Origin of the sequence: Trichloromonas sp. (assembly GCF_034006665.1) — a bacterium.
In the GTDB taxonomy this organism is placed as follows: Bacteria; Desulfobacterota; Desulfuromonadia; order Desulfuromonadales; family Trichloromonadaceae; genus Trichloromonas.
In genome coordinates this window covers 55318-112988 of the sequence record NZ_JAVESI010000004.1, presented here as the reverse complement: position 1 = coordinate 112988, position 57671 = coordinate 55318, and the positions used below count along the sequence as shown (strand labels likewise).

The following is a 57671-nucleotide window of genomic DNA, read 5'->3' as shown; positions in this document are numbered from 1 at the left end:
TCAAGCTGCCGTGCGAGCTGGCGGCGGGGGAATGCCTCAAATTGCCGCTGCTGCTGTTGGGGTGGGGGGCGCGGCTGCTGGGCAGCCTCTGCCGGGTGTGGTTGTCTCTCGGTGAGCGGGGGATTGACCGGGGGCAGGGGCGCTTCACCCTGAACGCGGTGCTGGCCGAGGATCTCGTTGGCAACCGAACCCCCCTCTGGACTCTGGCCTGCGCCACCCCTCTGCCCTTGGTGCTGATCCGCGCCGACTGGTGGCACGACGGTCTGCCGTCACCGGAACGGCTGCGCCTGACCCTGCATACCCCGGCGCGGCTTCTCACCAACGGTCGCCCGCTCTTTCACCCCGGTTGGGAGAGCCTCTTCCCTTTCATCCTGCGCCGTGTCAGCTCTATGGTGCATGCCCACTGTGAGGTGGAGCTGTTCGACGATCCCGCCCCTTTGTTCGACGCTGCACACCGGGTCGAGGTGCTGGATGGACGGCTGCGCTGGCGGGACTGGCGGGTGTTGGAGGGGGGGGAAGAATGCCGGGAACTCGGCGGGGTGGTGGGGCGGCTCGACCTCGGTGGGGAGGGGTTGGCGGAGCTGCTTTGGCTGCTCCGTCTCGCCTCCTTGCTCAACCTGGGGAAGGGCGCAACCTACGGCGCGGGCCACCTGAATATTAAAGAGATTCCCTAAGCCTCGCCCTTGTTGGCCGGCGGTTGCCTGATATGATTAATAAAACCGGCAACCCATGGAGGCGACCATGACCGATCTCTGGGACGAACGCAAAAAGGCCCTCGAAAATCAGTATTTCTACAATGAAGAAAAAGAGAAGATCGAGAAGCTCAGGCAGGAAACCCGCGAACAGCTCATCCGCTCCTACTGTCACAATCGTTGTCCCAAGTGCGGCGACGAAATTCAGCCCATGATCTTCCGGGACGTCCCCCTCGACAAATGCCCCAGCTGCGGCGGCATCTGGCTCGGCCCCAAAGATCTGCAAACCCTCGCAGAAAAGGATCACCGCAGCTGGTTCGACAAGTGGTTCAAGGAGAAGAAGGATTGAGCGGGAGCAGGGGGGAAAAACGGATAAACCATGCGGGGCGCTTCAGGCGCCCCGTTCTTTTTGGCAGGCGGCGCGTCCCGGGCAGTCGGGGCGTTGGCAGGGTTCAATGTGAATGGTGACGTCGGCGCCCCGAATTTCCGATTTTATCCTTTTTTCCAGGCGGTCGGCGATGTCGTGGGCCTCCTTCACGGTCAGGTACTTGCAGACGTTGAGGTGAAAATCCATGATTTTCTGGGAACCGGCCCGGCGGGTGCGCAGCTTGTGGTAGTCGATCCGTTCGTCCGGATAGCTCTCGATCAGCGCGATGATCCGGTCGCGGATCTCCGGCGGCAGTTCTTCGTCGAGTACGTCCCGCAGCCCGTGGCGCAGCAGTTTCACCGCTTCGCTGATAATGTAGAGGCCGACCAGCAGGGAGAGGACCGGGTCGAGCCAGGGAACGTTCACAAACTGGATGATGACAAGTCCGGCGAACAGGGCCAGGTTGGAGTAGACATCCATGGCGAAATGCAGAGCGTCGGCGGCGAGCGCCGAAGAGTCGGTTTGCTGGGCGATTCGCCGCAGGTAGCGACTGATGGCGAGGGAGGCCGCCGTGCTCGCCAGCAGCGCCAGGATGCCGCTGGTGAGGGCGGTGAGGGCGGTTCCGGCGATGAGACGGCGCACCGATTCAAGGATGATCCAGGCGCCGGAAAGGGTAATGATCAGGGCCTGGATGATAGTGGCGAGGGTTTCGTATTTGCCGTGACCGAAGGGGTGATCCTGGTCCGCCGGTTGGTCGGCCTGGTGGATCGCCAGGTAGTTGACCCCCGACATGAGGATGTCGAGGAGGCTGTCGACGGCCGAGGCAAGGACCGCCATCGAGCCGGTGAGAATGCCGGTGACAAGCTTGAGCAGCGCCAGACTTAAGGAGACGGCGATGGAGGTGCGGGCGGCGCGCAGCTTGAGGCGGGCGTACTCCATGGCCGGAGTCAGTCCCGCAGGGGGCAGGCGGCCCGCCAGGCGTCATAGCCCTCTTTCTCGATGGCCCAGAAACTATTGATGCGCTCGCGGTAGTAGTCGAGTTCGGCGCAGGCGGTTTCGATGGCGGCGATCTGTTCGTCGGTCATCAGTTCCCGATCACGGCAGAAGGCGGCGAAGGCGAGGATGCCTTCGAGAATACCGGTGAGCTCGATCAGATTCGGTTCCATGTTGCGGATAATGTACCAGTGACCGGCGAAGCGGCGCACGTCCCGGGCACCGAGGTCGAAGGGATTGATGCGGGCTTCGGGAATGAGGTATTCGCAGAGAAAGTAGCTGACGCCGTAACAGAGGTGGCTGGCCTCTTCGGCGGTAAGGTCGTGTTTCTCGACGAGATGCAGATAGCAATGGCGCAAAAGCTCGTGACAGAGTTGATCGGCGCGGATTTCGTCATCGAGGCCGGCGAGACGGTAACTGTCTCGATTGAGGCAGGAATCGGTCAAATTTGCGGCGCTGGACATGAAAACTCCTGTTGGGGTTGGCGTTTCCTATTAGCATCCCGGTCGGCCCCGGTCAAGGTTTTTGCGGAAGGATGAGGGGGTTGGAGCGACCTGGAAAAAGTTTACAGGGTTCCCTGCCTCTGCTAACATACCCAAGATTAATTTTTTGCGGGAAAGAAAGGCGGGAAAATGTTCCGGCCTTTCCAACCCTTCGAGCACGGCGAGGTTGACAGCGGCATGACCGGCACCACCCCCATGATGCGGCAGTACCTGGAAATCAAGGAACAGTACCCCGATGCCATCCTCTTCTTCCGCCTTGGCGATTTCTACGAAATGTTTCTCGACGATGCGGTTACGGCTTCCCGCGTCCTTGACATCACCCTGACTTCTCGCAACAAAGGAGCGGCTGAAGAAGTTCCCCTCTGCGGCATCCCTTATCACAGCTGTCAGCCCTACATCGCCCGTCTCGTCGAGCAAGGCTACAAGGTCGCCATCTGCGAACAGGTGGAAGACCCCAAGGCCGCTAAGGGCATTGTCCGCCGCGAAGTGGTGCGGGTCGTCTCCCCCGGCTTGGTGGTCGACACCGACACTCTCGAACCCAAGGAAAACAACTACCTGCTCGCCATCGCCGGGGGCCGTCCGGGGCGATTCGGGCTGGCTGCGGTCGATATCACCACGGGTGAGTTTCGTCTGACCGAGGTTTCCGAAGGGGAAGGGCTGCGCGGCGAACTGGCCCGCTTTAATCCCCGGGAGGTGTTGCTCGCGGCCGGGGAAGAGGGGGAAGCGTTGCGCAAGGAGCTCGGCACGATCCTCGACGGTCGGCGCATCGAATGGCTCCCCGACTGGGTGCTCGCTCCCGACCGGGCGGAAGAGATGTTGCACGCCGCCTTCGACGACGTCCCGCTGGAAACTTTCGGTTGCGCCGGGCTGACCGGGGCGATTCGCGCCGCCGGCGGCGTTCTCCATTATCTGGAAGAAACCCAGAAAGGGCTTCTGCCCCATCTGCGTCCGCCAACCACCAGCCAGGGCGGCGATTTCATGGTTCTCGATGAGGCGACCCGCCGCAATCTGGAGTTGACCGCCACCCTTCACGACGGGCGGCGCAAGGGCTCGCTCCTCGGCGTGCTTGACCGTACCGTCACCGCCATGGGCGGGCGCCTGCTCAAAGACTGGATCAACCAGCCGCTGCTGCGCATCGAGCCGATCCGGGCCCGGCACGCCGCCGTCTCGGAGTTGGTGGAGAGGAGCCTGCTTCGTGACGAACTGCGCGCATCCCTGGATGGCGTCTACGATCTGGAGCGGCTCAACGGCAAAATTTCCATGGCCCATGCCAACGCCAAGGATCTCACGGCGCTGCGTGCTTCCCTGGAGCGGCTCCCTAACCTCATCGATCTTCTCGCCGTGTGCGAAAGTCCGCGTCTGGGTGAGTTGCGGCGGAATATCGATCCTCTGGAGGATCTGCGCGCCCTCATTGCCACCGGCATCGTCGATGATCCGCCCTTCGTCCTGCGTGAAGGCGGGATCATCCGCGACGGTTTCCATGCTGAACTGGACGACCTGCGCGCCGTCAGTTGGGAGGGTAAGGGCTGGATCGCCCGCCTGGAGAGTCAGGAGAAGGAGCGTACCGGTATTTCCTCGCTCAAGGTTCGCTTCAATAAGGTTTTCGGCTACTATATCGAAATCACCCGCAGCCATCTCGCCCGAGTGCCGGAGGATTACCAGCGCCGCCAGACTCTGGCCAACGCCGAGCGTTATATCACCCCGGCTCTGAAAGAGTATGAGGAGAAGGTGCTGGGGGCCGAGGAGCGCCTGACCCAGCTCGAATTCGATCTTTTTCAGGGAATCCGCCAACAGGTGGCGGCTGAAGGGGCGCGCATCCAGGCGACCGCCGCCGCTCTTGCCGAGCTCGATGTCTTCGCGGCCCTCGCCGATCTCGCTCACGAGCGCAACTACGTCCGGCCGGAGATGGGTGAAAGCGGCGATCTGGAGATTCGCGAGGGGCGCCATCCGGTCATCGAGACGATGAGCCTGTCTGAGCGTTTCGTCGCCAACGACGTGCTGATGGATACCCGTGAAAACCAGATTCTCATTATTACCGGGCCGAACATGGCGGGCAAGTCGACTTTTATGCGCCAGGTGGCGTTGATCGTGCTGATGGCGCAAATGGGTAGTCTGGTGCCGGCGAAAACCGCCCGCATTGGGGTAGTCGACCGTATCTTTACCCGGGTCGGAGCGAGCGACAACCTGGCCCGCGGTCAGTCGACCTTCATGGTGGAAATGACCGAGGCGGCCAATATCCTTCGTCACGCCACCCCGCGCAGCCTCATCGTCCTTGACGAGATCGGCCGGGGCACCTCGACCTTCGACGGCCTCAGCATTGCCTGGGCGGTGGCCGAATACCTCCATGACGTCCCCGAGGTGGCGGCCAAGACCCTCTTCGCCACCCATTATCACGAACTGATCGATCTTGCCCTGACCCGCGAGCGGGTGCGGAACTGCAACATCGCCGTCAAGGAATGGAACGAGCAGATCATCTTCCTGCGCAAGATCGTCGAAGGCGGGGCGAGCCATTCCTACGGCATCCAGGTCGCCCGCCTCGCCGGGCTCCCCCGGCAGGTGATCGAGCGCGCCCGTGAGGTGTTGAAAAATCTCGAATCGGGGGAATTCGAGAGGGAAGGGGAGCCGCGCCTGGCTCGGGGCAAGGGGCGTAAAAAGGTCGCGGCCTCGCCTCAACTTTCCCTTTTTGACAGTGCCGCCGATCCCTTGCGACAACGGTTGGCGGAACTCGACGTGCAACTTCTGACCCCTTTGCAGGCCCTCAATCTGTTGGATGAACTCAAGGCTCTGGTGTAATCCATGAGATCTTTGCTTTTCGCGGTTTTGCTCAGTCTTTTCCTGTTTCCCGCCCAGGTTTTTGGGGATGCCTCCGATGCGGCCTACGTCAAGGCCAGGGAGAACTACACGCGGCTGGTCGATTCGCCCCGGAAGAAGCTCCATCGCGACCAGTGGGAGGGGGTGATCCGTAGCTTCGAGGCGGTCACGGAAAAATATCCGCAAGGGACGCACGGCGCTGATGGCCTCTTCATGGCGGCCCGGGCTACCCGCGAACTCTATGATGTTTCCCGCAATCCCGGGGATGCCGGTGCCGCCGTTCGGCTCTTCGAGCAGGTGGCGGAAAGCTATCCGGCATCGTCCTTGGCCGACGACGCCCTTTTCGCCGCAGGCGGCATTTACGAAACGCTCCTTGAACAGAAAGATTTGGCCTACCTCCGCTATCAGGCGGTGGTCGAGCGCTATCCTGAAGGCGATATGCTCCCCCGGGCGCGGAGCCGGGCGGTGGCGCTCATCGCCTTTGCACCGCCGGCGCCTCCGGTCGATGTCGCTCCCGTTGCATCGGCTCCGGCAAAGAGCGCTGAGCTGCCGGCGCCTTCTCCGGCGACCGCGCCTGTCCCAGCGGAGGCCGGCGTGGCGCAGTTGAACGGTCTGCGTTATTGGTCGAAGCCGGGCTATACCCGTGTTGTTCTTGACCTTGCGGGACAGCCGGAGTTTTCCACCAACGTCCTTCCCGCCGATGCCAAGAACGGTCTGCCGCCCCGAATCTATCTCGACATCAAAAAAGTCAGTCCGGCGGCGAATCTGGTGGAACAGATCAAGGTCGAGGACGGTTTACTGCGTCAGGTGCGGGCCGCCCGCTTCGATCCGACGACCATGCGCGTGGTTCTCGACCTGGTCGCCTACCATAGCTACAAAACCTTTACCCTGCCCGATCCCTATCGCATCGTCATTGATGTCTACGGCGACGCCCAGGCGATGCTGAGCGCCGCACCCGGACCGGAATTGCGCGCCCTCTCGCCGCCGGAGAAGAAACCGGTTGCCCCGCCGGCGAAAATTTTACCGCCGGTTGTGCACAAGCCCGTGAAGGTTCCGCGCAAGGCGCCCGCGCCGGTTCCGGTCGAGGGACTGCGACGGATCGTCGTCGATGCCGGACATGGTGGCAAGGATCCCGGCGCCATCGGCCCGTCGGGTCTTCAAGAAAAGCAGGTCACCCTGTCCATCGCCAAGCTGCTCAAATCCGAGCTGGAGCGGGAACTGGGCTGCGAGGTCATTTTGACCCGCGACCGGGATGTCTTCCTTCCCCTGGAGGAGCGCACCGCTATCGCCAACAAGGTCGGCGCCGATCTCTTCATCTCCGTCCATGCCAACGCCAGCCACAACAAGAGCGCTTACGGGGTGGAGACTTACTATTTGAATTTTTCCAAGAACGATAAGGCCGCCGCCGTCGCTGCCCGGGAAAACGGCACCTCCCTCAAACAGGTCGGCGATCTCGAGTTGATCCTCTTCGACCTCATGGCCAATGCCAAGATCAACGAGTCGAGTCGCCTGGCGGCGGAGATCCAGAATGCCCTGGTCCGCGACCTGAAGGGGCACTATCCGGATATCCGTGACCTGGGGGTGAAGCAAGGGCCTTTTTACGTGCTGGTCGGTGCGACCATGCCCTCGGTTTTGGTGGAGGCGGCCTTCATCAGCCACAAGCGGGAGGAAACGCGTCTGGCCAGTCGTGACTTTCAGCAAGAGACGAGCGCCGCAATCGTCAAGGGAGTGCGCAACTACGCCTCGGCTCTCAGACAGGTGGCCGGCAGATGACCCTCGAACCTACCGAACGCACTGAGTCCTTTTTCTCCCGGGAACTGCTCACCGACCCGGCCATCCCTTATGAGGAGCGGCGCTCTTTGCTCTTGATCGCCGGCTGTGCCTATCTCGATTACCACCGTTCCCGTATCCGCGCGAAGCATGAAGGGGGGGGCTCGGGACGGCAGGTCGTCGGCAGTCTCACTTCGATGACCGACACCTTGCTGCGCAACCTCTACCGCAGCATTCTCGCTGACGTACCGGCGGCGCAGGTCGGTTCCTGCGCCCTTATCGCCATCGGCGGCTACGGTCGGGGGGAACTTAACCCCCATTCGGACATCGACCTGATGTTCTATTACAGCGGCAAGGATCGCTCCTTCGCCGAACTCCTTTCCGAACGTATGCTTTATCTACTCTGGGATCTTGGCCTGCCGCCCGGGCACAGCGTGCGCACCGAGCAGGACTGTCTCGACATGGCGGCCAAGGACATCACGGCGCGTACCGCCCTGCTTGATTCCCGCTTCCTGGTTGGCGATGAGGAACTCTATGGCGAATACGAGCGCAAGGTCTACCAGAAGGTGCTGAGCCAGAACAGCCGCGCTTTTATTGACGAGAAACTGCAGGAGAACGAGAGGCGTCTGCACAAGTACGGTTCCTCCGTCTATTTGCTCGAACCCAACATCAAAGAGGGAGAAGGAGGATTGCGCGACCTGCAAACCGCCCTCTGGGTGGCGCGGGTCAAGTTCAAGGCCCGTTCCCTGCGCGATCTCATTATTAAAGGAGTGATCAGCGAGCAGGAGGGGGAGGCCTATGAGGCGGCCCTCGATTATCTCTGGCGGGTGCGCAACGAGCTTCACTTCCTGTCGCCGCGCAAGAACGAGCAACTGCATTTCGACAAGCAGGAAAAGCTCGCCCGCTTTTTCGGCTACAAGGATGACCGCAAGGGGCTGGCGGTAGAGCAGTTCATGCAGGATTTTTACGCCCACGCCACCGAGACCGAGCACATCGCCTCCAGCCTGCTCGGCAAGGCGGTGCGCGGCAGCGAACCGAAAACCGGGATCTTCGGCTACTTCACCCGGCGCACCGTGGAACCCGGTTTTTTCATCCTGCATGGCGAACTCCAGGTGAGCCAGGGCGATCTTTTCGAGAAGGATCCGGCGCGCATGATGCGCGCTTTTCTCCTTTCCCAGCGGCACGGGGTCAAACTGAGCGTAGCCCTGAAAGGCCTGATTCGCGACAACCTCAGGCATATCAACGACCGGGTACGGCGAAGCCGGACAATCAATGAAGATTTCCTGGAAATTCTGCGCCATCCCCAAGGCTTGGCGGCCACCCTCAAAGAGATGCACCACCTGCGCTTCCTCAACAAATTCATCCCCGAGTTCGGGCGAATTTTTTGCAAAGTGCAGTACGACGCCTATCATATCTACACGGTGGATGTGCACAGCCTTTTCGCCGTGGAGGAGATCGCCAAACTCTGGCTCGGGGAATATCGGGAGACGGCGCCGCTGTTGACCAAGGTCGCCGGGGAAATCGAAAAGCGTGGGCTGCTGCTTTTGGCGGTGTTGCTGCACGATATCGGCAAGGGGGAAGGGCGGGATCACTGCAACAAAGGGGCGGACATGATTCCGACTCTCGCCCGGCGCATGGGGCTGAACAAGGAGGACAGCGCTCGCCTCGAGTTCCTGGTGCGCCGGCATCTCGACATGTCCCATATTGCCCAGCGCCGTGACCTGCACGACGATAAGCTGATCATGCAGTTCGCCCGGACCATGGGCATGAGTGAAAACCTCAACATGCTCTATCTGCTCACCTTCGCCGATCTGCGCGCAGTCGGTCCCGATGTCTGGTCCGACTGGAAAGGCTTTCTCCTCAAGGAACTGTATGAAAAGACCTATCAGGTGCTGGAACGGGGCAATTTTCAGCTGGAGCAGCGTTCGGAAAAGGTCCGCAACCGCAAGCGCAAAGTGGTAGGTCTGCTCGAGGAAGAATTTGGCAAGCGTGTCGTACAGGATGCTCTCAAGGAGATGTCGACCCGTTACGTCCTCTCCAACCGTTCGGCGGTCATTGCCGAACATTTGCGGCTGGCCTTCAGCCGCAAGAACCGCACCCTGGCGATGAAGGTCGAGCAGGAGCCCCAGGGCAGCTATACCCAGCTTTCCATCTCAACTCTCGATATTCCCGGACTCTTTTCAAAAATCGCCGGAGTTATGGCCGCCAACGGCATCAACATCCTCGGCGCCCAGATCAACACCTTGAATAACGGCATTGCCATCGATGTCCTTCAGGTCAGCGGCGCCGCCGGCGATCTGGTGGAAAATGACGAGAAGTGGCGCAAGGTCGAAGAAGATCTCGAAGCGGTGATCCAGGGGCGGGTACGGGTCGACGAACTGGTGCGTAAGCGCCACCGCTCGAATCTTCCCCCCTCCCGCCCCCGCCCCAAGTTCACCAACCGGGTGGAAATCGACAATGAGGTTTCCGACGAATACACGGTTATCGACATCTACGCCCAGGATCGGGTCGGCGTGCTTTACCGGATCACCAAAGCCCTCAAGGAACTGGGTCTCTACATCGGTGTAGCGAAGATTTCCACCAAGGTCGACCAGGTTTCCGACACCTTCTATGTGCAGGACATTTTCGGTCACAAGGTGACCGCAGCGGAGAAGCTGGAGGAGATTCGCGGAAGGTTGCTGGCGGGATTGGCGGAGCTGGAGGTCGAGGAGAAGAGCGCCGGATAGGTGCCGGTGACCGCTTATGGATGCACTTCTCGATCACTTCCTGAACCTGCTTTTGGTGGAAAAAGGGCTCTCGGCCCATACCCTTGATGCCTACGGGCGGGATCTTGCCCATTACCTGGAATATCTCTCCCAACGAGGCATACGTGACCCCGAGGCCGTGACCCCGACCGCGATTCTCGGCTATCTCGGACATTTGCGGGAAAGCGGGCTGGCACCGCGCAGTCGGGCGCGCAAACTCACCGCGGTGCGCATGTTCCACAAGTTCCTCTTCGTCGAGGGGATGACGGCGAGCCATCCCGCCGCTCTCATCGAAGCGCCCAAGACCCCGCGTCTGCTTCCCCATGCCCTCTCCCCAGCCGAGGTCGAGCGCCTGCTCGCCGCGCCGGCCGGGATCGAGCCTCGCGACCGGCGCGATCGGGCCATGCTGGAGGTCCTCTATGCCACCGGCCTGCGGGTATCCGAGCTGGTCGGCCTGAGACTTTCCGACTTGCAGCTCGATGTGGGTTATGTGCGGGTTTTCGGCAAGGGGAGCAAGCAGCGCATCGTCCCCCTTGGGGAGCCGGCGAGCGATGAGTTGCGCCTCTATCTGGTCGAATCCCGTCCCCACTTCGCCGGAAGCGGCAACGACCCCCGCATTTTTCTCAACCGTGCCGGCAAGGGGTTGACACGGCAGGGCTTCTGGAAGATTATTAAGCGCCGTGCTGCCGAGGCCGGAATATTAAAAGAGATTTCCCCCCACACTCTGCGCCATTCCTTCGCTACCCATCTGCTCGAAAACGGCGCTGATCTGCGCTCGGTGCAGACCCTGCTCGGGCATGTGGACATCTCTACCACCCAGATCTACACTCAGGTCACCCGGGAACGTCTCCGGCAAATCCACGAGCGGCATCATCCCCGGGGCTGAGCGAAGGCGAAACCGGGAAATCATTTCATCGCGAGGAGATCATGAAATATATCGTTTTACTGGGAGACGGCATGGCCGACGAGCCCCTGGAGGAACTCTCCGGGCGCACCCCTCTGGAGCATGCCCGCACCCCGAACATGGACGCTTTGGCCCGCAAGGGGGAAGTCGGCCTGCTGGAGACCGTGCCCCAGGGGTTTCACCCCGGCAGCGATGTCGCCAACCTCTCCGTTTTCGGTTACGATCCCGCTTCCTGCTACAGCGGCCGCTCGCCCCTTGAAGCGGCTAGCATGGGGGTGGAGCTCGGACCGGACGATGTTGCCTTCCGGCTCAATCTGGTGACTCTGCTTCCCCATTACGGCAAGCTTTACATGGAGGATTTTTCCGCTGGACATATCACCACTGCCGAGGCACGGGTGCTGATCGCCGACTTGCAGGAGGAGTTCGGCGGTGACGAGTTCCAGTTCTATCCCGGGGTTTCCTATCGGCACCTGATGGTCTGGAAAGGCGGGAGCGACAAGTTGACCTTTACGCCGCCCCACGACCTGACCCACCAGAGCATTGAGGAGCATCTCCCCAGGGGGGAAGGGGCTGATGCCCTGATCAATCTGATGACCTCGTCGCAGATGCTCTTCAAGAGGCATCCGGTCAATGACCGGCGGATGGATGCCGACCTGGCCCCGGCCAATTCCATCTGGCTCTGGGGGCACGGCCGCGCGCCGCGCATGCAGACGATGAAAGAGAAGTACGGAATCAGCGGCGCGGTGATTTCCGCCGTCGACTTGATCAAGGGCATCGGCGTTTGCGCCGGGCTCGATATTATCGAGGTTCCCGGGGCTACCGGCTATCTCGACACCAACTACCGGGGCAAGGCCGAGGCCGCCCTAGAGGCGCTTAAAAGCCGGGATTTCGTCTACCTGCATGTGGAAGCCCCCGACGAGGCGGCCCATTCAGGCAATCTCCAGGACAAAATCGCCGCCATCGAGGCTTTCGACGAGCTGGTGGTCGGCACGGTGCTGGCCGGATTGCCCGCACTGGGCGATTACCGGGTGCTGGTCCTCCCCGATCACCCTACCCCGGTACGCAAAATGACCCATACCCTTGATCCCGTCCCCTACATCCTCTTTGGGTCGGCCGGGGAGTTCCCACCGGTAGGGAAGGTGGAGGGGTACGGGGAGAAAGCTGCCGCCGCCACCGGGTTGCACCTCCGCGAAGGGCACGTCATGATGAGCCGTCTGCTCGGCTGAGGCCGTTTTGCGGAGATCGTTGTCGGGGCGGTCCCTGGGTGGGGATCGCCCCTTCCTTTGCACGGACGGGGCGGGAGAAAATTTCCGTTGACGCCCGAAGGCCCCGTTTGTTAATTTTGAAAACTTGATTGAAACGCCCAAAAAGGTTCTGTTTTCCCCGGGAAGGACATCCATCGTGCAAAAGGTTGTGATCGATGAATTGCGCTGCAAGGGTTGCGGACTTTGTACCACCGCTTGTCCCCATGGCCTGATCCGTATGAGCGACAAGCTCAATCGCCAGGGTTTTCTGCCGGCGGTCATCAGTGATGAGGATCAGGAAAAATGCGTCTCCTGCGCCATGTGCGCCCGGATCTGTCCGGATGTGGCCATTACCATCTTCAAAGAAGTCAAAGTAAAAGTCGCCTGATAATCAAGCGCACCGACCGTGCCCGGAGTTGCCGCGGCAGGGACGGTGCGTCCGGAGGTCGTTTTGCAGAAACGTCTGTTAGTCAAAGGTAACGAAGCCGTCGCCATGGGGGCCATCGAGGCGGGCTGCCGCTTCTATTTCGGTTATCCCATCACCCCTCAAAGCGACATTCCCGAATACATATCCCGTGAGTTTCCCAAGGTCGGCGGCACTTTCATCCAGGCCGAGAGCGAAATCGCCTCGATCAACATGCTGCTTGGCGCCAGCGCTTGCGGCATGCGGGCGATGACCTCCTCTTCCAGCCCCGGCATCTCCCTCAAGCAGGAGGGAATTTCCTACATGGCGGGGAGCGAGCTGCCCGGGTTGATCGTCAATATCTCCCGCAGCGGTCCCGGTCTCGGCGGTATCGACGCCTCCCAGTCCGACTACTTCCAAGCGGTCAAAGGGGGCGGCCACGGCGGCTATCACACCATTGTTCTCGCCCCCCATTCGGTACAGGAGATGTACGACCTGACCATGCTCGCCTTCGATCTCTCCGACCGCTACCGGGTGCCGGCCATGCTCCTCGGCGATTCCGTCCTCGGGCAGATGAAGGAGGCGCTGATTCCTCATCCCTACGTTGCTCCCGCCGATCTTCCGGCCAAGGACTGGGCCGTTTCCGGCAAGGACGGCCGCGCCCAGCGGGTGGTCAAATCCCTTTACCTTGGCGACGGCGAGCTCGAAGCCCACAACTGGAAGCTGTACCGTAAGTACCAAGAGCTTCGCGAGCGGGAAACGCGTTGCGAGACCGCCGGACTCGACGATGCCAAGCTGCTGGTGACGGCCTTTGGCGTCACCTCCCGCATCGCCAAGACCGCCATCCGCATGGCTCGGGAAGAGGGGCTCAAGGTCGGTCTGTTGCGCCCCATCACTCTCTTTCCCTTTCCGGACAAGGCCTTTGCCGACGCTACCGCGCGCACCAAACGGGTACTCTGCTTCGAGCTCAACACCGGCCAGATGGTGGAGGATGTCCGCCTCTCCGTGGCTCGGGATGCCGAGGTCTTTTTCTACGGTCGTCCGCCGGGAGCCGGTTCCCTGCCGACCCCGGAAGAGCTGCTGGCCCAGATTCGCACGTATTACAAGGATTGATCATGTCGACCGCCATGCAACAGGTATTCGCCCATCCCGTTTCCCTCAAGGATGTCCAGACCCATTTCTGCCCCGGCTGCCAGCACGGCACCATCCATCGGCTGGTCGCCGAAGCGATGGATCATTTCGGTGTCCAGGAGAAGACCATCGGCGTCGCTTCCGTGGGTTGCAGCGTTTTTCTCTACGCCTACTTCGACATCGATGTGGTCGAAGCGCCCCACGGCCGGGCACCGGCGGTGGCGACCGGTGTCAAACGTGCCTGCCCGGACAAGTTCGTCTTCACCTATCAGGGGGACGGCGATCTGGCGGCCATCGGTACCAGCGAAATCATTCACGCCGCCAATCGGGGGGAAGGGATGACAGTCATTTTCGTCAATAACACCACCTACGGCATGACCGGCGGGCAGATGGCGCCGACCACGTTGCCCAATCAGAAGACCTCGACCTCGCCTTACGGACGCAACGTCGGCAACGACGGCTATCCGATCCGCATGGCCGAACTTCTGGCCCAACTCGAAGGCGTGGCTTTCAGCGCCCGGGTAGCGGTCAATACCCCGAAAAACGTGATGCAGGCCGGGCGAGTGATCAAGCAGGCTTTTGAGACCCAGCTTCAGGGGCGTGGTTTTTCCTTCGTCGAAGTCCTCTCGGCCTGCCCGACCAACTGGGGGATGGATCCCCTCAAGGCCAATGCCCGCATCGCCGAGGAGATGATCCCTTACTTCCCCCTGGCGACCTTCAAGGATACGAGCGCCGCCTGAATCGGGCGCGTTGATGGAGAAGACAATGAATCATGAAGTTTTCATGGCCGGCTTCGGCGGCCAGGGCATTCTGCTGATCGGCAACCTGCTCGCCTACGCGGCCATCCGCGAAGGGCGCAATGCCTCCTACTTTCCCGCCTACGGCGTCGAGAAGCGGGGCGGGGCGGCGACCTGCACGGTGGTGGTCGCCGACGGCGAAGTCGGATCGCCGGTCATCGGCAACCCCGGCGCGGCGATTCTGCTCAATCCCCTCTCCATGGAAAAATATTTCGGTCGGGTGCGTTCCGGCGGTTTGTGTATCATCAACAGCTCCCTCATTGAGGATTGCGGCGACAGCCGTTCCGATTTGCGGGTGCTTCGTCTGCCCCTCAACGAAATGGCCCTGGAAATTGGCGATGCCCGGTTGCTCAACATGATCGCCATCGGTGCCTACGCCGAACTGACCGGTGCCGTCTCCCTCGACGCCCTTAAGGCGGCCCTTGCCGACGCCTTGCCGGAGCGCAATCATCGTTTCATTCCCCTCAACGTCCAGGCTATCGACCTCGGTGCCGCCCGTGCCCGCGCCGCGATGAACGCGGCCGCCTGACCCTCTGCGCCCTGGCTCGCGAAGGTCCGGTATTATGCCCAAGGTTGAATTTGTTAAGCTGAAGAAAGAGGAAAAAGCCCTGCATCTGTGCCGCTTGGCCGAGGAGTTCTTCGCCGAAGGGGAGCGGGTGTTGATTCTGGTGCACGACGACAACCAGGCGGTGACCCTCGACCGCTTTATGTGGACCTGGAAAAAGGGCTCCTTTCTTCCCCACGCCTTCGCCAACGGCGCCGTCGACTGTCTTGACGAGCCGGTGGTCATCGCCGTTGAAGAGCGTAACCCCAATGGGGCACGGGTGCTGATCATGGGGCGTCCCGCTTCCCTTGAGTTCACGGGCCAGTTCGAGCGAATCATCGATTTCGCCGAAATGTATGACGATGCTCTGGCAGAGGCCGCCCGTCGCCGCTTCGCCCGCTTTCGGGAGGCCGGTTTTGCCCCGTCCATGCGTTAATGGAGGAGGTGCGGCAAGCCTGCTGCGCGTTTCGGGGCGGGTGACGCCGGAGCGGGAAATCCCCCTGGGTGAGTCTTTGGAAGCGGCGCTGGCGTGCTGGCAGGCTCGATCCGGCGAGATCTTCACCCTGGTTGACGGCAGCGGGGCTTTTCATCGTGTCCGGCTGCATGAAGAGGCCGGGCGACGTGTTCTCATTCCCTTCCGGAAGTTCTCCGTTCCCCCTGAAAGTCCCGTAGAAATCATCGTCTACCAGGCCCTGCCGGAAAAGGAACGCTTTGAACTGGTGCTGCAGAAACTGACTGAAATCGGCGTCGGCCGCATCGTTCCCTATGTTTCGCAGCGCAGTGCCACCCTCGATGAGCGGGACGCCGCGCAGAAGAAATCCCACCGTTGGCCTCAGGTGTTACGGCGCGCCGCCTATCAGTGCCGCCGGGGGATGTTGCCGGAACTGGCCCCGGTCTTCCATTGGCAAGAGGTTCTGGGAGAATGTGCCGAAAGCGAGCTGCGCCTGATGCTCTACGAGGGGGAGGCAGGCTGGACGCTCAAGGAAGCGCTACGCGGCCAGCGGCCGGAACGCATCGCCCTGCTGGTCGGCCCGGAAGGGGGCTTCACCGCGGCGGAGATCGAAGAGGCGCAAGGGACGGGGATTTTGGTGGTCTCTCTCGGCGGACGGATTCTGCGTACCGAAACGGCGGCCATCGTCGGCGCGGCGCTGTTGCAATACGCCCTGGGGGACTTAGGCTAATGGAAGTCGCCATGAATCTTGCCAATATCGCCGTGGTGCTGGTCGAACCCCAGGGAGCGTTAAACGTCGGTTCCGTCTGTCGGGCGATGATGAACTTCGGCTTTGCCGATCTGCGTTTGGTCAACCCCAGCGCCGATCACCTCTCCGACGAGGCCCGGCGCATGGCGGTCAAGGCCGGAACCCTGCTGGAAGCGGCGCGGATCTTCGCGGATCTTCCCTCGGCGCTGGCCGACTGCCGCCTGGCGCTGGGCACCACCCGTCGCTTCGGCAAGTACCGGGAGGATTTCCTTCATCCCGACGAGGCCGCCCGGGAAGTGCTTCCGCTGACCGCGAACGGCCCCGTGGCCCTGGTCTTCGGCCGCGAGGATACCGGGCTGCTGACGACGGAGCTCGATCTCTGCCAGCGCTTTATCACCATTCCCACCGCCGATGCCCTGCCGTCCATGAATCTTGCCCAGGCCGTCTCCCTTTGCCTTTACGAAACCGCCAAGGCCCGAGGGGAACTGGAGGGTCGCCAACACGGGCGCAAGAAGCTCGCCGAGAACCGGACCCTGGAGGGACTCTACGCGCATATGCGCCGTACCCTGCTCGACATCGAGTTTCTCGATCCTCAGAACCCCGAGCACATTCTCCGTTCCTTCCGTCGCATTTTCGGCCGCGCCGGACTCAACGACCGGGAGACGCGCATTCTTCACGGCCTCTTCAGTCGCATCGATTGGGTCGAGGCCGAGCGCAGAAAATGATGAGGAGGCCGCATGGAAACCATTCTGCGCAATGAACAATTCGATAACGGGGTGCGGCTCGAATTCGTCGAGGGTTCGAACCGCTATTTCGGCGATTACCACCGCCTGCGCATCGAGGTGCGCTGTCGGGTCGCCCTCACCGCGGCGCTCTTTCCCGATGCGGTCGATCCCGAAGGGGAGACCCACCGCGTACGCGGACTGCTCGGCGAGGAGCTGAAGTGGAGCCGTTCTCTTGAGCGCATGGGGGTGGCGACGGCCGATCTTGCCGCCGTGCGCGCCGAACTGATGGACGCTTTCGCTGCCAGCACCTTTGCCTATCTACGCGCCCCCCAATTCCCAACCAGACTGCTTGCTGCCGAACTGGAAAAACGCAAACAGGCCCGTCGGCCCTTCCGGGTGGTGAAATGATCAAAGCCTTGCTCATCGAACGCCTCGCCTACGGCGGCGCGGGGATCGGCCGGCACGACGGCAAGGCAATCTTCGTCCCCTTCACCGCTCCCGGCGATCTTATCTCCTGCCGCATCGTCCGCGAAAAGAAACGTCACGCCGAAGGGGAACTGGTTGCTTTGCGGGAAGCCGGTCCCGGACGGTGCACCCCGCCTTGTCCGGTTTTCGGTCTCTGTGGTGGTTGCCAGTGGCAGCATCTGGACTATGCCGAGCAGGCGCGCTGGAAGGAGGAAATCTTCCGCGAGATCCTGGTCCGCCAAGCGGGAATCTCCGCCAAGAGCGTTCTTCCGCTGGTTGATGCTCCCGAGGCATGGGGCTACCGCAGTCGGGTGCAGTTCAAATGCCGCATGACCGAAAAGGGCTTCGTCATGGGCTTCTACCGCAGTGGCAGCCACTATGTCATTGACGTCGTCCAGTGCCCCATCGCCGCTCCGGCGATCAATGCTGCGTTGGCCCATTTTCGTCAATGGCTTTCGGCTGCCCCTTGCCCTGAAAAGATTCCCCAGGTCGATATGGCGGCTGATGACGAAGCGCGAGTGCGGGTCGTCGTTCACGTCCTCGCCGGGCGGGAAGGGGCGTTGGCCGACTATCTGCGACCGTTGGCGGAAACGGTCGGTTACGCCCTTTTTTTTCAGTGCGGACGCAAGGATTCGCTGCAACTGGTGACCGGCACCGAGGATCTGTACATCCATCCCGAACCCGGCAGCGACTTGCGCCTGGCCTATGGGCCCGGAGGGTTCGCCCAGGTCAACCTGGCCCAGAACCGGCGTCTGGTTGCCGAGGTCTTGGCCGCCTTCGGCGAAAATCCGCCGCGGCGGGTGCTCGATCTTTTCTGCGGCATGGGTAATTTCTCCCTGCCCTTGGCCCGCCGTGTCGCCGAGGTGGTGGGGGTGGAGGATTATGCCCCTTCCATCGTCAAGGCCCGCGACAACGCTGCCAAAAACCGCGTGGACAACGTTTCTTTCCACGCCCGCCCGGCTGAAGGAGCGGCGGAGTTTTTCAGCCGCGAGAAACCTTTCGATCTGGTCCTCCTCGATCCGCCGCGTACCGGAGCCTACACCGTCGCCAAGGAACTCTCCCGTCTGCGACCACCGCACATCCTTTACGTTTCCTGCGATCCGCCGACCCTGGCCCGTGACCTCGTCCCGCTGCTGCATGGCGGTTATCACCTGGAATGGTCGCGTCCCTTCGATCTCTTCCCCCAGACCTACCATACCGAAAGCCTGACTTCCCTGCGCCTACCCGTATAAAGCCGCATTTTTCATCCCCGCCTTTTGTTGGTCGAGAAGCGTGGTATATTCCTTCATCCAACGGCTAATCCCGGCCGTTGCCCTTCAAGGGAGGAGCCCATGCCCCGACGCTTTGTCCGTCTTCTGCTGATTTTGTCCCTGCTCTTTCTCTGTGCCTGCGCGAAACGCCCCTGGCCCGATCATGTTCTGGACGTTTCCCCTGGGCGAACCCTGACGATCCGGATTCCGCCGGAGCGGTGGCAAAACTCCCCTCAGGCTCCCGTGTTTCTCATCGAGGAGATGACCGAACATCTGGCCCACGATCTCGAAGCGCACGACAAGAAGGTGGATGAAGCCGCCCTCCAGGCCGCCGTCGACAAACGCCTCGCGGCCAACGAGCACTACATCTTCAACCCTGTCAGCGGTGCTCATCTCGATATCGATTTCAGCCCCTTGGCGGCCGGAGAGAGTGCCCCGTCGCGTTCCATGGTTGCCGATTCGACCCGTTTCGCGGCGCAGAGTCTGATTAGCGAGGAGGGTGTGACTGAGGTCAGCCAACGGGTTCGACGGGTGCGGGTCAAGGGCGCCGATTATGCCTACAGCCTTGACGCCGCCTATCGCAAGCATGACGTTCCCACCCGCTTTTACGGCCTCATCGGTTTCGCCGGGGATGCGTGGTTTTTCTTCTATTACACCGATTCGGGCAAGGATCCGGAGGATTATCCCGAAGCGCGCTGCATGCTGCGTTCGTTGCGCCTGCTTTCCGCTGCTTCCCGTTGAACGACGGTTCGACGCTTGCCTGGCGAGTTCGTTTCATGGTAGCTTAACGCCTCTTTCGATCCCTGACGTCTATCTAAAGAAGAGAATAATGACCGTTTATGCGCATACGCATACCTGAACATTTGGCCATTATCATGGATGGCAACGGCCGCTGGGCAGAACGGCGGCATCTGCCGCGTATCGCAGGGCATCATCGTGGCGTGGAGGCGGTGCGGGAGGTGGTTTCGGAGTGCCGGACCCTCGGCGTCCGCTATCTGACCCTTTACGCTTTCAGTTCGGAAAACTGGGGGCGTCCCGAAGACGAAGTGAACGCCCTGATGGGGTTGTTGATCCGTTACCTGGCTTCGGAACTTGACGATCTCTGCGCTCGCTCCATCCGCTTCCGGGTGATCGGTGAGATCGAGCGCCTGCCCGCCGAGGTCGTGCGGGTGCTGCGCGAGACCATGGAACGGACTGCGGGCAATACCAGTATGGTGCTGACTCTGGCCCTTTCCTACGGTTCGCGCAACGAACTGATCCGAGCGATGCGTTCCCTGGCCCGGGAGGTGGCGGCCGGCCGCCTCGCGCCGGAGGAGATTGACGAGGCGCGGGTGGCCGGTGCTCTCGATACGGCCGGTATGCCCGATCCCGATCTGCTCATTCGCACCAGTGGCGAGATGCGCATCAGCAATTTTCTGCTTTGGCAATTGGCCTATGCCGAACTTTATTACACTGAGGAGCTCTGGCCCGATTTCAGCCGACAAAAGCTGCATGAGGCCCTCGCCGTCTTTGCCCGCCGCCAGCGTCGCTTCGGGTTGACCTCGGCACAGATTGCCGAAGGGGACGGCCCTTTCGAGGAGAACAGTCATTAAACAACGTATCTATACCGCGTTGATCGGTTTACCGCTGCTGATTCTGTTTGTCGCTTATGCGCCCCTTTTTCTCTTCGACCTGCTCGTCGTTGCGGTGACCGGTCTCGCTCTGGCCGAATTCTACCGCATGGCCCTGCCCGACGAACCGCGGCGAAATCGCCATCTTGCCGTTGCCTGCGGCGTTCTTCTGACTTTGGCGTTCGTCCTCGAGCCGGCGACAGTGGTTCCGGCGTTGACCATGGGCACCCTCTTTTTTGCTACCTTTCTCCTCTTTCGTTTTTGCGATCTGACGTCGGTTATCCACCGGCTCGGCCTGATTTTGCTCGGGTTTCTCTATTTGCCCCTGCTTTTTGGGCATCTCGCGCTGCTGCATGAGTTGCCCGACGGCAAGTACTGGGTCTTCCTGGTTCTCTTCATCATCATGTCTTCCGATTCGGCAGCTTATTTCACCGGAGTGAGCCTGGGCAGGCGCAAGCTCTACCCGGCGATCAGCCCCAACAAGAGCGTGGAAGGCGCCATCGGCGGGGTGATCGGAGGGGTCGCCGGTGCGCTGCTCTTCAAATTCTGGTTCTTTGCTTCCCTGGGGATCTTCGATACCTTGCTCCTCGGCCTTCTCTTGGGGGTGTGTGGGCAGATCGGCGACCTCTTCGAATCGATGATCAAGCGCAGTTTCGGCGTCAAGGATTCCGGCACTCTTCTGCCGGGGCATGGGGGTCTTCTCGACCGCTTGGACAGTCTGATTTTCGCCTTTGCACCGGCTTACTACTACGCGCTCTGGTTTGGAACGGGGGCGGCTTTGTCATGAAGCATCTGAGTATTCTCGGGTCCACCGGTTCCATCGGCGTCAATACCCTCGAAATCGTTGCCGAACATCCCGATCGTTTCCGGGTGGTCGCCATGACCGCCGGGCGCAACCTCGAACTGTTGCAAGAGCAGATCCGCCGTTTCCGGCCGAGTCTGGTGGCGGTGCTTCATCCTGCCGATGCCGAAACACTGAAGGCCATGCTCGGGTCTTCGGCGCCGCCGATCGTTTCCGGGATTGAAGGGTTGATCGCCTGCGCCTGCCACGAAGAGGCGGAGATGGTTCTGTCGGCCATCGTCGGCGCTGCCGGGCTGATCCCGACCTTGGCCGCCATCGAGGCGGGCAAGGATATCGCCCTGGCCAACAAGGAAACCCTGGTCACCGCCGGTTCTCTGGTGATGGCGGCCGTGGCGCGCAAAGGGGTACGACTCTTCCCCGTCGACAGCGAGCACTCGGCGATTTTCCAGTCGCTCGTTGGTCACCGGCGCGGCGACGTGCGCCGCCTGATTCTCACCGCCTCGGGCGGTCCCTTTCGCAACCGTTCCCTGGCGGATCTGCAGCGGGTCACTCCGGCCGAGGCCCTGGCCCATCCCAACTGGAGCATGGGGCGCAAGATTTCCATCGATTCGGCGACGATGATGAATAAGGGGCTGGAGGTGATCGAGGCGAGTTGGCTTTTTGATCTGCCCGGCGAGCAAATTTCCGTGCACATCCATCCGCAGAGCGTGGTGCACTCCATGGTCGAATATCAGGATGGCTCGGTGATCGCCCAGCTCGGCATTCCCGATATGAAAACGCCTATCGCCTACGCGCTCTCCTATCCGGAGCGTCTCCCCCTGAACCTTCCCCCCCTCGACCTCTGCCGCCTCGGTTCTCTCTCCTTCGAGCCGCCCGACACCCGGCGTTTTGCCTGTTTGGATCTGGCTTACGAAGCCTTGCGTGACGGCGGGAGCGCGCCTGCCGTGCTCAATGCCGCCAATGAGGTGGCCGTCGAAGCCTTTCTCGCCGGGGAGATCCCCTTCCTGGCTATCCCCGAGATCATTCGCGCGACTCTTGCCAATCATCGTGTTCTGCCTCTGACTCACATCGACGAGGTGTTGCGGGCCGACCGCTGGGCGCGGGACGAGGCGCGGAAACTGATCCATCCATCCGTTTAAACGGAGGCTGCATTCATGATTACCATCGTCGCCGGCATCATCATGCTCGGCATCCTTGTCTTTATCCACGAACTTGGTCATTTCGCCGTGGCCAAGTTCTGCGGCGTCAAAGTACTCAAATTCTCCCTGGGCTTCGGACCCAAGCTCCTTTCCAGACAGTGGGGGGAGACCGAATACCTGATCTGCGCCATTCCTCTTGGCGGCTATGTGCAGATGCTTGGAGAAGGGAGTGGAGAGGGGGGGGAAGAAGAACCGTTAACCCCCGAGGATGAAGCCCGTTCCTTCGCCCGCAAGCCGGTGTCGCGGCGAACCGCCATTGTTGCCGCCGGGCCGCTGATGAACCTGATCCTCCCTTTTATCGTGCTGCCCGTAGCGTATATGGTTGGGGTCAATCTGCCGGCTTTTCTTGATGAACCCCCCTGTATCGGTTACGTGGTGGCCGACAGCCCCGGGTCGCGCGCCGGTTTCACCGCCGGCGACTGTATCGAGACGATCAACGGCGAGGCGGTGAAAGACTGGACCGATACCGGACCACTACTGATTGCCAATGCCGGTTCCGCGCTGGAATTTTCTGTCCGTCGCGAGGGGGGGGCGGTAACGTTGCGGCTCTCCCCTGAGGAGAGTGCCCTGGAAGGACTGCAATTCCTGGGCCTGCTTCCTCCCCAGGAGGCGGTGGTTGGGGGCCTGGCTCCGGGGATGCCGGCGCTGGCGGCGGGGATGGAGGTCGGCGACCGGATCCTGGCTATCGACGGCATTCCGGTCCGTTCTTGGTACGATCTTCGCGGCGCGGTGCAACGGGGGAGCGGCGAGGCGCAGACCTTTGAGCTGCAACGAGGCGATCAGACCCTCAGTTTGTTGATCAAGCCGGAACGGGATGAGGCCAACGGCGAAGCGTTCCTGGTCGGCATCAGCCCGTTCCAGGAGAGTGTCTTCAAGCGTTTCGGGCCGCTGGAGTCCATCAAAGCGGGGGCGAAACGGACGGTAGAGTTGATTGAACTGACTTTGGTCTTCATTCAGAAAATGTTTACCGGCCATGTCTCCACCAAGAGTATCGGCGGTCCTATTACCGTGGTGCAGATCGCCGGGCAGGCGGCCCAGACCGATCTTTCCAGTATTCTGACGGTGCTGGCTTTTCTCAGCATCCAGTTGGGGATTCTCAACCTGCTGCCGATTCCGATTCTCGACGGCGGTCATCTCTTCTTCAATTTCTACGAATTCGTTTTTCGTCGTCCTCTTTCTCTGCGCGCCCGCGAGGTCATGCAGCAGGTCGGCCTGGTGCTGCTGCTTTCCCTGATGATCCTGGCGTTCTACAACGACATCATGCGCATCTTCCTTGGAGGGCAATGATGGCCGAGCGCTTGCTCTTGGTCGATACCGCAACCCTGACCGGAAGCGTGGCCGTCAGTTGCGGTGAGACTTTGCTCGGCGAGATTCTCCTTACCGGGCCCGCCAATCATACCGATCATCTTCTCGGAACGATCGATGTTCTGCTCAAAGGGGTAGGGCTGACCCTCGGAGAAATGGACGGCTTCGGCGTGGTTCTCGGCCCCGGTTCCTTCACCGGACTGCGGGTCGGGGTGGCGACGGTCAAGGGATTGGCTTTGGCGACCGGCAAACCGGTCGTCGGTATTTCCTCCTTGGCCGCTTTGGCCTGGCGCCTTCCCTTCGCTGCGCTGCCGGTCTGCACCCTGCTCGATGCCCGCAAAGGCGAGGTCTACGCGGCTCTTTACGAGTGGCGGGAGGCCGCTTTCAAAACCCTTCTTTCCCCCTGTGTGCAGTCGCCGGAAAGGTGGTTGGCGCGGCTTTCCGGCGATGTGCTCTTTGTCGGCGACGGCGCCCGGCGTTATCGCGCTGTCATTGACGGGCAGTTTGGGGCCGGGGCCCGTTTCGCCCCCTGGCCGACTCATGTCTGTCGGGCCTCCAATGCTCTGGTCCTGGCCTTGGAAGCGTTACGGCAGGGGGAGCATCTTCCGCTTGAAGTGTTGGTTCCCACCTATATCCGACCCTCCGAGGCGGAACTTGCCGTGAGCGGATTGACGGGGTGTTGACAGCGGGCACCGGCGAAGCGATTTGCGGTGGATAGATTGTTGACAATGAAAAATTCATTGGTTATTTTAAAATTGCGTTTTCGCCCTATATCAACCCTTGCTCGGGAGGTGTCCCATGGAGGAAAAAGGTCAGGCGCATCAGGATGTGGTCCAGCTACTTTTCGACAGCCATCCTCGTTTCAGGCTTCTTTACGAGGAACATCAGCTGCTTGAAAAGGAACTGGAAAAGCTGGACCAGAAAGCTTATTTGACCCCCGATGAAGAGTTGGAAAGAAAAAAGGTGCAAAAACTGAAACTGGCCGGTAAGGACGAGATGGAGCAGATTATCAGCCAGCATCGCCAATAGACGCTTTTTCGCGCTTATGTCCGGAAAAGGGTTCGAGTCTCTGGCTCGAACCCTTTCCTGTATCATGAGGTGTTTATCCATTTCGAATATTTTTTGTCGGGGCTATACTGTGGATTGGCGGCTCCGTAACTTTGTTTTTCCCATATATAGTGTTGGAAGGATTTTTCTTTATGACAGCCAAACGCAGTGACGCTACCACCAAGGGTTTCGAACGCACTCCGCACCGGGCGCTACTCAAAGGGACCGGTGTTCCCGACAGTTCCATGAACCGCCCCTTCATCGGCGTCGCCACCTCCTTTAGCGATCTGATTCCCGGGCATACCGGCATGCGTGAACTGGAGCGTTTCATCGAAAAAGGGGTTCACACCGGCGGCGGCCACTCCTTCCTCTTCGGCATCCCCGGGGTCTGTGACGGCATTGCTATGGGCCACAAGGGAATGCACTACTCCCTGCCTACCCGGGAACTGATCGCCGACATGATCGAGTCGGTGGCCGAGGCCCATCGCCTCGATGGTCTGGTACTTCTCACCAACTGCGACAAGATCACCCCCGGCATGCTCATGGCCGCCGCCCGTCTTGATATTCCCTGTATCGTCGTCACCGCCGGACCGATGATGACCGGAGCCGGCCGTCAGGGGCGGCGTTTCTCCTTCGTCACCGATACGTTTGAGGCGATGGCACGCTACAAAGCCGGGGTCATCGACGAAAAGGAACTGATGTTGTGCGAGGAGAATGCCTGCCCCACCGCCGGTTCCTGCCAGGGGCTCTTCACCGCCAACACCATGGCCATCCTCACCGAGACCATGGGGATGAGTCTGTTGCGCTGCGGCACCGCCCTGGCGGTCTCCTCCCTGAAAAAACGCATCGCTTTTGCTTCCGGTGAACGGATCATGGAACTGGTTCGGGACAACATCACTCCCCGTCAGATTCTGACCAAGGCCGCTTTTGAAAACGCCATCCGCGTCGACCTGGCCTTGGGTGGCTCAACGAACACTGTCTTGCATCTGCTCTCCATCGCTCGCGAGGCTGGGGTTGAGCTGCCTCTCGAAGAGTTCGACCGCCTCGGCCGCACCACACCGCAACTGGCTTCCATGAACCCCGGCGGCAAGCATTTCATGGAGGATCTCGATGCCGCCGGCGGCGTGGCCGCAGTCCTTTATCAGCTGCGCGATCTGATTCAGGACAATCCGACCCTGACCGGCATCTCAACCCAGAAGATTATCGCCAGTGTCGCCGATGTTGATGAAGAGGTGGTGCATCCGGTCAGCTCTCCGATCCGCCCCGAGGGTGGCATCGCCGTCCTCTCCGGCAATCTCGCTCCCGACGGCGCCGTCGTCAAACAGTCCGGGGTTTCCGAAAAGATGATGCGTTTCACCGGCAAGGCGCGCTGTTTTGATTCGGAAGAGGCGGCGATGGCCGCGCTTATGGGCGGAAAGGTGGTCGCTGGCGACGTCGTTGTCATCCGTTACGAGGGGCCCAAGGGGGGGCCCGGCATGCGCGAGATGCTGGCGCCAACGGCGACCCTCATGGGCCTGGGGCTGGGGGACAGTGTCGCCCTGATCACCGACGGCCGGTTTTCCGGCGGTACCCGCGGTCCCTGTATAGGCCACGTTTCTCCCGAGGCGGCGGTGGGCGGTCCCATCGCCCTGATCGAGGATGGCGATGCCATCGAACTGGACATTCCCAACCGCGCGCTTACCCTGAAAGTCAGCGATGCCGCGCTGGCCGAGCGCCGCGCTCGCTGGATCCGTCCCGAACCGAAGATCAAGACCGGCTGGCTGGCCCGCTACGCCGCCGTGGTGACCTCGGCCAATACCGGCGCCATCTGTAAAGCTGATTGAGTCAACGGCCCGCCGTCGGGGAAGCGGCGGGCCGTTTCCGATAGTCTTTTTAAAACCCTGGAGGAGATCTTTTCGTGAAAAAGACCGGTTCGCAAATTTTACTCGAGTGCCTGCGCCTGGAAGGGGTGGAAACCATCTTCGGCTACCCCGGGGGAACAGTCATCAATATCTATGATGATTTGATGGACTTCCCGATCAAGCACATCCTGACCCGTCATGAACAGGCCGCGGTCCATGCCGCCGACGGCTACGCCCGGGCCACCGGCAAGGTCGGGGTGGCCATCGCCACCAGCGGCCCCGGCGCCACCAACACCATCACCGGCATCGCCACCGCCTACATGGATTCCATCCCCATGGTCATCATCACCGGACAGGTGCCGACGCCCCTGATCGGCAATGATGCCTTCCAGGAAGCGGACCTGATCGGCATTACCCGGCCGATCACCAAACACAACTACCTGGTCAAGAACGTCAAGGATCTCGCCCGGATCATCAAACAGGCCTTCTACATCGCCCGGACCGGTCGCCCCGGCCCAGTTCTGGTCGACCTGCCCAAGGACGTGCAGATCGCCACGACCGAGTTCGAATATCCGGAGACGGTAGAACTGCGCGGCTACAAACCGACGTACAGCGGCAACGCGCGGCAGATCGACAATGCCGTCAAGATGATCATGGCGGCCCGCAAGCCGGTATTGTATGTGGGCGGCGGCGTCACCCTCTCCAATACGTCGAAAGAGCTCATGCAGTTGGCTGAGCTGATCCAGGCGCCGGTTACTACCACGCTGATGGCGATGGCTTCCTTCCCCAAGAAGCACCCCCTCTCCCTGGGGATGCTCGGCATGCACGGCACCTACTATGCCAACATGGCGGTGACCAACTCCGATCTGCTGGTAGCCATCGGCGCCCGTTTCGACGACCGGGTCACGGGCAAGATCGCTACTTTTGCTCCCCATGCCAAGATCATTCACATCGACATCGATCCGACTTCGATCAAGAAAAACGTGCGGGTCGATCTGCCGATTGTCGGTGACCTCAAGGATGTTCTCAAGAAGCTCCTCGGCAAGCTGGGTGAACACAAGGAGGATATCTCCGCCTTGGTGGATACCACCGAAGGCTGGCGGCAGGAGATTGATGCCTGGAAAAAACAGCACCCTATGAGCTACAAGCACTCGAAGACGGTTATCAAGCCCCAGTACGTCATCGAGAAACTGCGTGAACTGACCCGGGATGACGCCATCATCACCACCGAAGTCGGTCAGCACCAGATGTGGACCGCGCAGTTTTTCGATTTTACCCAGCCGCGCACCTTCCTCTCTTCCGGCGGTCTCGGCACCATGGGCTACGGTCTGCCTTCGGCTCTGGGCGCACAGGCAGCCTTCTGCGACCGGCAAGTCATCGATATCTCCGGCGACGGTTCTTTCCAGATGAATTCCCAGGAACTGGCGACCTTGGTGCAGTATCGTCTACCGGTGAAGATCGTCATCCTCAATAACAATTTCCTCGGAATGGTTCGCCAGTGGCAGCACCTCTTCTTCCATAATCGCTACAGCCAGACCTGCATGGAACTGCCCATCGACTTCGTCAAATTGGCCGAGGCCTATGGTGCCACGGGTCTTCAGGCGACCAAGCCCGAGGAAGTCGAAGAGGTTATTCGCAAGGCGCTCGACACCCCGGGACCGGTGATCATGGAGTTCAAGATCAGTCGCGAGGAGAACGTCATGCCGATGGTGCCGGCCGGCGCCGGTCTTAACGAAATGGTGCTGGCTTCCTGAGCCGGACCCGACAGCCTTTTTTGAGGAGAGTTTTTTGCCATGAAACACACCATTTCCGTGCTCGTGGAGAATGAGTTCGGGGTTCTGAGCCGGGTTGCCGGTCTCTTTTCCGGACGGGGCTTCAATATCGAGAGCCTCTCCGTGGCGCCGGCCCTTGATCCCACCATTTCGCGCATGACCATCGTCACCACGGGCGACGATCAGGTGCTGGAGCAGATCACCAAACAGCTGAACAAACTGATCGACACCATCAAGATCATCGATTTCACCGGTCAGGATTTCATCGAACGGGAGATGGGGATGATTAAGGTGACCGCCGAGGAAGGTACCCGGGCCGAGGTATTGCGCATAGTCGATATTTTCCGCGCCAAGGTCGTCGATGTCACCCCCCGCTCCTATACCATCGAAGTCACCGGGTCGCCGTCGAAGATTGACGCGGTCGTCGAACTGCTGCGCCCCATGGGGATCAAGGAACTGGTACGCAGCGGACCGGTGGTTCTCGGCCGCGGCCCCAAGGTCTGGCGCAACAGCTGAGCACAGGTACGGCAGGAACGAAGCGACGCAACCCAAGCATTCCTGGAAAAATCATGGCGCGACGTCCTGGCGCTATGTTATAAGTATAGGTCAAATTTTCCGGGGTCTGAAAGGCCCCGCCATGAGGAGGAAAGAGAACAATGAAGGTTTATTACGACAAGGATGCCAATCTGGGTGTACTCAAGGGCAAGAAGATCGCCATCATCGGCTACGGTAGCCAGGGTCATGCCCATGCGAACAACCTGAAGGAGAGCGGCATCGAAGTCATTATCGCCGAAGCTCCCAAGGGCGGTGCGAACTGGGTCAAGGCCGAAAAGGCCGGTTTCACCGTCATGATGACCCAGGAGGCGGTCAAAGCCTCCGACGTCATCATGATTCTGCTGCCGGATGAGCTGCAGGGCGACATCTATCGCGAGCAAATCGGCCCCTTCCTCAAGCCGGGCAGCTACATCGGCTTCGGCCACGGCTTCAATATCCACTACGGCCAGATTGTCCCCGGCAAGGACATCAATGTTTTCATGGTGGCCCCCAAGGGTCCCGGCCATACCGTGCGCCATGAATACCAGCTGGGCGGCGGCGTTCCCTGTCTGATCGCGGTGGAGCAGGATCCCTCGGCCAACACCAAGGACGTGGCCATGGCTTACGCCAGCGGCATCGGCGGCGGCCGCGCCGGGATCATCGAGACCACCTTCAAAGAAGAGACCGAGACCGACCTCTTCGGTGAGCAGGCGGTTCTCTGCGGCGGCGCTACCGCCTTGGTCCAGGCCGGTTTCGAGACCCTGGTAGAAGCCGGCTATGCTCCGGAAATGGCCTATTTCGAGTGTCTGCACGAGCTCAAGCTGATCGTCGACCTGATGTATGAAGGCGGCATCGCCAACATGCGCTATTCCATTTCCAACACCGCCGAGTACGGCGATTTCACTCGCGGTCCCCGCATCGTCACGAGCGAAACCAAAGCGTCGATGAAAAAGATTCTGGAAGAGATCCAGAACGGCGAATTCGCCCGTGAGTGGATGCTGGAAAACCGGGCTAACAAGCCGGTGCTCAACGCTCTGCGTCGTCGGGGTGCCGCCCATCAGATCGAGGAAGTAGGCGAGCGTCTGCGCGGCATGATGAGCTGGATCGGCAAGAACAAGATGGTGGACAAAGAGCGCAACTAAGCGAGTTTGACGCGCATGACCCGGTGGGCGGAACGGATCGCCCGCCGGGTTTTTTAGGAGATACAACCTACATGAAAAATCACAATCAGCCGGTGGCCGTGGAGGGTTATCCCTTTATCGGCCTTTTCGCTTTCGTAACCCTGGTTCTGGCTCTGCTCGGCTGGGCCTTTTTGACCTTCCTGGCGCTCTGCCTGACGCTTTTCAGTGTCTATTTCTTCCGCAACCCCGAACGGGTCGTGCCGGGCGACGCCGAGGCGGTGGTCGCCCCAGCCGACGGCAAGATCGTCTTCGTCGGCAAGGTCAATGATGAGCGCTGTTTCCACGGGGAGGCGGTCAAGGTCAGCATCTTTATGTCGATCTTCAATGTCCACGTCAACCGGGTGCCTTTTTCCGGCAAGATCGTCGACATGTTCTACAACAAGGGACAGTTTCTCAACGCTTCCCTGGACAAGGCCAGCCTGGATAACGAACAAGGGGGAATCATCCTCGAAGCGGCCAACGGCAAGCGCCTGCTCTTCGTGCAGATCGCCGGTCTCATCGCGCGGCGCATCGTCACCTATCCCAAAGTTGGCGACCTGCTGAACAAGGGGGAACGTTACGGTCTGATCCGCTTCGGTTCCCGGGTCGACGTCTATTTCCCGGCCGATGCGGAAGTGATCGTGCGTCTTGGCGAGCGTACCGTTGCCGGCGAGACGATCATCGGCTACCTGCGCTAGTTTTCCCCCCTTCGTTTTCCCAAAAAGTCAAAGCCGCCATGCTCGCCGGGTGTGGCTGCTATGACTTTTCCTTTTTCGTTAAGACGGCTTTTTTCTTTTCTTCTTTGCATCGCGGGAGGCGCATTGATGCGTGAAGCCAAAAAACGCATTGTCGTCGCCATGAGCGGCGGCGTGGATTCCAGCGTTACGGCCGCCCTGCTCAAGGAACAGGGGCATGAGGTGATCGGCATGACCATGCGCATCTGGAACGCTTCTTCCTTTGCCGGGAAGAACGGCGAGGGCTGCGGCAACTGCTGTTCCCATGACGATGTTTACGATGCCCGACGGGTCGCGGAAGGCCTTGGCATCCCTTTTTCTGTGGTGAATTTTGAAGAGGAATTCCAGCGCCGGGTCATTGACCGCTTTTGCGATGACTACTTCTCGGGCCGTACCCCCAATCCCTGCGTGCTCTGCAACCAGTCGCTCAAGTTCGAGCTCCTTTTGCGCCGGGCTCGGGAGTTGGAAGCGGATCTGCTCGCTACTGGCCATTACGCCCGTATCGAGCGGGAATCACAGGGCTTTGTGTTGCGCAAGGGGCTCGATCCGGCCAAGGATCAGAGCTATTTTCTCTTTACTTTGACTCAGGACCAGATGGCGCGGATAATCTTTCCTCTCGGCAATTTGAGCAAGGATGAGGTGCGCTCCCATGCCGCCCGATTCAAGTTGCGGGTGGCGGAAAAGGCGGAAAGTCAGGATATCTGTTTTGTTCCCGACGGCGACTACGTGCGTTTTCTGGAGGAGGAATGCGGCGCTGGACGGATGGATGGCGAGATCGTCCATGTTTCGGGCCAGGTTCTCGGCCGCCACCGGGGAACCTACCGTTACACCATCGGTCAGCGCAAAGGTCTAGGACTGGCCTGGTCCGAACCTCTCTACGTGGTTGGGATTGACGCCGCGAACAAACGGGTGTTGGTTGGGGAAAAGGAGCATCTGGCGGTGCGCGAAATGCGCCTCAGTGAGGTCCACTGGAACCCAGCGCCGCCGCTAGGTGAGATACGCGTCGCCTGCCGCATCCGTTATCGCCATCGCGAAGTGCCGGCGACGGTGGCGCCCGTTGATGCCTGCAGCGCAAAAGTCGTTTTCGATCAACCCCAGCAGGGGGTAACCCCTGGCCAGGCGGCGGTTTTCTACGATGGCGATCGGGTTGTGGGGGGGGGATGGATCGCGTGAAACGGACCGTCGCTCTTGCCACCCTCGGCTGCAAGACCAACCAGTTCGAATCGGCGGCCATGGAGGAACGCCTGAAAGCGGCGGGGTTCTCCGTTGTTCCATTCGCTGCCGGCGCCTCTTTGGTCATCGTCAACACCTGTACGGTGACCGCCGCTACCGATGCCCAGTCGCGCAACCTCATCCGCAAGGCCCGGCGCCTCAATCCTGCCTGCCGGGTGGTGGTGACGGGCTGTTATGCTCAGGTCGATCCCGAGGCCCTGAGCGCCATCCCCGGCGTTGCGCTGGTTCTGGGTAATACCGAAAAGAAGAACTTTCTTGACTACCTTGAAGAGGGGGAGGCACAGACGCGCGTTGCCGTCTCCGATATTACCGCCGAGACCGAAGCGGTTCTCTTGCCTCTGACCGCTTTCGCTGAACGCAGTCGCGCCTTTGTGCAGATCCAGAACGGCTGCAACGCCTTCTGCTCTTACTGCATTATTCCCTATGCCCGGGGACGCAGCCGCTCGGTTCGGCCGGACGAGGTGATCGCGCAGATTCGGACGCTGACGGCGCGGGGCTACGCCGAGGTGGTACTGACCGGCATCCACATCGGCGGCTACGGCCATGATCTCACCCCTGTCACCACCCTGCTGGAGTTGGTACGGCGGATCGAAGAGGAAACCGACCTTGCGCGCCTGCGCCTGGGTTCGCTGGAACCGACGGAAATCCCCGATGCTCTCATCGAACGGATGGCCGACTCCCCGACCCTTTGCCCCCATTTCCACATTCCCCTGCAAGCGGGGGACGATGCCGTGCTGCGACGGATGAATCGCCATTACGATACCCACTTCTTTAGCGACTTGGTGACAAGGATTTACCGCCTCCTTCCTGATGCGGCCATCGGTCTCGATCTGATTACCGGTTTTCCCGGCGAGAGCGCAAAGGCCTTCGCCAACACCCTGCATTTGGTCGAGGATCTGCCGGTATCCCATCTCCACGTCTTCCCCTTCAGCCGCCGTCCCGGTACCCCGGCGGTGACCATGGCCGGACAGGTACACGGCGCAATCGTCAAGGAGCAGGCGGCGCGGTTGCGGGAACTGGGGAACAGAAAGCACCGGGAGTTCGCCCAGCGTTTTATCGGGCGCACCCTGGAGGTGGTGGTCGAAAAAGGAGGGGGTAGGGGGGAATGCCGGGGTCTGAGCCGCAACTACTTGAATGTCCTTTTCCCCGGTTCCAGGCACCTTGCCGGCCGGCGCCTCTCCGTTGCCGTTGAGGCGTGGCGGGACGGGTTCTTGCACGGGACGCCCGAATGAGTAAAAGACGGGTGGAATTGTTCGCCGAGGGCACGGATAATGGATGTCGCCTCGATCTCTTTCTGGCTGGACGCCTTCGGGAGGTTTCGCGTAAGGCGATCAAGCGGGCTCTGGACGGCGGTCGCGTCTTCGTCGACGGCCGGGTGCAGCATCGCGCCAATTACCCGATACGCGGTGATGAACGGATTTTGCTCACTTTTGAGGGGGAGAGCGTTGCGGAGACGAAGCCCGACCTGACTATTCTTTATCGACAGGAGGGTCTGCTCGCCATCAACAAACCGTCCGGACTCCCTTCCCATCCCACCGTCGCCGGCCGGGTCAATGCGCTCGATCTGGTGCGGGAAAAACTAGCCGAAGAGGAAGGGGGGGATCCGATCCTTCTCCACCGTCTCGACCGGGACACCACCGGCGTGCTCCTTTTCGCCTTGAATGCCGAAGCCAATCGCGCCCTGGCCCGTCAGTTCGCCGAGCACCAGATTGAAAAGACCTATCTGGCGCTGGTCGCGGGCATCCCTCCGGAGGTTTTCTCCGTGCGCAACTATCTCAAGGCCGGGGTGCGGGGCCGAACCATCGCCGTCACCAGCGGCGGCCAAAAGGCCGAGACCCATTTCCGGACCCTTGCCCGCGGGGCGGATTTCGCTCTGGTTGAGGCCCGACCGAAGACTGGGCGGACCCATCAGGTTCGTGTCCATCTCGCCGGACTGGGTCACCCACTCTTGGGGGATGGGCTTTACGGAGGACCGGAGCGTTTACAGATAAAGGGCGCTTTCTTTCATCTTCGGCGCTATCTTCTGCATGCGTCATGCCTTGTTTTTTTCTCTCCCAGCAGTCGTCGGATCCTGACCATCCACGCTCCCGTTCCCGATGACTTTCTCTGCTTCCGGCCGATCTTGGTGCCGGCTCCAGCTCTATGAATTCCCAACTCCTGAGCACCTCTCTAGCCTTCCACACCCCATTTACGGGGAAAATAATCGACTGATATCTCTTATCCTCAATTCAAGGGCATGATCTTTGCTTTTTATAATTTAAACCTGAATATCGGGATACAATCCGGTGAAATCACCCTGAATGATGAAATCAACGGTGAAAAGACCGCAATCAAGGACAGGCCATGACCCAACCGGCGGAAGTGCGAGCGAACTCCATAACGATTCAGGGCAGCGACGGCAGCTATGTCCTGCGTCTGGCCGTGGGCAAAGGCGGTTTGGAGTGCCGGGGCGTGGTTGTAGTCAAGAAGCCTAGTCTGGAACTTTCCCCCGAACATTTGCTCACCCTTTTCAAGGAGTTCGGCATTCGTCATGGCCTGGTCAAGCAACAGTGCCTCGAACTCTGTTATGCGGTTCGCCAAGGGAAATCCCGTTCCAATCTCCTTCTTGCCCGGGGCAGTCTGCCTTTTGCCGGCCGGGACGGTTTTGTCGAATTCGCTCCTGGGGTTTACCATGAAAAGCCCGCCTTTCAGGAAGAAGAAGATGGCTCCGTGGATTTGCGCACCCTGAATGTTTACGGCAATGTCCAGGCTGGACAGCTGATTGGCACCCTGCGCCCGGCCACCGCCGGAACCGACGGCAAGGATGTGCGTGGGGAAATCATTCCGGCTGCGGCGGGTGCCTCTTTGGCGCTGGTCCCAGGCGAGGGTGTCCGCAGTCCCGATAGCCAAGGACACATCTATTCCGAGCGGGACGGGCGCGTGGTCTTTGATGGGACGACCCTGGCGGTCAGCGAAGAATATCTCGTCGAAGGGGATCTCGATCTGGAAACCGGCCATATCGATTTCATCGGTTACGTCGAGGTGCGCGGCGATGTTCCTGACGGTTTCCGGATCAAGGCCCGGCACGGTGTCAAGGTCACTGGCATCGTCGGGGCCTGTGACATCGAGTCCGGAGGGGATGTAGAACTGCGCGGTATGGCCGGGAAGGGGACGGGAAAGATCATCTGCCAAGGCAATCTGGTGGCGCATTTTCTTAACGATGTCGAAGTGGAGTGCGCTGGAGACGTGCTCGTGCAGAATGAAATCCGCAATTCTTTCATCAAGGCCCTGGGGGTGGTCAGCCTGCCCAAGGGGATGATTACGGGAGGTGACTGCATCGCCCTAGGCGGCATCGAAGCGAACAAGGTTGGCGCGCCATCGGGGTTACGCACCGAGTTAGAGGCCGGAATCGATTACCGGGTACGGGAAGAACTCTGCCTTGCCCGCGCCGAACTACATGATATTTACGGCGAAATTCAGGAAATCAACGGCATCCTCGGCACGTTGAAGGAACGCCAGAAGAGCGGTTTGCCCTTGAGTGACCTGGAAAAGGCGCGGATTGTGGAACTTACGGGTAAACTCGACGAGAGCGAATCCCGGCGCCGGGAGCTGCTTGCTTGCATCGAATCCCTGCAGGGACAAGACGATAACTTGGCGAACGGCAAGGTGAATATCAAATCCCTGCTCTTCGAAGGGGTGATCGTTGCCATCGGCCGGGCGCGGGAAGTGTTTAAATTTGAGCGGCAGGGGCCTCTCTCCCTGATTGAAAACACCATCGATCACCAGTTTCGCGTCCTGCCCATGACCCCCCTGGCCAAATCTTCCCGTCTGCTTGAAAAAGAACTTCTGGAAAAATCACCATCGGCATAGCCCGAGTCCTTCCCCCGTCATTCCCTCCCGATTCCCTTTGTCCCTCCTTTATCGATAGTGTATTTTGCCTTTGCCTTGTAACTCTGGGCCGTCCTTTCTTCGCGATTGCCAGTTCCCCAAAACTCTGGAGTCAGTTTATGGCATTACCGTTTTTCGCTATCGTCTCTGGTCTCGCGCTGCTGGTATGGAGTGCCGATCGCTTCGTCGAAGGCTCGGCCAGTGTCGCCCGACATTACGGCATGCCTCCGCTGCTTATCGGCATGGTCATCGTCGGCTTCGGTACATCCGCGCCGGAGATGGTGGTTTCCGCTCTTTCTGCCGCTCAGGGCAATCCGGGTATCGCCCTCGGCAACGCCTACGGTTCGAATATCACCAATATTGCCCTGATTCTCGGGGTGACGGCTTTGATCAGCCCGATCGCGGTTCATTCTCAGGTGCTGCGCAAGGAACTGCCGATTCTTGCAGCCATGACCGCCCTTGCCGCGGGGCAGCTGTGGGATGGTTCGATTACCCGCTTAGACGCGCTGGTTTTGCTGCTGGTCTTCGTCGGCCAGATGAGCTGGACGATCCGGCAGGGTTTGCGGAGGCGACCGGATCCCCTCGCTGACGAAATCGAGCAGGAACTCGTGGTCCACGCTCTGCCGGTCAGTCGGTCCTTTTTATGGCTGGTGACGGGCCTTTTACTGCTCATCGCCAGTTCTCGCATGCTGGTCTGGGGCGCGGTGGAAGTCGCCCATCGGCTCGGGGTGAGTGATCTGATCATCGGTCTAACCATCGTCGCTATCGGCACCTCTCTGCCGGAGCTGGCTTCCTCGGTGATCGCCGCTCGCAAGGGGGAGCACGATATCGCCATCGGCAATATCATCGGCTCCAATTTGTTCAATACCCTGGCCGTGGTCGGTATCGCCGGGAGCATTTCGCCCATGACCGTCGGTCCGGAAGTCTTCTCCCGCGACCTCATGGTCATGACGGTGCTGACACTCTCGCTCTTTGTTTTCGGCTGGGGATTTCGCGGACCAGGACGAATCAACCGCTGGGAAGGTGGCGCTCTGCTCTTTACCTATCTCGGTTACAATGCCTATCTGGCGAGCGAGATCGTTCTGAAGTAAAGAGCCTGAGCGATCTTGGACAAGGAGGGCCTCATTCTGGGGATTTTCTTCGCTCCTATCGGAAAAGAAAGTGGTAACCGTTGCTGCCTGCCCGTTTCGCCAGCTTGCGCTCGGTGAGGTTCTTGGCGACATAGACCGGTTCTTCGGCAGAGTCTGTTTATTGACGGGAGCCGACGTTAGAGATTTTCCAGCAAACTTTTGAAGTCGTCCAATCCCCGGACCGGAGCCTGGCAGCTTCGGTTGCGGCAGAGATAGGCAACGGTCTTACCCTCAAGGGAATTCTTCCCGCTCATGGTGGGAAGAGCAAGGGGGTTCTCCGGAGTTGTGAGAAGGATAACGCCTTCCGGAAGGAAACGGCGCCGGGCCGTCTGGAGCATCATGTGCCCTTCTTCCCCCTGGCCGGGGGAAGCCAGGACGATTTCCAGGGGTGGGGAAAGAGCCAGTTCGAGAGCGCACAACTGCTGGGCATAAGCGCGAGGATGGCGGGCGAATTCCGCCATCCCCTTTTTCAGCAGGGTTTCTCCCCGCTCTTCGAGATCAGGGCGGGCGAGGATCCGCCCCAGGCGCAGGAGGTTGGCGGCAGCAACGGCCGAGCCCGAAGGGAGGGCGCCATCGAGTAGATTGGCCGATCGGTCGAGAATCCTTTCGGCGTCAGCTCCTTCATCGAAGAGTCCCCCCAGACCGTCATCGAAAAGCTTGAGCATTTCTTCCGTCAGAGCCAGCGCGGCCTCCAGATCCTCGCCGCGAAATTCCGCCAGAAAAAGCTCCAGAAGGCCCCAGGCCAAAAAGGCATAATCTTCGAGAAAGGCCGGGATGGCCGCCTGGTTTTCCCGCCAGCGGCGGAGCAGGCGACCATCTTCCCGCCACAGTTGCCTGCGGATGAAGACGGCGGCGCGGCGGGCTTCGGTCAGCATGACGGGATCGTCGGCGACAGCGCCGAGACGGGCGAGGGCGGCAATGGCCAGGCCGTTCCAGCCGGTGAGAATCTTGTCGTCACGCAGGGGGCGTACCCGCTTGCGGCGGTGATCCAGAAGACGTTTGCGGTCATCTTCCAGGCGATTCGCGAGGCTTGTCGCATCAAGTTGAAAACGTTTGCCTAATGTTTCCAGGTTTACGGCTCTTTGTAACTGGCCACCGCCGGGCAAGCTTTCATCTTCCTCCAGGGGATGGGCCGCGAGAAAGAGGGCGGTCTCTTCGCGACCGAGGATTCTTTCAATCTCTTCCTTTTGCCAGAGATAATAGGTTCCCTCCTTTCCCGCGGAATCGGCATCTTCCCCACAATGAAAGGCGCCCTGCTCGTCCGTCAGTTCGTCAAGCAGATAGCCGGCGGTTTCCCGGGCGGCGCCGAGGAGATCTTCCCCGCCGCCGGCCTGATAGCCTTCCACGGCGGCGAGGATGAAGGTCGCCTGATCGTAAAGCATCTTCTCGAAATGAGGAATGTGCCACTGCCGGTCGACGGCATAACGGTGGAGACCGTGGCCGATCTGATCGTAGATGCCGCCCTGGCGGATGGCACGCAGGGTATGCAGGGCCATTTCCGCCGCTTCGGGAGCGGCGAAGCGGCGGGCCAGGCGCAGGAGCAGGGAGAGATTGTGAGGAGCGGGGAATTTGGGCGCGGCGCCGAAACCGCCCCAAGCGGTATCATAGTCCCGACGATATTCTTCCAGCGCACGGCGCAACGGCTTGTCATTAAGGGGCTCAATCTTTCTCTGCGGATCATGAATCTTTTTAAGTGCTTGACGCAGTTCCCCGGCGCTGTGACGGATTCCCGGTTCGTCTCTTCGCCAGGCCTCGGTGATGCGTCGCAGCAGCTCGATCACACCCAGTTGACCATGGCGACTTTCCCGGGGGAGGTAGGTCGCAGCGAAAAAGGGTTCCTTCTCCGGGGTCAGGACCAAGGTCAACGGCCAGCCTCCCTGACCGGTCATCATCTGGCAGGCGGTCATGTAGATCTGATCGATATCGGGTCGTTCTTCTCGGTCGACCTTGACCGGGATGAACGAGGTGTTGATCACCTCGGCAACCTTAGCATTTTCGAAGGATTCCCGTTCCATGACATGGCACCAGTGACAGGTAGCATAGCCAATGGAGAGAAAGACCGGACGGTTATATTCCCGAGCTAAGGCGAAGGCCGTTTCATCCCAGGGTTGCCAGTGGACGGGGTTGCCCGCATGCTGGCGCAGGTAGAGACTTTTTTCATGGATGAGGCGGTTGGACAGAACGGCCAGGTGTTCAGGAGGGGTAAGGGGGGGATGGTTACGCATGCTGGCTCCGGGAAAATGGTTTTCCTGAGTCTAGCAATGTCGGGTTGTTTGGCAAGAGGGGGAGCTTGGTGCGAAGATAAAAAAATGCCCCGTGAAGGAGGGGTATCACGGGGCTAAAACCCTTGGTTTTTTTGGGGACCAAGGGTGCAATGAGGGAATATTACTAAAGGGATGGAAGAAAATCAAGGTAAAATTGGTTTCACGCTCCGATCATAGGATTTTTTGGCGAGTTTGAGAGGAGTGTCGGTCATCGAACGTCCTCTCTTTTTTTGAACAAAAAAACCCGCGATCTGTGATCGCGGGTTACCTTGATATTTGGTGCCGAAGGCGAGACTCGAACTCGCACGACCGGTTGGTCACCACCCCCTCAAGATGGCGTGTCTACCAATTCCACCACTTCGGCAAAGCGGATGTATTTATACTGATTCAGGCTGTTTGTGTCAACATTAAATCGGCGGATTGCTATTTTTTTTCCGCATTCGTAGCGGCTTGAGGCGCGGCCTCGCCGGTCGCCGGAGTCTCCGCCGGAAGGGCGGTTTCCGGGGTCGGGGCAGCGTCGGTTTCCGGGGTCGGGGCTGTTGTCGGAACGGGTTCGGCCTGAGGAGCAGCGGTCACGACGCTGGAAGGCATGACACTGTCGCCTCCGGGTTGGCCGTAGAAGTAGGCGAGGGTGAGGCTGGTCAGCATAAAGATGATGGCCGCCGCCGCAGTCAGCTTGCCCATGAAACTCTGGCCGCCAGAAGCGCCGAATACCGTCTGACTGCCGCCGGCGCCGAAGGAGGCGCCCATTTCGGCGCCCTTTCCTCCCTGAAGCAGGACAATAGCGATCAGGGCCAGGCAGACGAGGATATGCAGCACAATGAGAAAAGTGGTCATGATTCGTTAAGCTCCTTGAGATGACGTTACAAGACCACGAACATTATCACGAATCGCGCCGTCCGCAAAGCATTAATCTTCCAGGGAGGGGCTTCGCCGGAAGCGGATAATACGTAGGAAATCTTCGGCCTTGAGGCTGGCGCCGCCGACCAAGGCGCCGTCTACATCCATTTGTGCCATGAGTCCGTCAACATTATCCGGCTTGACGCTGCCGCCGTAGAGAATACGGGTCGCGTCAGCAACTTCTTCGGTGTAAAACCCCCGCAGCAGCCCACGAACAAAGGCATGGGCCTCCTCAGCCTGCTGGTCGGTTGCGGTCTTGCCGGTGCCGATGGCCCAGACCGGTTCATAGGCAACCACGACCTGGGCCATCTGTTCGGCGGTGATGTCCCGTAAACCGTCGCGGACTTGGGCGGCGAGAACCTCGTACATCCGCTCGTCCTCCCGTTCTTCCAGGGTCTCGCCGATACAGAAGATGACGCCCAGTCCCGCAGCAAGTAAGGCCTGGACTTTTTCGTTGATGAAGGAGTCGCTTTCGCCGAAAAGCTGCCGCCGTTCCGAATGGCCGACGATGCAGTAACGGCAGCCGGCATCTCGCAGTAGGGCAGGGGAGACTTCACCGGTAAAGGCGCCACTCGCGGCGGGATAGCAGTTCTGTCCGGACAATCCGATATTGGAACCGACGAGTTGCTCGGCGACTTTGGCCAAGGAGGTGAAGACCGGGGCGATGACGATGTCGATGTCCTCGATCGTATCGGTTTCTTTTTTAATGACGGTGGCCAGATCAAGGGCTTCGCCGATGGTTTTGTGCAGCTTCCAGTTGCCGGCAATCATGGGTTTGCGCATGAAAATCCTCCGTGGTCCCTTGAGAAAGGGGGCAGGAACCGGCCGTTCAGCCGGTCCTCATTGAAGATCAGACTTTATCCGTGAGAGCGGTGACGCCGGGAAGTTCTCTTCCTTCAAGAAACTCCAGGGAGGCGCCACCACCGGTGGAAATGTGGGTCATCTGCGCTTCCAGGCCCGACTGGTTGACGGCTGCGACCGAATCGCCGCCGCCGATGATGGAAAGTCCGTCGCTTTTCGCCAGGGCTTGGGCGACAGCCATGGTGCCGGCGGCGAAAGCGGGAAACTCGAAGACGCCCATGGGGCCGTTCCAGACGACGGTGGCTGCCTGCTTTAATTCTTCGGTGTAGACGGCGATACTCTTGGGGCCGATGTCCAGGGCCATCAGGTTTTCGCTGATGGCGACTCCTGCGGATACAACCGGTTCGGCATCGGCCTTGAATTCGGCGGCCATGACGTGGTCGACGGGAAGCAGCAGACGCACCTTCCGGGCTTCGGCCTTGGCCAGCAATTCCCGAGCCAGTTCCAGGCGATCTTCCTCGACCAGGGATTTGCCGACGGCGATCCCTTGGGCCTTGAGGAAGGTGTAGGCCATGCCGCCGCCAATGAGCAGGGCATCGACCTTGACGAGCAGATTTTCGATCACGGTAATCTTGTCGCTGACCTTGGCGCCGCCGAGGACGGCGACAAAGGGACGTTTCGGTGCGGCCAGGGCCTGGCCGAGGTAGCGCAGTTCCTTCTCCATGAGAAAGCCAGCCGCTGCCGGTTTGAGCAGGTGGGCAACCCCTTCGGTAGAAGCGTGGGCACGATGGGCGGTGCCGAAGGCGTCGTTGACGTAGATTTCACCAAGTTCCGCCAGTTGTTTGGCGAAGGCCGGGTCGTTCTTTTCCTCGCCGGCATGAAAACGGACATTTTCCAGCAGCAGAATGTCGCCGTCGGCCAGCGCCGCCACCATCTTTTCCACTTCCGGACCGATGCAATCCGGGGCCATGCGCACCTCGCGGCCGAGCAGCTTCGCCAGGTAGGGGGCGACCGGCGCCAGGCTATACTTGGGATTGACCTGGGCCTTGGGGCGGCCGAGATGGGAAGCGAGAATCAGGCGACCGCCCTGGTCGACGATGTGGCGAATCGTCGGCAGGGCGGCGACAATGCGGGTGTCGTCGGTGATATTGCGCTGGTCGTCGAGGGGGACATTGAAGTCGACCCGGCAGAAGACCCGTTTGCCTTTAAGATCCAGATCCTGAACGGTCACTTTGTCGAACATACGCAAATCTCCAAAGGGGGATGGGTAAAACAAAAGGCAGGATCGCTTGATCCTGCCTTTTGTTGTGTTCGGCGGAAACGGGTTACTTGGCGGCGATGAAATTGACCAGGTCGTGCACCCGGTTGGAGTAGCCCCATTCGTTGTCGTACCAGGACATGACCTTGACCAGAGTGCCGCCGATGACGTTGGTGGAATCGGCATCGACCGTCGAAGAGGCCGGGCAGCCGTTGAAATCGCAGGAGACGAGCGGCTCCTCGCAGAAGTTGAGAATCCCTTGGAGCGGCCCATCGGCGGCTTTTTTCAGGGCGGCGTTGACTTCGGCAACGCTGGTCGCCTTCTCGGTTTCCACCACCAGGTCGACGAGCGAGACGTTGGGGGTAGGAACGCGCACGGCAACGCCGTCGAGCTTGCCCTTGAGGGATGGGAGCACCAGGGAAACGGCTTTGGCGGCGCCGGTGGTGGTGGGAATCATGGACAGGGCGGCGGCGCGGGCCCGACGCAGATCCTTGTGGGGCAGGTCGAGGATCATCTGGTCGTTGGTATAGGAATGGATGGTCGTCATCATCCCCTTGACGATACCGAAGTTCTCAAGCAGCACTTTAGCCACCGGCGCCAGGCAGTTGGTGGTGCAAGAGGCGTTGGAGACGACGTGATGCCTGGCCGGGTCGTAATCCTGCTCATTGACCCCCATGCAGACGGTCAGATCGACATCTTTTCCGGGGGCGCTGATGATGACTTTCCGGGCACCGGCCTTGAGATGTTTGCCGGCGGATTCCTGATCGGTAAAGCGACCAGTCGATTCGATGACGATCTCGACGCCGAGTTCCTTCCAGGGCAGGGCGGCGGGATCGGTCGACTTGAGAACCTTGATCGCCTTGCCGTCGACGATGATTTCATCCTTGCCGGCCTCGACCTTGCCCTTGAAGGCGCCATGCACCGAATCATATTTGAGCAGATGGGCAAGAGTCGCAGCGTCGGTCAGGTCGTTGACGGCGACGATATCGAGGGTTTTCGCGGCGGCGGCCGCCCGGAAGAAATTTCTGCCGATGCGTCCGAAGCCGTTGATCGCTACCTTGATGGCCATGGGTGCTCTCCTTTGGGGGCGAAGACTTTTTAATAATTGTGCCTTGACTTGGATAGCTCTTCTAAAACGGATACTTAAAGAGGTCAAACGTGCGGCATGATAGTCAAAGTCACGGGCCGCGTCAACCTTTTTTCATTGGAACGGCATGAATGATTTATTGAACTGGAAAGGGGGGCTATGGTAGAAGGAACAACATTCCTGATTCGAAAACGGCCACATTGCGAGTCCCAGAGTCTACCCGAGACTGTCGAAAAGGCAACTGGTTTTTCCTGCCACATTCGCGTTTTTTATCTTGAAGTTCAGGTGTTCTGTTCGTATCGGCCCGGTCCTTTCGCCGGTGCCGGTCATGATCCCTCGTAAGGACGGCAGTTTGTCGCGATAATGAAAAGTACACTCGAAAAGCGCATCCTGATCTTCGTCTTTCTGGTTCTCGGCTTAACCATCGGGATCAACACCGTTCTGAACATCGAGGGGTTTCGCCGCGATTACCGTGACAGCCTGCTGTTGCGCTGCCAGAGTGTCGCTACCGAACTGAAGGCCGCCGTCGAAAAAGTTCTGGCTCTGGGCCTGCCCCTTGACGAACTGGAGGGGATCAACGCCCGATGTCAGGAGATTGTCGGCGGTGACCCGGAAATCAATTATTGTCTGATTGAAAATTCCGTCGGACAGCCGCTCTATTCCAGCGATCCTTCCTTCCACTTTTTCACCGGTGTCCAGTTCATCAAGGCCATCTCCGACTCCACTTCGCTGCTCATGACTCCGCGCTGGGGGCAGGTTTTTGATCTCTCCCTGCCGGTGTTCGACGCGTCCGGCAATCTCGCCGGGCGCATCCGCATCGGTTTCCCCGATTCAGTTCTGGAAGCACGCACCGACAAGGCCTTGGAACGGGCCTTTCTTATCTTCGGGCTCGCTTTTCTGCTGATTTTCGCACTGGTGTTTTTCTTTACCCGCCGCGATCTGGTCGGCCCCATTCACCGCCTGTGCGACGTCGCCAAGGAAATCGCCGGCGGGAACTTCAAGGTCGTCATCCCGCCCATGTCCACCCCCGATTTCTCCGAACTTGGCACGGCGTTGCAGGAGATGGCGGCCTCGCTGCGTCAGCGCGACGAGCAGATAAGCGAGAGTTACCGCGAGTTGGAGGAGACCAACCGCGAGCTTCAGCTTTCCTACGAACGTCAGGAACAGATCGGCACCGAACTGGGGCGTAGCCGCGAGATGTACCGCTCGCTGCTGGAGGATGCCTCCGACGCCATTCTCGTCAGTGACGACGAGGACCGGCTGGTTCTGCTCAACAAGGCGGCCGAGACCTTTTTCGGCGTCTCCCGCCAGGCCGTGCAGGGAACCAATCTCTTCGCCTTCTGGGAGCGTCTGGCGTGTGAAAATGTGGATGACCAGTACGAAATGCACCAGAATATTCTTCTTGGCAAATTCCATGAAGCCGAGGTGCGCTTCACCCGTCCCACGGACCTCACCCGGCTGATTGCCTGGGGTAAGGGTTCGCCGGTGGTGGGTCGCGACGGCAAACGGATGACGCAGATGACCTATCGCGACGTCACCCGGGAACGGGAGATTACCGAAAATCTCGAACACAGCACTGCCGAGCTCAAGCGGCTTAACCAGATGAAGGATTCCTTCCTCGGCCTGGCCTCCCACGAACTGAAAACCCCGCTGACGGTCATTCTCGGCTATGCGGATATCCTGCTTGACGAATTGGCGGACGAGATCGGCGAAGAGGCCCTGCTCATGATCCGCCATATCGACGAGGCCACCAACCGCCTTTCCAACATCGTCCGCGATATGGTTGATGTTTCGATACTCGACAGTCACGCCCTGCGCCTGCGCCGCCGGGTTGTCGACATCAACCAGGTGATTCGCCAGGCCCTCAAAGAGATCGAATACTTCTTCACGGTTCGCCAGCAGAGTCACGAACTGCGTCTTGCCGAGTATTTGCCGGAGATCATGTGCGACCCCGACCGGCTGGTCCAGGCCATCACCAACCTCGTGGTCAATTCCATCAAGTTCACCCCCGACGGCGGGCGCATTACCGTAGAGACGCGCCTTTCCTACTATCTCAAATACATCGGCGAACGGGACGAGGCGGAAGACGATTCCTGGCGGCGTATCGGTCGAGCGCCGGCGCCCTTCGTGGAAATTCTCATTCACGATACCGGTATCGGCATTGACGACGCCGATCAGGTGCGGGTCTTCGAGAAATTCTACGAGGTCGGCATCATCGAGGAACATTCCACCGGCAAGGTCGCTTTCAAAGGGAAGGGGACCGGTCTTGGCCTGACCATCGTCAAGGGAATCGTCGAGATGCACGGGGGCGAAGTCTGGGTGGAGAGCCCCGGTTGCGACCCCGATCGCTTCCCCGGAAGCACCTTCCATCTCATCTTGCCCATCTCCGCCGAGAGCTGAACCAACGGCGGATGAAAACCGGTTTTTCCCTTGCGACTTCCCTGACATTTACGGTATATAGTCAGGCGCCCAAGCCCGGGACGGGGAGCGATGCGTGCGGATTTGCCTGTTAGCCAGCGGAAGCCGGGGGAATGCCCTCTACCTTGAGTCAGACGAGAGCCGGATTCTCATCGACGCCGGGTTGCCGGCCCGGGAGCTGACCCGCCGCCTGGAAGGGATCGGCGTCGGTGCCGACGAACTCGATGCCCTCTTCGTGACCCACGAACACGGCGATCATTGCCTTGGCGTCGGTCCCTTGTCCCGTCGCTTTTCCCTGCCTGTCTACCTGCATCATGCCACTCGCGCTGCTCTGCCCAACCTTGGCCGGATTGATGATCTGCGCGAAATCACCGAGGGCGAAGCAATTGACTGCAAGGGTTTGCGGATTACCCCTTTCCCCGTGACTCACGATGCCGTAGCGCCGGTCGGCTTCCTGATCGAAACGGCGGCGGGGAAGGTCGGCGTGGCCACCGATCTGGGGATCGCCACGCGCCTGGTCCGGGAACGGCTGAAAGGGTGCCGGGCCCTGGTGATCGAAGCCAATCACGACCCGCTGCTGCTGCGCGATGGCCCTTACCCTTGGCCGCTGAAACAACGGATTCGCGGCCATCACGGGCATCTGTCCAACGACGATTGCGCCGACCTTCTCGGCGAGGTGGTTTCCGACCGGCTCGAAGTGGTCTTTCTCGCCCATCTCAGTCTTGAAAATAATCGTCCCGAGCTGGCGCAAGCGACCATCGCCCACGTCCTGGCCACCCAGAATCTTTGCGCGCCGCAGGTGGTGATCGGCAGGCAGGACGAGGCGACCGCCTGCCTGGAACTGTCGGCGTAAGCCAATTCCGGAAAAATATTGTGGGGCAGGGCGGCAACGCGTCCTGCCCGTGCCTGTTTTAACGAAGGTTGCCCGAGGAGTATTCATGGCCTGGAGAATCGTAGTCGGATTGCTGGATGACGTCAAAGACCCTCGCGGTGAGCGGGTCAGGCGCGAAATCAGGGAGCATCTCGGCATAGAACTGGAGCAGGTCCGTACCCTGGATGTTTATACCGTCGACGCCGCCCTGGCCGAGGCCGAAATCGAGGCGGCCGCCGCCGGGCCCCTCTCCGATCCGGTGATCCAGCACTATGCGGTCAACCGCCCGCTGGCCCGGGATTTCGACGTGCTCATCGAGGTCGGCTTCCGCCCTGGCGTGACCGACAACGTCGGCCGCACCGCCCGCGAGGCGATCCAGTATCTCACCGGTCGTCCTTTCGCCGCCGGCGAGGCGGTCTACACCTCGGTGCAGTATTTGCTCAAGGGGCAAATCGATAAAGCGGCCGCCGAGCGCATCGCCTCGGGCTTTCTCGGCAACGGCCTGATCCAGCGCTGGGATATCGTTACCGCCGCCGAGTTCAATCGGGATAAGGGAGTGCGGGTCACGACCCCCAAAGTCACCGGCGACGCCCGTCCCGAGGTGCGAGAGATCAATCTTAACGTCGACGATGAGGCGCTTATGCAGATCAGCCGTGACGGCATGCTCGCCCTCAATCTCGACGAGATGAAGACGATCCAGGCCCATGTCGCCGACCCCGGCTTTGCCCGGGTCCGGGCCGACGTCGGCCTTGGCGCCAAGCTCACCGATGTCGAGCTTGAAGCGCTGGCCCAGACTTGGAGCGAACACTGCAAGCACAAGATCTTCTCGGCGCGCATCGAGTACGAGGATGAGCAGGGGCGCAAGGAAAGCATCAATTCCCTTTTCAAGACCTACATCGTCGGCGCCACCCGCGACATCCGCGCAGCCAAGGGGGAAAAGGATTTCTGTCTCTCGGTCTTCAAGGACAACGCCGGGGTCATCGAATTCAACCGCGACTGGAGCGTGGTCTTCAAGGTCGAGACCCACAACTCGCCGAGCGCCCTCGATCCTTACGGCGGCGCCCTGACCGGCATCGTCGGGGTCAACCGCGACGGCATGGGAACGGGCATGGGTGCCCGGCTGATTTTCAATACCGACGTCTTCTGTTTCGCCTCGCCCTTTTATGAGAAACCCCTGCCGCCCCGGCTGCTTCATCCCCGGCGGATCTTCGAGGGGGTGGTCGAAGGGGTCGAGCACGGCGGCAACAAGAGCGGCATCCCCACGGTCAACGGCTCCATCGTCTTCGACGAGCGTTTCGCCGGCAAACCCCTGGTCTATTGCGGCACCGCCTCGCTCATGCCCCGCATCCTCAACGGCAAGCCCTGCCACGAGAAACAGGCCCAGGTCGGCGATCACATCGTCATGACCGGCGGCCGCATCGGCAAGGACGGCATCCACGGCGCCACCTTCTCCTCGGAGGAGCTGCACGAAGGCTCGCCGGTAACCGCCGTGCAGATCGGCGATCCCATCACCCAGAAGCGCATGTTCGACTTCCTGCTCATCGCCCGCGACCGCGGGTTGTACAATTCCATCACCGACAACGGCGCCGGCGGTCTTTCCTCCTCGGTGGGGGAGATGAGCGAGGACACCGGCGGTTTCGAGCTCCATCTCGACCGCGCCCCGCTCAAATACCCCGGTCTCCAGCCCTGGGAGATTCTCATCTCCGAAGCTCAGGAGCGCATGACCCTGGCGGTGCCGCCGGACAAGCTGGAAGAATTCATCCAGCTCGCCCGGGAGATGGATGTGGAAGCCGTCGCTCTCGGCGTCTTCACCGATTCCGGTTATTTCCACTGCCTCTACGAAGGGAAAACCGTGGCCTATCTGCCTATGGCGTTTCTCCACGGCGGCGTGCCACAGATGGTTATTCCCGCCAAATGGACGCCGCCGTCAACGGTCGAGCCGGTCTTCCCCGTCCCCGCCGACCTTGGCGCCGAACTGGCCAAGCTTCTCGGACGGCTCAATATCTGCTCGAAAGAGAGCGTCATCCGCCGTTACGACCACGAGGTTCAGGCCGGCACGGTCATCAAGCCGCTGGTCGGGGTCGCCAACGACGGCCCCTCCGACGCCGCCGTCTTCCGCCCGCTCTTCGATTCCTTCGAAGGGGTGGTGGTTTCCCACGGCATCTGTCCGAGCTATTCGGATATCGACACCTATCACATGATGGCCTGCGCCATCGACGAAGGCCTGCGCAACTATGTAGCGGTGGGCGGCGATATCGAGCATGTGGCCGGTCTCGACAACTTCTGCTGGTGCGACCCGGTCAAAAGCGAAAAAACACCCGACGGCGAATACAAGGCCGCCCAACTGGTGCGGGCGAACAAGGCCCTGTACGACTATTGCCTGGCCTTCGGTGTGCCGCTGATTTCGGGCAAGGATTCGATGAAGAACGATTACCAGATCGGCGACACCAAGATCTCCATTCCGCCGACGGTGCTCTTTTCCGTCATCGGCAAGATTGCCGACGTGCGTAAGGCGGTCTCCATGGATGTCAAACGTCCCGGCGATCTCCTCTATCTGCTCGGCGAAACCCGCGACGAGTGCGGCGGCTCCGAATACTATTCGGAACTCGGTTTTTTGGGGAGCAACGTGCCCAAGGTCGACGCACAGGCGGCCCTGGCCCGTTACCGGACCCTCAACGCCGCCCAGCGGGAGGGCCTGGTGCGCTCCTGCCATGACCTTTCCGACGGCGGTCTTGGCGTGGCCTTAGCCGAGAAGGCCTTTGCGGGCGGCTTTGGCCTGCGCGTCGAACTCGACGCCGTCGTTGCCGAGGGCGAGCTGCGCGACGACACCCTGCTCTTCTCCGAATCGCCAAGCCGGTTGCTGGTCACGATTCGTCCCGAAGAGCGCGGGCGCTTCGAGAGCCTTTTCGCCGGCCAGGCGTTGGCTTGCCTGGGCGAAGTGACCGAAGAACAGCGTCTGGTCTTGCGTCGCGCCGGACGGATGTTGCTCGATGTCTCCAATAATCTACTGAAAGAGGCCTGGCAGGCGCCTCTGCGGGAGCTGTAAGATGGCGAAAGAGGTTCGTTCCCTAGTCATTACCGGTAACGGCACCAACTGTGAGCGGGAGGTGGCCAATGCCTGCCGCCTGGCCGGAGCCGAGGTCGCCGATATCGTCCACATCGCCGAACTGCTGGCCGGCCGGGTCAAACTCGACGGCTACCATTTTCTCAATCTCGCCGGGGGCTTTCTCGACGGCGACGACTTGGGCAGCGCCAAGGCCGGGGCCAACCGCCTGCGCCATGCCCCGGTCAAGGGGAGTGCGGAGAGCCTGGCCGACCAGCTCTATCGCTTTATCGAAGCGGGCAAGCTGGTTATGGGGGTCTGCAACGGTTTTCAGCTGATGGTGAAGATGGGGCTGCTTCCCGCCCTGGACGGCGATTTTCGCACCCAAACCGCGACTTTGACTCACAACGATAGTGGCCGTTTCGAGGATCGCTGGACCTATCTCAAGGTCGACCCCGCTTCCCCCTGCGTCTATACCCGGGGGCTGACCGGCATCTACCTGCCGGTGCGCCACGGCGAGGGCAAGTTTCTGGTACGCGTGCCCCAGGTTCTGGAGCGTATCGAATCCGCTCATCTGGCGGCGCTCACGTATTGTGACGCCGATTACGCCGTGCCGACGATGGATTATCCCCTCAATCCCAACGGCTCGACCCATGCCATCGCCGGCGTCTGCGACCCCAGTGGGCGGGTTTTCGGACTCATGCCCCATCCCGAGGCCTATGTCCACCGTACCCATCATCCTCGCTGGACCCGGGAGGAGCATCTGCCGGAAGAGGGGATGGGGCTGTGGCTCTACCGCAACGCCGTGAACTTCATCCGCGCGGAACTGCTCTAGGCGGGGTCGCTTTCAAAAGTTCATCCGTGATATCGTCAATGTGGTTCTAACCTCCGTTCAAATAATAACTTTTTTCAATTTTTTAACGGGTCGTCCCGAGGAGCTTTCCTGGCGCATGTTTGATAAATTCAACGATGAATGCGGCGTATTCGGCATTTATGGCCATCCTGAAGCCGCCAATCTGACCTATCTCGGCCTTTACGCTCTCCAGCATCGCGGCCAGGAGAGCTGCGGTATTGTCGCTTCCGACGGCACCCGGCTTCATGCCCATAAGGGGATGGGGTTGGTCGCCGACGTCTTCAAGCACGATTCGGTCTTCGAGAATCTTCCCGGCAAGAGCGCCATCGGCCATGTGCGCTACTCGACGGCGGGAGGAAACGATTTCAAGAACTGTCAGCCGATTCTCGTCGATTACCATCGCGGCAGCATTGCCGTGGCCCACAACGGCAACCTGGTCAACGCCCAGGAAGTGCGCAACGACCTGGAGCGCAAAGGCTCAATCTTTTCCACCATCGCCGATACCGAGGTCATCATCCACCTCCTTGCCCGTTCCGAGTGTGATTCCCTCACCGATCGGGTGACCATGGCCCTGAACCAGGTCAAGGGGGCGTACAGCCTGGTTTTTCTCACCGAAACCCGGATGCTGGCGGTGCGTGACCCCAACGGTTTCCGGCCGCTGGTTCTCGGCAAACTCGACGGCGCCTACATCGTCGCCTCGGAAACCTGCGCCCTTGATCTCATCGAGGCCCAGTTCATCCGCGAGATCGAACCGGGGGAGATGATTCTCATCGACAAGACCGGCCTGCAATCCTTCCGCCCCTTCGCCCAGACCGAGCCATCCCCCTGTATCTTTGAACATATCTATTTCGCCCGTCCCGACAGCACCATTTTCGGCCAGCAGGTCTACCAGGTACGCAAGGATTTCGGCCGGCAACTGGCCCGGGAACACGCCGTTGAGGCCGACCTGGTCATTCCCATTCCCGATTCGGGGGTGCCGGCGGCCATTGGTTACGCCGAGGAATCGGGCATTCCCTTCCAACTCGGCCTGATCCGCAATCACTACGTGGGACGCACCTTTATCGAGCCGCAACAATCAATCCGCCATTTCGGGGTCAAGATCAAGCTCAACCCGGTGCGGGAGATCATCGAGGGGAAGCGGGTGGTGGTCATCGACGATTCCATCGTTCGCGGCACCACGGCCCGTAAGATTATCAAGATGATCCGCAACGCTGGCGCCCGTGAGGTGCATGTGCGCATCTCCAGCCCGCCGACCAGCTTCCCCTGCTTTTACGGCATCGACACCCCGACCCGCAAGGAGCTGATTTCCTCCTCTCACACCGTGGAGGAGATCAATCGTTACATCACCTCCGACACCTTGGGGTATCTCTCCCTGGAGGGGATGCACGCCGCCGCCGGCGCACCGATCATCGGCGGGCGCAAGGGCTATTGCGACGCCTGCTTCAGCGGCAGCTATCCGGTGCGGTTTCCGCGCCTCAAGGACGACAGTCAGTTGGGATTGTTTTGATCGGCCTTAACGGATGAGTTTTTCGAGATTTTTTTAAAACGAGTGGCGCATGGCGGCGCCCGATTCTTTATCCATGCGGAGGATTTTTATGACACAGGCGGAGAGAGACGAACTGATGGCGATTATTCGGGAGCTTTCCTATGAAGAACGGGAAGTGACCCTCGCCTCGGGACGCAAGAGCAATTTCTATTTCGACGGCAAGCAGACCACTCTCCACGCCCGGGGCGGCCTGCTGGTCGGCAAGGCTTTCTGGCAGGAAATCAAGACCTTCGCCGGGCCGATCCACGGCGTCGGTGGACTGACCTTAGGTGCCGATCCCATCGCCACCGCCACTTCCATCGCCGCCCAGCTCGACGGCACCTCGGTGCCTGCCTTCATCATCCGCAAGGAGCCGAAGGGTCACGGCACCGGCCAGTGGCTGGAAGGGCGCAAGAACCTGCCCAAGGGCTCGCGGGTGGTGATCGTCGAGGATGTCACTACCACCGGCGGTTCGTCGATGAAAGCGGTGGACCGGGCCCGGGAAGAAGGGCTGGAAGTGGTCGGTATCGTCACTCTGGTCGACCGCGAAGAAGGCGCCCGGGAGAATATCGAAGGGCAGGGGATGGTGTTGCGCGCCGTTTTCACCCGCACCCAGGTGGTCGGCAAGTAATCCCGCGCGACAGCATGAATCTACGAAAGGGGCGTTCTTTAACGCCCCTTTCGTACATCGGGGTCAAGACATGACGCAGCGGTTCGAACTCTGGCGGCAGGATGATAACGGCGGGCGTTTTCTGGTCGGGCGCTATCCCCGACGGGAGGAGGCCGAGGCGAAACTCACCCAGTTGAGTCGCGGAGGACACAAGCAGTTTTACTGGATTGAACCAGGGGACCGGACCGGCACCAGCGAAACCGGGAACCGCGGATGACGTTCCTCTTTGGCGGAAGCGGCCGTATCGGCTATGATCTTGAAAATAAATTCCTCGGGAGACGGGCCATGCGCTTATCGCTGAAACTCATCTTGCTCTGGAGCGGATTGCTGGTCGGTTGCGCGTCGGGACTGCCTCAGCATCCCCGCGCCGATTCCCTGCGCGCTTACGTCGCCCAGACCGATTCCTGGCATTTCAGCCGGCAGGCACCGGTCTTCGTTGTCGAAGAACCCGGCCGCTCCCATAACCGCATCGGTACGGTGGCGGCGCGAATCAGCGACGGGGCGGAAGAGGTCTACGTCGACAGCGAACAGCCGACCCTGTATGCTCGCCAGACCTCTTTCCGAACGGCGCGCGGCAGCTATACGAACCTGACTTACCGGGTGCATTTCGAAAAGGTGCCCGCAACCCATCTCGGCTGGGGGAGGAATGTCGGTCTGCTGGTGATCGTCACCCTCAACGAGTCGGGGCAACCGGTACTCTTCACCACCTTGCACACCTGCGGTTGCTCTCTCGCCTTCACCCCCACCTCCTACCTCGATGAAGCGGCTTTTCCCCCCGGCTGGGAGCGGGGACGGCGGAAGGTTCACGGCGAAAGCCTGCCCGGCTATCTGGATTACGGCGAAGGGTCACCGACTCATTCGCGCCTGCATCTTTTGCTGCAGAAGGACACCCACCGGGTAATGGATCTGTGGCTGGCGGACGGGCGAAACCCCGCGGACTATCAGCGTGTTCCCACTCCGGTCAAGCCGCTGAAGGTTCTGGAGGGACTGGGGCTGCCCGACGGCGCCTCGACCTCCTTCTACGAAACCGAGGGTGGCCGCCGCGATTACGTCAAGGACAGCCGGAAACCCTGGGAACGGCTTTTCATGAGCTGGTGGGCCTTCGACTGGCGGGTCGGCGAGGACAAAAAACTGGGACGCGACCAAGAGGACGGCATCCTTTTCTATACCAGCCTCAAGCCTTGGGCACGGCAGCCCTCGGACCTGCGCAACTTCCCCGTATTTCTCAAATACTGGGGCTGGAATCTGTAAGCGGTGAAGCACCGAGTTACCCCAACACCCGAAGAAGGTGCCAAAATCCCTTCCCCAGTGTCCTATCTTCCAACAGAGGACGTTTTCCTAAACCAGCCAGCGGGGCCGATATCGGTCAGCAATGGCAAGATAGGTGCGCATGAGGTTGCCACGCGGGTTATCCAGTCCTTCTCGGAGTTCGGTGACGGAGAAGATCTGGCAGAGGGGGCCTCCAATGAGGACATCGAGAGTTGCATCGTTCCACACCTTGAATCGGGTCATATCCCCACATCTACAATAGTGTTCGGCAAGGGCGGTCGCGGGAGAGACCGCAAGGACGGCGGATGGAAAGGGGTCGACTTCGCTGAAATACTGCGGTTCCCATCCCAAGGAACCCCATTCCACCGTCGAAGCTTTGATGTCGCTACACACCCTTACTTCATTGGCAATCCTTCTCGCTAAAAGCTTGCGCCCCGGCTTTAATTTCTTCCGACACCGGGGTCGCCGCCTTGATTGCCACGATCGCGTTTTCGAGACAAGGGGCGATATTGTCCTCTTTGTCGAAGTTGGTCAGACGTCTTTTCTGAACCACCTCATGTTTAAAGTCAGGGGCTTGCGCTCGCTATTCGGTCACAAAAAAACCGCATGGGGGAACCGAAGCGGTCTGTGCTTTTTTTCTCCCCAGGCTATCCCGGCGATACCGGGTCCACCAATTCCTGTTCCAGGGTATTCGGGGGATCGGTCTCAAGAATCATCCCGGCCAGCCCGGAAGCCGTGGTCGAACCATTTCCGGCGCTCAGAAGACCCCGCTTCCGCACCTGCGGACTCGAAGTTCCCCGTTCCGCCAGAAGCTCCCGGGTCATCAGGTGCGGCCGGAGGGGCCGATGCAACTGTTTTTCCAAAAAGGCGAAAATCTTGACGCCCCCTTCGTCCATATCCCCCCAGTGATAAAACGGGGTCACCTTCGGCATCCGGGTGTCCAGAAGCTGGTACAGCCGGCAGAAATTGGGCGAGGGGAAACCGCCGGAGTAAAGGACCATTCCGCCGTCCCGGATTTCACCGGCATACCGGTTGAAACTCGCCAGATTCTCGATGGTCAGGATATACTCGGGAATCCCGGTCACATTCCGGATGGCCTGGGGCGGGAAGCCCACATACGGCTGGAGGTTCCGGCAATCAACCGGGACCTCCCCGATATCCAGGGTAACCGGTCCTTTCAGGAGAACCGGATGAGGGAACTTGGTCAGGCCGAGAGAATCGAACAGCTCATCGCCGGACAGTTCGGTGGGATGAAAGCGCCGCCAGCCGGTGGCGAACTGTGACAGCAGACCCTCCACGGTTTTCGAGTTCCCGAAACACCGGACACTGAACGTGCGCAAATCCAGGTTGCCGTGAGCACCGGATTCCACCAGATCGAACATGCGCACCAGATTGAGGGCGTTTTCAATGTCACCCGGGGGGAGTCCGTTATAGCGGCGGTTTTTCCCCCAGGACGACATCAGCTCGATCGCCCAACTTTCAATCCACGGCAAAGTGCTGGCGATTGCCTCTTCCAGTGTTCCCCGGCAGGAGGAAACCACATCGACGGCCAGCGGCATACCGAGAAACGCCGCCAGCTTTTTCGGGGAAACCAATTCGATCCGGGTCAGCAGGTGCCGGTCATACCCCTTGCCCCATTCGAGACAGATGGCTCCGGCAGCCTCGGCGTTCGTCAGGATGGCGTGGATTTCTTCCCGCACCTCAGCGTCCTCGACAAAATACTCGGGAGCGCGGATTTTGGAGATCTTGATCCGGATTTTTCTGTCCGGCTGCTTTTGCCAGAAATCCAACAGCCGGGTCAGAAGAACATGAACGTTATTCTTCGCCGAACTGGTCATCGCCAATCTCCCCCACGGACTGCCGATACGGGTTATCCGACTGCAACAACGCCCGCAACTCCGGCTTAATCCGGTAATTCAGAATTTCCACATTCCCACCGTCCCGATCCAGCCAGAGAACCTGATCCATGATCGCCGCCATCTCCGGCGCCTTGGAGTCCGGGGCGGCCAACAGAAGTTGCAGGCCAATGCGCTCCAGAAACCCGGCGCATTGCTGGCAGGTATGGACGCTCAATTTGGAAAAGGCTTCGTCAAAAATCGCCAGGTTCATGCCACCGACCGGAGAATCCCCGCCGTGGCGAATGCGGTAGGCGGCAGCTAGGGAGGAACCGATGGCGACATAGAAGGGGGTCTGCGTCTCCCCGCCGGAGCCTTTCTTGATCCGTTCGTCCAGCGTTCCGACCTCCTGACCATCCCGGAACATCTTGACTTCAAACACCAGATAGTTCCGATAGTCCTGGAACCGTTCCGCTTCGCGAGGGTCGATCAAAGCGTTCTTGATCGCTTCGAGCGCAGCGGCATGAGGACTATCGGCGGTGTTGGCTGGATCGAACAGGCCGAACTCGTTCGCCCCAGCCGTGGCCTGCACCGCATTGGCGTAGTCAATGACGTGCTTGAACTCGGGGTTGGCGTGGGAGTAGAACCGATAGACCTCTCCGCCATGAAACGGGTTCTTTTCCAACGTCTTGTTCAAGTGCAGGATCAGATGCTTGACTGACGAAATCTTGTCCACCAGACGCCCAACGAATTTGGCGCGGAAGGTTTCCTCCATGTCGCGGGTGGTCTTTTCCGCTTTTTCCTGATACTCGGCCAAGGTGGTTTCTTCCAGCCGCCGTCTTTTCTCCCGGACCACGCCGGCGATCTGCTCGATGGTTTCCAGTGGGGCATCCACCGGGCCTTCTTCGCTCTGGTATTTCAGCGCGTACTCGCTCATCCGGGCGAAGATCGGGCCGGTCTTACCGACCGCCGCCTCGGCGTTTCGCCATTCGCCGTCCGCTCGATTCCTGACCTGTTCCATGTCGCCGGCAGCGGCTTCCCGGTAACGGTCAAGCATATCGGCACCCTTGGCCGTATCGATCCCCCGGCGAGAGGCTGCAAGCAACCCGTCGAGCTGTTTGAGAGAATTTTCGAGGCGGTCGAGGGCGGCACCGGCATCTCGCGTCTCCTTGTCGATCGCTCGCATCCGGGTGTCCAGCCCGGTCAGTGCCGTGCCGATTTCCGCCATGCGCCCATTGAGCGCGGCGATTTCCACCGCCAGTGCCTGCAACCGGGTATCCCGGTTCAGTTCTTCGATCTCCTGGTGAATCGCGTCTTCCCGATTCTTGGCGGATTCCCGCGCCTCGGCGAGGTTGACCATGGACGGGAACCCGGTGTCCGTCAGGGCGTCCATGACCCGGAGGAACCGGGCCGCCTGCTGCTGGTCTTCTTCCACCCGGCGTTTTTTCGCCCCCAAGGTGTCCAGGGTTTTCCGCCGCGATTCCAAGTGATGTTCACGGGAACCCTTGCCGAGCATGGACGGAACTTGTTTCAGCGAACTGCTGTAACCGCCGGTGGTCAGCATGCGGTCCGCCGTAGCCGCCCGGTCATGGGCGAGCAGACCTTTTTCGGTCTCCACGCGCATGATGTTGCCCAACTGCCGGTTGATGAACGCCCGGGCATGGGGGTTTTCCGTGGTGACATACTCCGCCAGCGAACCGGCCTGCATCCGGTCAAGCCATTGGGGAGTCTGGGTGGTGGTCACGATCCGGCAAGAAGGAAACTCCTGGCGTCCTTCCCGGCGAAAAAAGGCCAAAGCCTCTTCAACCTGGCTCGGGTCAACAACCAAGGCTTCCCGCAGCCCCCCAAGGATGCTTTCGATCGTCTCCCGCCATTCCTGGTGGGAAACATCCACCAGCGAGCAAAGAGGGTGTGCCTCGATGCCCATGCGCTGGAGGGCGGTGATCATCCCGCGGGCATCTGCCGACAGCGGCGCTTTATCCCCTTCGAGCGCCCGGATTTCCTGGGTCAGCCGGGTCAATTCCTGATCGAGGTCGTGCTTTTGGGCGCTCAGGCGTTCGTGGTTGGTCTCCACGGCGGTCTTGTTGGCGGCAGAGGCCGC

Annotated in this window: 51 protein-coding genes and 1 tRNA gene (2 of these 52 only partly in view); 41 read left to right on the top strand and 11 right to left on the bottom strand. The window is 60.3% G+C overall.

Annotation, left to right across the window (positions count from 1 at the left end; all coding sequences use genetic code 11):
• Positions 1-674, top strand: the 3' portion of a protein-coding gene (gene cas6 / locus RBR25_RS03295) for a CRISPR system precrRNA processing endoribonuclease RAMP protein Cas6 (protein WP_432818100.1). The gene continues 259 nt to the left of window position 1, outside the view; 674 of the gene's 933 nt are visible here — the last part of the coding sequence; the start codon falls outside the window, past its left edge; the stop codon is at positions 672-674.
• Between the two features lie 67 nt (positions 675-741).
• Complete coding sequence (locus tag RBR25_RS03290; RefSeq protein ID WP_432818099.1) at positions 742-1041, top strand: zf-TFIIB domain-containing protein; 300 nt, start codon at positions 742-744, stop codon at positions 1039-1041.
• Between the two features lie 42 nt (positions 1042-1083).
• On the opposite strand, the gene RBR25_RS03285 is transcribed toward RBR25_RS03290, so the two are convergent.
• Both RBR25_RS03285 and RBR25_RS03280 read right to left on the bottom strand, forming a co-directional pair.
• On the bottom strand, positions 1084-1998 hold the full coding sequence (locus RBR25_RS03285; protein ID WP_432818098.1) for a cation diffusion facilitator family transporter: 915 nt from the start codon (positions 1996-1998) through the stop codon (positions 1084-1086).
• 8 nt (positions 1999-2006) lie between these two features.
• Positions 2007-2516 (bottom strand): hypothetical protein, encoded by a 510-nt coding sequence (locus RBR25_RS03280; RefSeq protein WP_432818097.1) that lies wholly within the window; start codon positions 2514-2516, stop codon positions 2007-2009.
• A gap of 216 nt (positions 2517-2732) precedes the next feature.
• Here RBR25_RS03280 and mutS point away from each other — a divergent pair, with 216 nt between their 5' ends.
• From mutS to RBR25_RS03125, 31 genes are all read left to right on the top strand, one after another.
• Positions 2733-5348 (top strand): DNA mismatch repair protein MutS, encoded by a 2616-nt coding sequence (mutS, locus tag RBR25_RS03275; RefSeq protein ID WP_432818135.1) that lies wholly within the window; start codon positions 2733-2735, stop codon positions 5346-5348.
• Between the two features lie 3 nt (positions 5349-5351).
• A complete protein-coding gene (locus RBR25_RS03270; RefSeq protein ID WP_432818096.1) occupies positions 5352-7139 on the top strand; it encodes an N-acetylmuramoyl-L-alanine amidase in 1788 nt (595 codons plus the stop codon).
• The gene (gene glnD / locus RBR25_RS03265; protein WP_432818095.1) at positions 7136-9862 is read left to right on the top strand and encodes a [protein-PII] uridylyltransferase; all 2727 of its coding nucleotides are present in this window, start codon (positions 7136-7138) and stop codon (positions 9860-9862) included. Before RBR25_RS03270 ends, glnD begins: the two co-directional genes overlap by 4 nt.
• A 16-nt stretch (positions 9863-9878) precedes the next feature.
• Positions 9879-10766, top strand: a complete 888-nt coding sequence (gene xerD, locus RBR25_RS03260) for a site-specific tyrosine recombinase XerD (protein ID WP_432818094.1) — start codon at positions 9879-9881, stop codon at positions 10764-10766.
• A gap of 41 nt (positions 10767-10807) precedes the next feature.
• Positions 10808-12010, top strand: coding sequence for a cofactor-independent phosphoglycerate mutase (locus tag RBR25_RS03255; protein ID WP_432818093.1), 1203 nt, complete (start codon positions 10808-10810; stop codon positions 12008-12010).
• Between the two features lie 175 nt (positions 12011-12185).
• Positions 12186-12416 (top strand): 4Fe-4S binding protein, encoded by a 231-nt coding sequence (locus RBR25_RS03250; RefSeq protein WP_432818092.1) that lies wholly within the window; start codon positions 12186-12188, stop codon positions 12414-12416.
• 63 nt (positions 12417-12479) lie between these two features.
• Entirely contained in the window at positions 12480-13544 is a 1065-nt protein-coding gene (locus tag RBR25_RS03245; protein WP_432818091.1) for a 3-methyl-2-oxobutanoate dehydrogenase subunit VorB, read from the top strand.
• Positions 13545-13558: 14 nt separating this feature from the next.
• Complete coding sequence (locus tag RBR25_RS03240) at positions 13559-14302, top strand: thiamine pyrophosphate-dependent enzyme (RefSeq protein ID WP_432818134.1); 744 nt, start codon at positions 13559-13561, stop codon at positions 14300-14302.
• A gap of 25 nt (positions 14303-14327) precedes the next feature.
• On the top strand, positions 14328-14888 hold the full coding sequence (locus RBR25_RS03235; protein ID WP_432818090.1) for a 2-oxoacid:acceptor oxidoreductase family protein: 561 nt from the start codon (positions 14328-14330) through the stop codon (positions 14886-14888).
• Positions 14889-14922: 34 nt separating this feature from the next.
• Entirely contained in the window at positions 14923-15339 is a 417-nt protein-coding gene (locus RBR25_RS03230) for a DNA polymerase III subunit chi (protein WP_432818089.1), read from the top strand.
• On the top strand, positions 15320-16084 hold the full coding sequence (locus RBR25_RS03225; RefSeq protein WP_432818088.1) for an RsmE family RNA methyltransferase: 765 nt from the start codon (positions 15320-15322) through the stop codon (positions 16082-16084). Before RBR25_RS03230 ends, RBR25_RS03225 begins: the two co-directional genes overlap by 20 nt.
• Positions 16085-16095: 11 nt before the next feature.
• Positions 16096-16827 (top strand): RNA methyltransferase, encoded by a 732-nt coding sequence (locus tag RBR25_RS03220; protein WP_432818087.1) that lies wholly within the window; start codon positions 16096-16098, stop codon positions 16825-16827.
• A gap of 12 nt (positions 16828-16839) precedes the next feature.
• Complete coding sequence (locus RBR25_RS03215; RefSeq protein ID WP_432818086.1) at positions 16840-17235, top strand: hypothetical protein; 396 nt, start codon at positions 16840-16842, stop codon at positions 17233-17235.
• A complete protein-coding gene (locus tag RBR25_RS03210; protein WP_432818085.1) occupies positions 17232-18524 on the top strand; it encodes a class I SAM-dependent RNA methyltransferase in 1293 nt (430 codons plus the stop codon). The genes RBR25_RS03215 and RBR25_RS03210 overlap by 4 nt, the downstream gene beginning before the upstream one ends.
• A gap of 99 nt (positions 18525-18623) precedes the next feature.
• Positions 18624-19283 carry a hypothetical protein gene (locus RBR25_RS03205; protein ID WP_432818084.1) on the top strand — a complete coding sequence of 220 codons (660 nt, stop codon included), beginning with the start codon at positions 18624-18626 and terminating at the stop codon, positions 19281-19283.
• A gap of 98 nt (positions 19284-19381) precedes the next feature.
• Complete coding sequence (locus RBR25_RS03200; protein WP_432818083.1) at positions 19382-20134, top strand: isoprenyl transferase; 753 nt, start codon at positions 19382-19384, stop codon at positions 20132-20134.
• Positions 20094-20939 (top strand): phosphatidate cytidylyltransferase, encoded by an 846-nt coding sequence (locus RBR25_RS03195; protein ID WP_432818082.1) that lies wholly within the window; start codon positions 20094-20096, stop codon positions 20937-20939. The genes RBR25_RS03200 and RBR25_RS03195 overlap by 41 nt, the downstream gene beginning before the upstream one ends.
• Positions 20936-22093, top strand: coding sequence for a 1-deoxy-D-xylulose-5-phosphate reductoisomerase (locus tag RBR25_RS03190; protein ID WP_432818081.1), 1158 nt, complete (start codon positions 20936-20938; stop codon positions 22091-22093). The genes RBR25_RS03195 and RBR25_RS03190 overlap by 4 nt, the downstream gene beginning before the upstream one ends.
• Positions 22094-22108: 15 nt before the next feature.
• Positions 22109-23440, top strand: coding sequence for an RIP metalloprotease RseP (rseP, locus tag RBR25_RS03185; RefSeq protein ID WP_432818080.1), 1332 nt, complete (start codon positions 22109-22111; stop codon positions 23438-23440).
• Positions 23437-24141 (top strand): tRNA (adenosine(37)-N6)-threonylcarbamoyltransferase complex dimerization subunit type 1 TsaB, encoded by a 705-nt coding sequence (gene tsaB / locus RBR25_RS03180; protein WP_432818079.1) that lies wholly within the window; start codon positions 23437-23439, stop codon positions 24139-24141. Before rseP ends, tsaB begins: the two co-directional genes overlap by 4 nt.
• Before the next feature lie 115 nt (positions 24142-24256).
• Complete coding sequence (locus RBR25_RS03175; RefSeq protein WP_432818078.1) at positions 24257-24487, top strand: DUF465 domain-containing protein; 231 nt, start codon at positions 24257-24259, stop codon at positions 24485-24487.
• A 170-nt stretch (positions 24488-24657) separates the two neighbouring features.
• Positions 24658-26328: a dihydroxy-acid dehydratase gene (gene ilvD, locus RBR25_RS03170; protein ID WP_432818077.1), complete on the top strand. Its 1671-nt coding sequence runs from the start codon at positions 24658-24660 to the stop codon at positions 26326-26328.
• A gap of 74 nt (positions 26329-26402) precedes the next feature.
• Positions 26403-28100 (top strand): biosynthetic-type acetolactate synthase large subunit, encoded by a 1698-nt coding sequence (gene ilvB / locus RBR25_RS03165; RefSeq protein ID WP_432818076.1) that lies wholly within the window; start codon positions 26403-26405, stop codon positions 28098-28100.
• Positions 28101-28139: 39 nt separating this feature from the next.
• Complete coding sequence (ilvN, locus tag RBR25_RS03160; protein ID WP_432818075.1) at positions 28140-28634, top strand: acetolactate synthase small subunit; 495 nt, start codon at positions 28140-28142, stop codon at positions 28632-28634.
• Positions 28635-28774: 140 nt separating this feature from the next.
• Positions 28775-29794: a ketol-acid reductoisomerase gene (gene ilvC, locus RBR25_RS03155; RefSeq protein ID WP_432818074.1), complete on the top strand. Its 1020-nt coding sequence runs from the start codon at positions 28775-28777 to the stop codon at positions 29792-29794.
• A 71-nt stretch (positions 29795-29865) separates the two neighbouring features.
• The gene (locus RBR25_RS03150) at positions 29866-30510 is read left to right on the top strand and encodes a phosphatidylserine decarboxylase family protein (RefSeq protein ID WP_432818073.1); all 645 of its coding nucleotides are present in this window, start codon (positions 29866-29868) and stop codon (positions 30508-30510) included.
• A gap of 123 nt (positions 30511-30633) precedes the next feature.
• On the top strand, positions 30634-31719 hold the full coding sequence (mnmA, locus tag RBR25_RS03145; protein WP_432818072.1) for a tRNA 2-thiouridine(34) synthase MnmA: 1086 nt from the start codon (positions 30634-30636) through the stop codon (positions 31717-31719).
• A complete protein-coding gene (mtaB, locus tag RBR25_RS03140) occupies positions 31716-33011 on the top strand; it encodes a tRNA (N(6)-L-threonylcarbamoyladenosine(37)-C(2))-methylthiotransferase MtaB (protein WP_432818071.1) in 1296 nt (431 codons plus the stop codon). The genes mnmA and mtaB overlap by 4 nt, the downstream gene beginning before the upstream one ends.
• Entirely contained in the window at positions 33008-33925 is a 918-nt protein-coding gene (locus RBR25_RS03135; RefSeq protein WP_432818070.1) for an RluA family pseudouridine synthase, read from the top strand. Before mtaB ends, RBR25_RS03135 begins: the two co-directional genes overlap by 4 nt.
• 197 nt (positions 33926-34122) lie before the next feature.
• Entirely contained in the window at positions 34123-35628 is a 1506-nt protein-coding gene (locus RBR25_RS03130) for a FapA family protein (protein ID WP_432818069.1), read from the top strand.
• Positions 35629-35765: 137 nt separating this feature from the next.
• Positions 35766-36737 carry a calcium/sodium antiporter gene (locus RBR25_RS03125; protein ID WP_432818068.1) on the top strand — a complete coding sequence of 324 codons (972 nt, stop codon included), beginning with the start codon at positions 35766-35768 and terminating at the stop codon, positions 36735-36737.
• A 176-nt stretch (positions 36738-36913) separates the two neighbouring features.
• Here RBR25_RS03125 and RBR25_RS03120 read toward each other — a convergent pair whose 3' ends face one another.
• The 6 genes from RBR25_RS03120 to gap all read right to left on the bottom strand — a co-directional run bounded on the left by RBR25_RS03120 (position 36914) and on the right by gap (position 43068).
• Entirely contained in the window at positions 36914-39001 is a 2088-nt protein-coding gene (locus RBR25_RS03120) for a thioredoxin domain-containing protein (RefSeq protein WP_432818067.1), read from the bottom strand.
• A 316-nt stretch (positions 39002-39317) separates the two neighbouring features.
• A tRNA-Leu gene (locus RBR25_RS03115) sits at positions 39318-39404 on the bottom strand.
• Between the two features lie 59 nt (positions 39405-39463).
• Entirely contained in the window at positions 39464-39877 is a 414-nt protein-coding gene (gene secG / locus RBR25_RS03110) for a preprotein translocase subunit SecG (protein ID WP_432818066.1), read from the bottom strand.
• A 72-nt stretch (positions 39878-39949) separates the two neighbouring features.
• Complete coding sequence (gene tpiA / locus RBR25_RS03105) at positions 39950-40723, bottom strand: triose-phosphate isomerase (protein WP_432818065.1); 774 nt, start codon at positions 40721-40723, stop codon at positions 39950-39952.
• Between the two features lie 67 nt (positions 40724-40790).
• Positions 40791-41984, bottom strand: a complete 1194-nt coding sequence (locus tag RBR25_RS03100; RefSeq protein ID WP_432818064.1) for a phosphoglycerate kinase — start codon at positions 41982-41984, stop codon at positions 40791-40793.
• 82 nt (positions 41985-42066) lie between these two features.
• Positions 42067-43068: a type I glyceraldehyde-3-phosphate dehydrogenase gene (gene gap / locus RBR25_RS03095; protein ID WP_432818063.1), complete on the bottom strand. Its 1002-nt coding sequence runs from the start codon at positions 43066-43068 to the stop codon at positions 42067-42069.
• 381 nt (positions 43069-43449) lie between these two features.
• On the opposite strand from gap, the gene RBR25_RS03090 reads away from it, so the two are divergent.
• The 8 genes from RBR25_RS03090 (at position 43450) to RBR25_RS03055 (ending at position 53717) form a co-directional block, all read left to right on the top strand.
• Positions 43450-45486 (top strand): ATP-binding protein, encoded by a 2037-nt coding sequence (locus RBR25_RS03090; protein ID WP_432818062.1) that lies wholly within the window; start codon positions 43450-43452, stop codon positions 45484-45486.
• A gap of 94 nt (positions 45487-45580) precedes the next feature.
• Positions 45581-46357, top strand: coding sequence for an MBL fold metallo-hydrolase (locus tag RBR25_RS03085; RefSeq protein ID WP_432818061.1), 777 nt, complete (start codon positions 45581-45583; stop codon positions 46355-46357).
• A gap of 85 nt (positions 46358-46442) precedes the next feature.
• Positions 46443-49421: a phosphoribosylformylglycinamidine synthase subunit PurS gene (locus RBR25_RS03080; protein WP_432818060.1), complete on the top strand. Its 2979-nt coding sequence runs from the start codon at positions 46443-46445 to the stop codon at positions 49419-49421.
• Between the two features lies 1 nt (position 49422).
• Positions 49423-50253 carry a phosphoribosylformylglycinamidine synthase subunit PurQ gene (locus tag RBR25_RS03075; RefSeq protein ID WP_432818059.1) on the top strand — a complete coding sequence of 277 codons (831 nt, stop codon included), beginning with the start codon at positions 49423-49425 and terminating at the stop codon, positions 50251-50253.
• Between the two features lie 115 nt (positions 50254-50368).
• Complete coding sequence (gene purF, locus RBR25_RS03070) at positions 50369-51778, top strand: amidophosphoribosyltransferase (RefSeq protein ID WP_432818058.1); 1410 nt, start codon at positions 50369-50371, stop codon at positions 51776-51778.
• A gap of 88 nt (positions 51779-51866) precedes the next feature.
• Entirely contained in the window at positions 51867-52427 is a 561-nt protein-coding gene (gene pyrE / locus RBR25_RS03065) for an orotate phosphoribosyltransferase (protein ID WP_432818057.1), read from the top strand.
• A gap of 70 nt (positions 52428-52497) precedes the next feature.
• Entirely contained in the window at positions 52498-52683 is a 186-nt protein-coding gene (locus RBR25_RS03060; RefSeq protein WP_432818056.1) for an SPOR domain-containing protein, read from the top strand.
• Between the two features lie 68 nt (positions 52684-52751).
• Positions 52752-53717: a hypothetical protein gene (locus tag RBR25_RS03055; RefSeq protein WP_432818055.1), complete on the top strand. Its 966-nt coding sequence runs from the start codon at positions 52752-52754 to the stop codon at positions 53715-53717.
• A gap of 87 nt (positions 53718-53804) precedes the next feature.
• Here RBR25_RS03055 and RBR25_RS03050 read toward each other — a convergent pair whose 3' ends face one another.
• The 3 genes from RBR25_RS03050 to RBR25_RS03040 all read right to left on the bottom strand — a co-directional run.
• Entirely contained in the window at positions 53805-54128 is a 324-nt protein-coding gene (locus RBR25_RS03050; protein ID WP_432818054.1) for a DNA cytosine methyltransferase, read from the bottom strand.
• Between the two features lie 254 nt (positions 54129-54382).
• Positions 54383-55573 carry a Wadjet anti-phage system protein JetD domain-containing protein gene (locus tag RBR25_RS03045; RefSeq protein WP_432818053.1) on the bottom strand — a complete coding sequence of 397 codons (1191 nt, stop codon included), beginning with the start codon at positions 55571-55573 and terminating at the stop codon, positions 54383-54385.
• Positions 55551-57671, bottom strand: partial view of an SbcC/MukB-like Walker B domain-containing protein gene (locus RBR25_RS03040; RefSeq protein WP_432818052.1) — the 3' portion only. It continues 1266 nt past the right edge of the window; 2121 of the gene's 3387 nt are visible here — the last part of the coding sequence; its start codon lies off the right edge, out of view; it ends in the stop codon at positions 55551-55553. The genes RBR25_RS03045 and RBR25_RS03040 overlap by 23 nt, the downstream gene beginning before the upstream one ends.

Coding starts and splice junctions, on each gene's coding strand:
- RBR25_RS03290 (WP_432818099.1), top strand. CDS start 742: ATGACCGATCTCTGGGACGAACGCAAAAAGGCCCTCGAAAATCAGTAT.
- RBR25_RS03285 (WP_432818098.1), bottom strand. CDS start 1,998: ATGGAGTACGCCCGCCTCAAGCTGCGCGCCGCCCGCACCTCCATCGCC.
- RBR25_RS03280 (WP_432818097.1), bottom strand. CDS start 2,516: ATGTCCAGCGCCGCAAATTTGACCGATTCCTGCCTCAATCGAGACAGT.
- mutS (WP_432818135.1), top strand. CDS start 2,733: ATGACCGGCACCACCCCCATGATGCGGCAGTACCTGGAAATCAAGGAA.
- RBR25_RS03270 (WP_432818096.1), top strand. CDS start 5,352: ATGAGATCTTTGCTTTTCGCGGTTTTGCTCAGTCTTTTCCTGTTTCCC.
- glnD (WP_432818095.1), top strand. CDS start 7,136: ATGACCCTCGAACCTACCGAACGCACTGAGTCCTTTTTCTCCCGGGAA.
- xerD (WP_432818094.1), top strand. CDS start 9,879: ATGGATGCACTTCTCGATCACTTCCTGAACCTGCTTTTGGTGGAAAAA.
- RBR25_RS03255 (WP_432818093.1), top strand. CDS start 10,808: ATGAAATATATCGTTTTACTGGGAGACGGCATGGCCGACGAGCCCCTG.
- RBR25_RS03240 (WP_432818134.1), top strand. CDS start 13,559: ATGCAACAGGTATTCGCCCATCCCGTTTCCCTCAAGGATGTCCAGACC.
- RBR25_RS03235 (WP_432818090.1), top strand. CDS start 14,328: ATGAATCATGAAGTTTTCATGGCCGGCTTCGGCGGCCAGGGCATTCTG.
- RBR25_RS03230 (WP_432818089.1), top strand. CDS start 14,923: ATGCCCAAGGTTGAATTTGTTAAGCTGAAGAAAGAGGAAAAAGCCCTG.
- RBR25_RS03220 (WP_432818087.1), top strand. CDS start 16,096: ATGAATCTTGCCAATATCGCCGTGGTGCTGGTCGAACCCCAGGGAGCG.
- RBR25_RS03215 (WP_432818086.1), top strand. CDS start 16,840: ATGGAAACCATTCTGCGCAATGAACAATTCGATAACGGGGTGCGGCTC.
- RBR25_RS03210 (WP_432818085.1), top strand. CDS start 17,232: ATGATCAAAGCCTTGCTCATCGAACGCCTCGCCTACGGCGGCGCGGGG.
- RBR25_RS03205 (WP_432818084.1), top strand. CDS start 18,624: ATGCCCCGACGCTTTGTCCGTCTTCTGCTGATTTTGTCCCTGCTCTTT.
- RBR25_RS03200 (WP_432818083.1), top strand. CDS start 19,382: ATGCGCATACGCATACCTGAACATTTGGCCATTATCATGGATGGCAAC.
- RBR25_RS03190 (WP_432818081.1), top strand. CDS start 20,936: ATGAAGCATCTGAGTATTCTCGGGTCCACCGGTTCCATCGGCGTCAAT.
- rseP (WP_432818080.1), top strand. CDS start 22,109: ATGATTACCATCGTCGCCGGCATCATCATGCTCGGCATCCTTGTCTTT.
- tsaB (WP_432818079.1), top strand. CDS start 23,437: ATGATGGCCGAGCGCTTGCTCTTGGTCGATACCGCAACCCTGACCGGA.
- RBR25_RS03175 (WP_432818078.1), top strand. CDS start 24,257: ATGGAGGAAAAAGGTCAGGCGCATCAGGATGTGGTCCAGCTACTTTTC.
- ilvD (WP_432818077.1), top strand. CDS start 24,658: ATGACAGCCAAACGCAGTGACGCTACCACCAAGGGTTTCGAACGCACT.
- ilvN (WP_432818075.1), top strand. CDS start 28,140: ATGAAACACACCATTTCCGTGCTCGTGGAGAATGAGTTCGGGGTTCTG.
- ilvC (WP_432818074.1), top strand. CDS start 28,775: ATGAAGGTTTATTACGACAAGGATGCCAATCTGGGTGTACTCAAGGGC.
- RBR25_RS03150 (WP_432818073.1), top strand. CDS start 29,866: ATGAAAAATCACAATCAGCCGGTGGCCGTGGAGGGTTATCCCTTTATC.
- RBR25_RS03135 (WP_432818070.1), top strand. CDS start 33,008: ATGAGTAAAAGACGGGTGGAATTGTTCGCCGAGGGCACGGATAATGGA.
- RBR25_RS03130 (WP_432818069.1), top strand. CDS start 34,123: ATGACCCAACCGGCGGAAGTGCGAGCGAACTCCATAACGATTCAGGGC.
- RBR25_RS03125 (WP_432818068.1), top strand. CDS start 35,766: ATGGCATTACCGTTTTTCGCTATCGTCTCTGGTCTCGCGCTGCTGGTA.
- RBR25_RS03120 (WP_432818067.1), bottom strand. CDS start 39,001: ATGCGTAACCATCCCCCCCTTACCCCTCCTGAACACCTGGCCGTTCTG.
- secG (WP_432818066.1), bottom strand. CDS start 39,877: ATGACCACTTTTCTCATTGTGCTGCATATCCTCGTCTGCCTGGCCCTG.
- tpiA (WP_432818065.1), bottom strand. CDS start 40,723: ATGCGCAAACCCATGATTGCCGGCAACTGGAAGCTGCACAAAACCATC.
- RBR25_RS03100 (WP_432818064.1), bottom strand. CDS start 41,984: ATGTTCGACAAAGTGACCGTTCAGGATCTGGATCTTAAAGGCAAACGG.
- gap (WP_432818063.1), bottom strand. CDS start 43,068: ATGGCCATCAAGGTAGCGATCAACGGCTTCGGACGCATCGGCAGAAAT.
- RBR25_RS03090 (WP_432818062.1), top strand. CDS start 43,450: ATGAAAAGTACACTCGAAAAGCGCATCCTGATCTTCGTCTTTCTGGTT.
- RBR25_RS03080 (WP_432818060.1), top strand. CDS start 46,443: ATGGCCTGGAGAATCGTAGTCGGATTGCTGGATGACGTCAAAGACCCT.
- RBR25_RS03075 (WP_432818059.1), top strand. CDS start 49,423: ATGGCGAAAGAGGTTCGTTCCCTAGTCATTACCGGTAACGGCACCAAC.
- purF (WP_432818058.1), top strand. CDS start 50,369: ATGTTTGATAAATTCAACGATGAATGCGGCGTATTCGGCATTTATGGC.
- pyrE (WP_432818057.1), top strand. CDS start 51,867: ATGACACAGGCGGAGAGAGACGAACTGATGGCGATTATTCGGGAGCTT.
- RBR25_RS03060 (WP_432818056.1), top strand. CDS start 52,498: ATGACGCAGCGGTTCGAACTCTGGCGGCAGGATGATAACGGCGGGCGT.
- RBR25_RS03055 (WP_432818055.1), top strand. CDS start 52,752: ATGCGCTTATCGCTGAAACTCATCTTGCTCTGGAGCGGATTGCTGGTC.
- RBR25_RS03045 (WP_432818053.1), bottom strand. CDS start 55,573: ATGACCAGTTCGGCGAAGAATAACGTTCATGTTCTTCTGACCCGGCTG.